The 57,671-nt window shown below is 69.5% G+C and carries 42 protein-coding genes and 1 riboswitch (1 of these 43 cut by a window edge); of the genes, 27 read left to right on the plus strand and 15 right to left on the minus strand.

Features of this window, described 5'->3' with window-relative positions:
• The 6 genes in view from Pmi06nite_RS17405 to Pmi06nite_RS17430 are tightly spaced (at most 40 nt apart) and all read right to left on the minus strand, a layout consistent with a single transcriptional unit that may run on beyond the window.
• Positions 1-905: the 5' portion of a glycosylasparaginase gene (locus tag Pmi06nite_RS17405; protein ID WP_203954060.1), read on the minus strand. The gene continues 43 nt to the left of window position 1, outside the view; only the first 905 of its 948 coding nucleotides appear in the window; its start codon is at positions 903-905; its stop codon lies beyond the left edge, outside the window.
• On the minus strand, positions 902-1,969 hold the full coding sequence (locus tag Pmi06nite_RS17410; RefSeq protein ID WP_203954061.1) for an ATP-binding cassette domain-containing protein: 1,068 nt from the start codon (positions 1,967-1,969) through the stop codon (positions 902-904). Before Pmi06nite_RS17410 ends, Pmi06nite_RS17405 begins: the two co-directional genes overlap by 4 nt.
• Positions 1,969-3,000, minus strand: coding sequence for an ABC transporter ATP-binding protein (locus Pmi06nite_RS17415; RefSeq protein ID WP_203954062.1), 1,032 nt, complete (start codon positions 2,998-3,000; stop codon positions 1,969-1,971). The genes Pmi06nite_RS17410 and Pmi06nite_RS17415 overlap by 1 nt, the downstream gene beginning before the upstream one ends.
• A complete protein-coding gene (locus Pmi06nite_RS17420; RefSeq protein WP_203954063.1) occupies positions 2,997-3,863 on the minus strand; it encodes an ABC transporter permease in 867 nt (288 codons plus the stop codon). The genes Pmi06nite_RS17415 and Pmi06nite_RS17420 overlap by 4 nt, the downstream gene beginning before the upstream one ends.
• The gene (locus Pmi06nite_RS17425) at positions 3,860-4,801 is read right to left on the minus strand and encodes an ABC transporter permease (RefSeq protein ID WP_203954064.1); all 942 of its coding nucleotides are present in this window, start codon (positions 4,799-4,801) and stop codon (positions 3,860-3,862) included. Before Pmi06nite_RS17425 ends, Pmi06nite_RS17420 begins: the two co-directional genes overlap by 4 nt.
• 40 nt (positions 4,802-4,841) lie before the next feature.
• The gene (locus Pmi06nite_RS17430) at positions 4,842-6,473 is read right to left on the minus strand and encodes an ABC transporter substrate-binding protein (protein ID WP_203954065.1); all 1,632 of its coding nucleotides are present in this window, start codon (positions 6,471-6,473) and stop codon (positions 4,842-4,844) included.
• A gap of 280 nt (positions 6,474-6,753) precedes the next feature.
• Between Pmi06nite_RS17430 and Pmi06nite_RS17435 the strand changes: the two genes are divergently transcribed.
• Both Pmi06nite_RS17435 and Pmi06nite_RS17440 read left to right on the plus strand, forming a co-directional pair.
• Entirely contained in the window at positions 6,754-8,898 is a 2,145-nt protein-coding gene (locus Pmi06nite_RS17435; protein WP_203954066.1) for an amidase family protein, read from the plus strand.
• Between the two features lie 49 nt (positions 8,899-8,947).
• Complete coding sequence (locus tag Pmi06nite_RS17440; RefSeq protein ID WP_203954067.1) at positions 8,948-9,991, plus strand: zinc-binding dehydrogenase; 1,044 nt, start codon at positions 8,948-8,950, stop codon at positions 9,989-9,991.
• A 30-nt stretch (positions 9,992-10,021) separates the two neighbouring features.
• Here the strand turns inward: Pmi06nite_RS17440 and Pmi06nite_RS17445 are convergent, their stop codons facing one another.
• Complete coding sequence (locus Pmi06nite_RS17445) at positions 10,022-12,040, minus strand: WD40 repeat domain-containing serine/threonine protein kinase (protein ID WP_239113977.1); 2,019 nt, start codon at positions 12,038-12,040, stop codon at positions 10,022-10,024.
• 191 nt (positions 12,041-12,231) lie between these two features.
• Here Pmi06nite_RS17445 and mdcA point away from each other — a divergent pair, with 191 nt between their 5' ends.
• The 14 genes from mdcA (at position 12,232) to Pmi06nite_RS17515 (ending at position 30,636) form a co-directional block, all read left to right on the plus strand.
• Positions 12,232-13,884, plus strand: a complete 1,653-nt coding sequence (gene mdcA, locus Pmi06nite_RS17450; RefSeq protein ID WP_203954068.1) for a malonate decarboxylase subunit alpha — start codon at positions 12,232-12,234, stop codon at positions 13,882-13,884.
• Positions 13,853-14,773, plus strand: coding sequence for a triphosphoribosyl-dephospho-CoA synthase (locus Pmi06nite_RS17455; protein WP_203954069.1), 921 nt, complete (start codon positions 13,853-13,855; stop codon positions 14,771-14,773). Before mdcA ends, Pmi06nite_RS17455 begins: the two co-directional genes overlap by 32 nt.
• Positions 14,761-15,054, plus strand: a complete 294-nt coding sequence (locus Pmi06nite_RS17460) for a malonate decarboxylase subunit delta (RefSeq protein WP_203954070.1) — start codon at positions 14,761-14,763, stop codon at positions 15,052-15,054. The genes Pmi06nite_RS17455 and Pmi06nite_RS17460 overlap by 13 nt, the downstream gene beginning before the upstream one ends.
• Positions 15,051-15,950, plus strand: a complete 900-nt coding sequence (locus Pmi06nite_RS17465; RefSeq protein ID WP_203954071.1) for a biotin-independent malonate decarboxylase subunit beta — start codon at positions 15,051-15,053, stop codon at positions 15,948-15,950. The genes Pmi06nite_RS17460 and Pmi06nite_RS17465 overlap by 4 nt, the downstream gene beginning before the upstream one ends.
• Positions 15,947-16,753, plus strand: a complete 807-nt coding sequence (gene mdcE, locus Pmi06nite_RS17470; RefSeq protein ID WP_203954072.1) for a biotin-independent malonate decarboxylase subunit gamma — start codon at positions 15,947-15,949, stop codon at positions 16,751-16,753. Before Pmi06nite_RS17465 ends, mdcE begins: the two co-directional genes overlap by 4 nt.
• Entirely contained in the window at positions 16,744-17,358 is a 615-nt protein-coding gene (locus Pmi06nite_RS17475; protein WP_203954073.1) for a malonate decarboxylase holo-ACP synthase, read from the plus strand. The genes mdcE and Pmi06nite_RS17475 overlap by 10 nt, the downstream gene beginning before the upstream one ends.
• On the plus strand, positions 17,355-18,323 hold the full coding sequence (locus Pmi06nite_RS17480; RefSeq protein WP_203954074.1) for an acyltransferase domain-containing protein: 969 nt from the start codon (positions 17,355-17,357) through the stop codon (positions 18,321-18,323). The genes Pmi06nite_RS17475 and Pmi06nite_RS17480 overlap by 4 nt, the downstream gene beginning before the upstream one ends.
• On the plus strand, positions 18,317-19,027 hold the full coding sequence (locus tag Pmi06nite_RS17485; RefSeq protein WP_203954075.1) for an MOSC domain-containing protein: 711 nt from the start codon (positions 18,317-18,319) through the stop codon (positions 19,025-19,027). The genes Pmi06nite_RS17480 and Pmi06nite_RS17485 overlap by 7 nt, the downstream gene beginning before the upstream one ends.
• Before the next feature lie 565 nt (positions 19,028-19,592).
• Entirely contained in the window at positions 19,593-22,106 is a 2,514-nt protein-coding gene (locus Pmi06nite_RS17490) for a beta-N-acetylhexosaminidase (protein ID WP_203954076.1), read from the plus strand.
• Between the two features lie 566 nt (positions 22,107-22,672).
• The gene (locus tag Pmi06nite_RS17495) at positions 22,673-24,373 is read left to right on the plus strand and encodes a flavin-containing monooxygenase (RefSeq protein WP_203954077.1); all 1,701 of its coding nucleotides are present in this window, start codon (positions 22,673-22,675) and stop codon (positions 24,371-24,373) included.
• Between the two features lie 62 nt (positions 24,374-24,435).
• Positions 24,436-25,386 (plus strand): alpha/beta hydrolase, encoded by a 951-nt coding sequence (locus Pmi06nite_RS17500; protein ID WP_203954078.1) that lies wholly within the window; start codon positions 24,436-24,438, stop codon positions 25,384-25,386.
• A gap of 19 nt (positions 25,387-25,405) precedes the next feature.
• Complete coding sequence (locus tag Pmi06nite_RS17505; RefSeq protein ID WP_203954079.1) at positions 25,406-26,215, plus strand: GntR family transcriptional regulator; 810 nt, start codon at positions 25,406-25,408, stop codon at positions 26,213-26,215.
• A 59-nt stretch (positions 26,216-26,274) separates the two neighbouring features.
• Complete coding sequence (locus Pmi06nite_RS17510; protein ID WP_203954080.1) at positions 26,275-29,181, plus strand: hypothetical protein; 2,907 nt, start codon at positions 26,275-26,277, stop codon at positions 29,179-29,181.
• A 27-nt stretch (positions 29,182-29,208) separates the two neighbouring features.
• On the plus strand, positions 29,209-30,636 hold the full coding sequence (locus Pmi06nite_RS17515) for a patatin-like phospholipase family protein (RefSeq protein ID WP_203954081.1): 1,428 nt from the start codon (positions 29,209-29,211) through the stop codon (positions 30,634-30,636).
• Positions 30,637-30,639: 3 nt separating this feature from the next.
• Here Pmi06nite_RS17515 and Pmi06nite_RS17520 read toward each other — a convergent pair whose 3' ends face one another.
• Complete coding sequence (locus Pmi06nite_RS17520; protein WP_203954082.1) at positions 30,640-31,365, minus strand: glycoside hydrolase family 25 protein; 726 nt, start codon at positions 31,363-31,365, stop codon at positions 30,640-30,642.
• Positions 31,366-31,377: 12 nt separating this feature from the next.
• Positions 31,378-31,526: riboswitch (cyclic di-AMP (ydaO/yuaA leader) on the minus strand.
• A gap of 262 nt (positions 31,527-31,788) precedes the next feature.
• Here Pmi06nite_RS17520 and Pmi06nite_RS17525 point away from each other — a divergent pair.
• Together Pmi06nite_RS17525 and hemC are read left to right on the plus strand one after the other, a co-directional pair.
• Positions 31,789-33,801 carry a hypothetical protein gene (locus tag Pmi06nite_RS17525; RefSeq protein ID WP_239113978.1) on the plus strand — a complete coding sequence of 671 codons (2,013 nt, stop codon included), beginning with the start codon at positions 31,789-31,791 and terminating at the stop codon, positions 33,799-33,801.
• A gap of 208 nt (positions 33,802-34,009) precedes the next feature.
• Positions 34,010-34,999 carry a hydroxymethylbilane synthase gene (hemC, locus tag Pmi06nite_RS17530; protein ID WP_203954083.1) on the plus strand — a complete coding sequence of 330 codons (990 nt, stop codon included), beginning with the start codon at positions 34,010-34,012 and terminating at the stop codon, positions 34,997-34,999.
• Between the two features lie 41 nt (positions 35,000-35,040).
• Here the strand turns inward: hemC and Pmi06nite_RS17535 are convergent, their stop codons facing one another.
• Entirely contained in the window at positions 35,041-36,222 is a 1,182-nt protein-coding gene (locus Pmi06nite_RS17535) for an AI-2E family transporter (RefSeq protein WP_203954084.1), read from the minus strand.
• A gap of 281 nt (positions 36,223-36,503) precedes the next feature.
• On the opposite strand from Pmi06nite_RS17535, the gene Pmi06nite_RS17540 reads away from it, so the two are divergent.
• Positions 36,504-37,403, plus strand: a complete 900-nt coding sequence (locus Pmi06nite_RS17540; protein ID WP_203954085.1) for an alpha/beta hydrolase — start codon at positions 36,504-36,506, stop codon at positions 37,401-37,403.
• A 148-nt stretch (positions 37,404-37,551) separates the two neighbouring features.
• Entirely contained in the window at positions 37,552-38,562 is a 1,011-nt protein-coding gene (locus Pmi06nite_RS17545) for a PP2C family protein-serine/threonine phosphatase (protein ID WP_239113979.1), read from the plus strand.
• A gap of 54 nt (positions 38,563-38,616) precedes the next feature.
• Here Pmi06nite_RS17545 and Pmi06nite_RS17550 read toward each other — a convergent pair whose 3' ends face one another.
• Both Pmi06nite_RS17550 and Pmi06nite_RS17555 read right to left on the minus strand, forming a co-directional pair.
• The gene (locus Pmi06nite_RS17550; RefSeq protein WP_203954086.1) at positions 38,617-38,802 is read right to left on the minus strand and encodes an amidohydrolase family protein; all 186 of its coding nucleotides are present in this window, start codon (positions 38,800-38,802) and stop codon (positions 38,617-38,619) included.
• A gap of 170 nt (positions 38,803-38,972) precedes the next feature.
• On the minus strand, positions 38,973-40,052 hold the full coding sequence (locus Pmi06nite_RS17555; RefSeq protein ID WP_203954087.1) for a phosphotransferase: 1,080 nt from the start codon (positions 40,050-40,052) through the stop codon (positions 38,973-38,975).
• 81 nt (positions 40,053-40,133) lie between these two features.
• Between Pmi06nite_RS17555 and Pmi06nite_RS17560 the strand changes: the two genes are divergently transcribed.
• A complete protein-coding gene (locus Pmi06nite_RS17560; protein WP_203954088.1) occupies positions 40,134-42,791 on the plus strand; it encodes a helix-turn-helix transcriptional regulator in 2,658 nt (885 codons plus the stop codon).
• A 79-nt stretch (positions 42,792-42,870) separates the two neighbouring features.
• Here the strand turns inward: Pmi06nite_RS17560 and Pmi06nite_RS17565 are convergent, their stop codons facing one another.
• Positions 42,871-46,851, minus strand: a complete 3,981-nt coding sequence (locus Pmi06nite_RS17565) for an Ig-like domain-containing protein (protein ID WP_203954089.1) — start codon at positions 46,849-46,851, stop codon at positions 42,871-42,873.
• Between the two features lie 459 nt (positions 46,852-47,310).
• Here Pmi06nite_RS17565 and Pmi06nite_RS17570 point away from each other — a divergent pair, with 459 nt between their 5' ends.
• On the plus strand, positions 47,311-50,625 hold the full coding sequence (locus tag Pmi06nite_RS17570; protein WP_203954090.1) for a S8 family peptidase: 3,315 nt from the start codon (positions 47,311-47,313) through the stop codon (positions 50,623-50,625).
• A gap of 79 nt (positions 50,626-50,704) precedes the next feature.
• Here the strand turns inward: Pmi06nite_RS17570 and Pmi06nite_RS17575 are convergent, their stop codons facing one another.
• Together Pmi06nite_RS17575 and Pmi06nite_RS17580 are read right to left on the minus strand one after the other, a co-directional pair.
• On the minus strand, positions 50,705-51,721 hold the full coding sequence (locus Pmi06nite_RS17575; protein ID WP_203954091.1) for a zinc-dependent alcohol dehydrogenase family protein: 1,017 nt from the start codon (positions 51,719-51,721) through the stop codon (positions 50,705-50,707).
• Between the two features lie 154 nt (positions 51,722-51,875).
• The gene (locus Pmi06nite_RS17580; protein WP_239113980.1) at positions 51,876-52,226 is read right to left on the minus strand and encodes an ArsR/SmtB family transcription factor; all 351 of its coding nucleotides are present in this window, start codon (positions 52,224-52,226) and stop codon (positions 51,876-51,878) included.
• A gap of 264 nt (positions 52,227-52,490) precedes the next feature.
• Between Pmi06nite_RS17580 and Pmi06nite_RS17585 the strand changes: the two genes are divergently transcribed.
• The 4 genes from Pmi06nite_RS17585 (at position 52,491) to Pmi06nite_RS17600 (ending at position 55,686) form a co-directional block, all read left to right on the plus strand.
• The gene (locus tag Pmi06nite_RS17585; protein ID WP_203954093.1) at positions 52,491-53,723 is read left to right on the plus strand and encodes a hypothetical protein; all 1,233 of its coding nucleotides are present in this window, start codon (positions 52,491-52,493) and stop codon (positions 53,721-53,723) included.
• 3 nt (positions 53,724-53,726) lie between these two features.
• Positions 53,727-54,338: a hypothetical protein gene (locus Pmi06nite_RS17590; RefSeq protein ID WP_203954094.1), complete on the plus strand. Its 612-nt coding sequence runs from the start codon at positions 53,727-53,729 to the stop codon at positions 54,336-54,338.
• 240 nt (positions 54,339-54,578) lie between these two features.
• Positions 54,579-55,013 (plus strand): ester cyclase, encoded by a 435-nt coding sequence (locus tag Pmi06nite_RS17595; RefSeq protein WP_203954095.1) that lies wholly within the window; start codon positions 54,579-54,581, stop codon positions 55,011-55,013.
• Positions 55,014-55,221: 208 nt separating this feature from the next.
• Positions 55,222-55,686, plus strand: a complete 465-nt coding sequence (locus tag Pmi06nite_RS17600; protein WP_203954096.1) for a hypothetical protein — start codon at positions 55,222-55,224, stop codon at positions 55,684-55,686.
• Positions 55,687-55,791: 105 nt separating this feature from the next.
• Here Pmi06nite_RS17600 and Pmi06nite_RS17605 read toward each other — a convergent pair whose 3' ends face one another.
• The gene (locus Pmi06nite_RS17605) at positions 55,792-56,598 is read right to left on the minus strand and encodes a hypothetical protein (protein ID WP_203954097.1); all 807 of its coding nucleotides are present in this window, start codon (positions 56,596-56,598) and stop codon (positions 55,792-55,794) included.
• 110 nt (positions 56,599-56,708) lie between these two features.
• Between Pmi06nite_RS17605 and Pmi06nite_RS17610 the strand changes: the two genes are divergently transcribed.
• On the plus strand, positions 56,709-57,656 hold the full coding sequence (locus Pmi06nite_RS17610; protein ID WP_203954098.1) for a tetratricopeptide repeat protein: 948 nt from the start codon (positions 56,709-56,711) through the stop codon (positions 57,654-57,656).
• Positions 57,657-57,671 lie beyond the last annotated feature (15 nt).

Here is a 57,671-nt window from a genome sequence, read left to right on the forward strand (position 1 = left end):
GCGGTCATCACCGCGTACACCGAACCGGTCTGACCCGCCGCCGCGCCGTGCCGCCCGTCCGGGGTGAGCGCGAGACAGCGCAACTCGGCACGGAATTCGTCCGGCAGGGTCGCCGCGTCGGCCAGCATCGCCAGACAGGCCGCGGAGGGATCGAGCCCGCGCGCCAGGTCCGCGACGATGCCGCGCGCTCCGAGGGCGCGCATGCTCAGCTCCCCGCGGCCGGTGCAGGCGGCGCCTCCATAGCGCAGGTCGGCGTAGTTGCCCGCGCCCGGGATGGCCGAGTCCCCCACTCTTCCCGGGTACTTCCAGGGATAGCCGCTGGTGGACACGCCGACGACGAGTTCACCCGAGGAGTCCAGGGCCAGGATGTTGATGGTGCCCCAGGGCCCGTCGTGCGGGGCGAAGTGGTTGACCAGGTCCAGTGCGGTCTTCCTGTACAGCTCGTCACCGGCCTGCGCCGCGGTGCGCTCCCCTTCGACCGACTCTGCCGACGGCTCAAGAGCCGCCAGGAACAGTTTCCTGGACTCCTCCGTCAGCAGTTCCGCCCGCTCGAAACCGTTCTCCTCGGCGAACAACTCGGCGCCCGGGCCGACGAGCAGACTGTGCTGCGGCAGCCGTTCCAGGACGGCCCGCGCGATCGAGATGGGATTGGGGAATCCCTTCACCGCGCCCACCGCGCCGAAGGCCCTGCTCGAACCGACCATCAGCGACGCGTCGAGTTCCACCACGCCCTGGGCGTTCGGCAGCCCGCCGGTCCCGACGTAGTGGTCGTCCAGGTTGTCCTCGCACCGCCGTAACCCGGCCTCGACGGCGTCCAGCGCGGAACCCCCGCGGGCGAGGATCTCCATCGCCGCGGGGAGTCCCGCCTCGCTACGCTCACTGCCGATGACGATGGGGCCACTCACGCGACTACTCCTTCAGCTCGTTCTGGTACGTGCACGCAGGCGGCCGACCGGCTGCCGTCACGTGGATCGATGATCAGGGAAGGCTCGTCGGCGCACGCGGCGACGACGGCGGGACAACGGTCGGCGTATCGGCACGGACTGGTTCCTTCGCGTGCCGCCGACCGGACGACCTCGTCGAGGAGGGGGCTCTGCCCGGTCTCCGCGACGGCGGACTCATCGGCGGCCGCGATCACGTCCGGTTCGACCGGATCGATCGGATCGCCTGCACCAGCGAGCCTCGGAACCGAGCCGATGAGCAGTTTGGTGTACGGATGAACGGGGTCGTCGAACAGAGTCGTCGTCTCACCGGTCTCGACGATGCGACCCCGGTACATCACCGCGGTCCGATCGCTGATCTGCCGTACGACCGCCATGTTGTGCGAGACGAAGATGACCGACAGGTCGAGCGTCTCCTTGAGATCGGTGAGCAGGTTGATGATGTTGGCCTGCACCGAGACGTCGAGTGCCGACACCGGTTCGTCGGCGATCAGCACCGTCGGCTCCAGCGCCAGCGCTCGGGCGATGCCCACGCGCTGCCGCTGCCCGCCGGAGAACTGGCGCGGCCGTTGCGTCAGGGCCCGCTCGGGCAGGCCGACCAGGTGCATCAGTTCCCGGTTGCGCTCCCCCACCTTGTTGCGCGGGACCAGTTTGTGGAACCGGAGCAACTCCGACAGCGTCTGCTCGACGGTCATCCGGGGGTTCAGCGAGCTGAACGGGTCCTGGAACACCATCTGTATGGCGCGCTGCTGGGCACGGGTCCGCTTCGCCTGCACGAGTTCGCCGTCATAGCGGATCTCACCCGCGGTGGGCCGGTAGAGGCCGACGATGGAGCGCGCGAGAGTGGACTTTCCGCAGCCGGACTCGCCGACCAGGCCGAGCGTCTCCCCCTTGTGCAGGACCAGGTCCACGCCGTCGACGGCGCGGTTCACCACCGGCTTCTTTCCGAAGATCCGGTCGGTGACCGCCACAGGAGGGGTGAAGTGCCTGGCCAGGCCTTCGACTGAGAGGATCTCGTTTCCCGCCATTACTGCTGACTCACCGTTTCTTCAGAGACCATCTCGGTCCAGCGCTCCGCGGTGTCGACGCGCAGGCAGGCGCTCTCACGGATCACGGCGCCCGCTGCCGATCCGACCGGTGCCAGCACCGGTTCCCGCTGGTGGCAGGCTTCTTCGGCGAACGGGCACCGGGGGGCGAAGGAACATCCGCCGATGGCCTCGCTGAGGTCGGGCGGTTGCCCGTGGATCGTCAGCAGCCGGGCGACGCGGTGATCCGGATCGGGCACAGAACGCAGCAGCGAGAACGTGTACGGATGCTTGGGCGCGGTGACCAGGTCGAGCAGGGTGCCCGACTCCACGACCTTGCCGGCGTACATCACATAGAGCCGCGAACAGGTCTGGCTGACCACGGCGAGATCATGGCTGACCAGCAGGAGCCCGACGTTCTCCTCCTGCTTGAGCCGGCGCAGCACGCCGAGGACCTGCGCCTGGATCGTCACGTCGAGCGCGGTGGTCGGCTCGTCGGCCAGGATCAGCCGCGGCTTGGTGGACAGCGCGATCGCGATGCAGATGCGCTGGCGCATCCCGCCGGACAGTTCGTGGGGGTACAGGCGGTAGCGGCGCTCGGGGTCGGGGATGCCGACCTCCGTCATGAGGTCGATCGCGATCGCCTTCGCCTCGCTGCGCGACTTGCCCAGCTTGCGCAGCGGCGCCTCGGCGATCTGGTCGCCGACGCGCATGACGGGATTCAACGCGGTCAGGGCGTCCTGGAAGACCATGCCCATCGTGTCGGTCAGCCGGCGGTGCAACTGCTTGGCCGGCAGTCCGGTGACGTCCTCGCCGTCGATGAGCACGGTCCCGGAGACGATCCTGGCCGGACGAGGCAGCAGGCCGAGCAGCGCGCGGAGGGTCAGGCTCTTGCCCGAGCCCGACTCGCCGACCAGCCCGACCGACTCGGCCACGCCGACCGAGAGCGACACCCCGCGGACCGCGTGCAGCCGTCCGTGCGACAGCGGGATGTCCACGTGCAGGTCGCGGACCTCTAGCAATGGCGCGGTCATTTGTTCGCCTTCTCCACGATGCCGTCCGCGATCAGCGCCAGCGCCAGGCCGGTGAGGACGACCGCCAGGCCGGGGATCGTGGACATGTACCACTTGGTCAAGATGAACTGCTGACCTTCCTGGATCATCGTTCCCCAGTCGGGGGTGGGCGGCGGCACTCCGAGACCGAGGAAGCCCAGGGTCACGATCGCCAGCAGCGTGAGCACGATGTCGCTCATCGAGAAGACGAACGCCTGCAGGATGACGTTGGGCAGCAAGTGCCGCAGCAGGATCCGCCACGTCGGCAGGCCGCTCGCCCTGGCCGCCATCGCGTATTCCTGCTCCTTGGCGACGAGCACCTGGCCGCGCACGATGCGGCAGTACGCCACCCAGCCGACAAGCGTGATCGCCGTGTAGATGCTGGTCGTGCCGGGGCCCATCGCGAACACCAGCGCGATGACCAGCACCAGGAAGGGGAACGCGATCACCATGTCGACGATGCGGCCGATGACGGCGTCGACCCAGCCGCCGAACCAGCCCGAGATCAGGCCGATCAGGCTGCCGATCACGAACGGCGAGATGACCGCCAGCACGCCGACCCGGAGGTCGACGCGCGCGCCGTAGAGCAGCCTGGAGAGCACATCGCGTCCGAGGGCGTCGGTGCCCAGCAGGTGATGCGGCGAACCGGGTGGCAGGAACGCGTCTTTGAGGCTCTGCTGGATCGGGTCGTAGCTCGTCAGCAGCGGTGCGCAGAGCGCGCACAGGACGATGAGCGCGAACAGGACCAGTCCGGCCACAAGGGGGGCGTTCCATCGCCCGCGTCTGCGACCGCGGGTACCGGAGACCGCCGGCAGGACGGGACCGACGCTGGTTGCCGCGCTCATGCGAGCTTGACCCGGGGATCGAGGGCGGCGTGCGTCACGTCGGTCAACAGGTTCACGACCACGACCATGATCGCGAAGATCAGGGTGATTCCCTGCACGGTGGGGAAATCCCTTCCGAGAATGGAATTGATCATCTGCTGGCCGATGCCGGGCAGCGAGAAGACACGTTCGACGACGAGCGTCGATCCGGTGAGGTAGGCGATGTTCACGCCGAGCACGGTGACCGACGAGACGGCGGCGTTGCGCAGGGCGTGGCCGAGGACCACCCGTGAGGTGCTGATCCCCTTGGCGTGGGCCGTCACGATGTAGTCGCTGCTCAGCACGTCGATCATGCTGGCCCGCAGGCTGCGGATCAGGATCGGCGAGAGGGTCAGGGCGATCGTGAAGCCCGGCAGGACCATGCCGCGCAGGTGCTCCGGCAGCGTGTCACCGTACCCCGCGACCGGGAACCACCCCAGTTTCAGCCCGAAGACCAGGATCAACATGATGCCGAGCCAGAACGCCGGCAGTCCCAGCCCCACGACCGGCACCGCCCGGATGATGTTGTCGGCGATCCCGTTGCGCCGTGCCGCCGCCAGTACGGCGAGCGGCACGGCGATCAGGAGCGTGAAGACGGTTCCGGAGATCAGCAGCCAGATCGTCACCGGCAGGCTCGTCTGGATCAGGCCGCCGACCGGACTGTCGTACACGTAGGAGTAGCCGAGGTTGCCCTGCAGCAGGTGGCCGAGGAACGTCAGATACTGGCTCCACAACGGCTTGGTGAGCCCCAGCTGGGTGCGGAGTTCCCGGACCGCGTCCGGGGTGGCGTGCGAACCGAGCAACGTGGTCGCCGGATCCCCTGGTATCAGGCGGATCAGGAAGAACACGATGAACGAGATCCCCAGGAGGACGGGGATCAGGGACACCAGCCGTTTGAGGATAAAGACCAGGTACTTCATCGACTCTGTTGCTCCGTGTTTTCGGTCGGCGTTCCCCGGATCAGAGCGAGACGTCTTCCAGGTGGTAGGAGCCGGTGGGCAGGACCTTGAAGTTCTTCACGTCCGCGCCCTGGGAGTACGGGAACGGCGTGTAGAACAGGAAGGCGAGGAAGGCCGAGTCGGCGGCCTGCTTCTGGATGTCGGTGTACAGCGCCTGGCGCTTGGTCTTGTCGAACTCCTTCTGGGCCTGGTGGACCAGGTCGATCAACGCCTTGTTGTCGTATCCGGTGTTGAAGGAGTGACCGCCTGACGTCGGGTCGAGCGCATACTGCACCAGTTCGTCGGGGTCGGCGAGGTCCATCGTCCAGTAGGAGTGCGCGATCTCGTACTGCAGCTTGGTCGTCATGTCGTGCTGCGCGCTCGCGTCGACGTTCTGGATGTCCATCGTGATGCCGAGTTCCTTCAGGGACGCCTGGAGGACCTGCGCGATGGCCGCGTCGACCGAGTCGCCGGACATCGCGAGGAAGGTCGTCTTGAAGCCGCCGGCGACGCTGGACTGCTGCATCTCCTGCCTGGCCTTGTCCATGTCGTACTGGAGGCCGGGAGTGTCCTTGTCGTAGTACGGCGTCGAGGGCATCATGAACGAGTTCGCGACCGTGCCGTTGCCGAACAGGATGTTCTTGACCAGCGCGTCCCGGTCGATCGCGTAGGAGATGGCCCGGCGCACGTGGACGTCCGCGTACGGCGTCTTGGTCTGGTTCATCAGGATGTAGTCGGTCCGGGTCGACGGGAACAGGTCGACCTTGACGTTGGGCGTGTTCTTGAGCTGGGCGAGGCTGGAGAACGGCGGGTTCTCGTTGATCTGCGCCTGACCGCCCTGCAACTGGATCGAGCGGGCGTTGTCGTCCGGCACGACCTTCCAGGTGACCGTGTCGAGCGCGGGCTTGCCGGCCTGCCAGTAGGACGGGTTCTTCTTCAGCCGGATGAAGTCGCCCTTCTTCCAGGTGTCCCACATGAACGCGCCGGTGCCGATCGGCGCCGCGTAGAACTCCTTGGCCGTCTTGCCGCCGTAGTCCTTGGGGATGATGCCGTTGTTCGGGCAGCTCAGGTCGGCGAGCAGCGGGGCCCACGGGTACTTGGTGGTGACCACGACGGTGAGGTCGTCGGGCGTCGTGACCTCCTTGATCGCCGAGTTGATGAACTCCCAGCCGCCCTTGGTCTTGCTCGACTCGTCGATGGAGAACTTGACGTCCGCCGAGGTCATGGGCTGGCCGTTGTGGAACTTCACGCCGGGCCGGAGCTTCAGGGTGCAGGACAGGTTGTCCGGCGACATCTCGTAGCTCTCGGCGAGCCACGGCTTGACGCCCTGACCGTCGTCGGTCATCGCGACCAGCGTCTCGTACATCTGCTGGTAGACCCAGATCGAGGCGTTGCTGAACACCGTCGTCTTGTCCATGTCGACCGAGTCGTTGGCACGGACGATGACCAGATCGCCGCCCTTCTTGGACCCGCCCGAGGACGGCTGCGCGGAGGAGGTCGACCCGCAGGCCGCCAGCAGGGGCGCCGCGGAGAACGCCCCGATGCCGAGGGCGCCGAGCCGAAGCATCCGCCGCCGGCTGATCATGGGGACCCTCAGACCCGCCGGTATCTCCGAGTGCGAGGTGTTCAACGCATCAGTGCTCTGGTCAGACATGCCTATCCTTCATGGGTTTCGCGGTCGTGCTCAGGAGTCGCGACACATAGGTGAAAGCAGTTCAGAGGCCCGGGGGGGATCCGATCGGAGGCTGATCGGGCGCGGCCATGAGGTATTCGAGCACTTCTACGTTTCGCAAAGATTACGAGCGAATCAGCTGTCATACGTAAGGTCGCCGTCCCGAGTTCACCAGCAGATGCAGACTAGAGCATTCAAATCGGTTCAGGTAGTGTCCGACGGCAAAGCCACCCAAGAGCTACCAAACTAGGGCGGATCCCTCATGCAGTTGACCATCATCGGCGCCGGTGCGATCGGCGGAACGATCGGCGCCCACATGATCCGCGCCGGCCACGACGTGCTGTTCTGCGACGCCGACCCGGCGCATGTGGAGGTGATCAACCGGGACGGCCTGTCCATCGAAGGACCGGTCGAGAACTTCACAGTGGCGGCGCGGGCCGTCACCCCCGAGGACCTGCCGGACCGCCTGGACCACGTCGCGATCGCCGTCAAGAGCCATCACACCGCCCAGGCCGCGGAACTCGTCCGCGATCGGCTGGCCCCCGACGGCTACCTGGTCAGCTTCCAGAACGGCCTGACCGCCGACGCGCTCTCCGCCGTGGTCGGCGCCCACCGACTCCTGGTGAGCTTCGTGAACTTCGGCGCGGACGTGCTCGCTCCCGGCCGGATCATGCAGGGCAACATCGGCACGTTCCGCGTCGGCGAGTCGACCGGCGGCGAGATCACCCCGCGAGTCCGCGAACTCGTCGCGGCGCTCCCCTACGCCGAGGCCACCGGCAACATCATGGGATTCCTGTGGGGCAAGGAGGCGTACGGCGCGATGCTCTACGCCGGCGCGGTCTCCGACCTGTCCATCGCCGACTCCCTGGAGGCGCCGCGGTGGCGTCCGCTCATGCTCGCCATCGCCGGGGAGGTGCTCGCGCAGGCCCCGGTGCGGCCCGAGGGGTTCGACGGTTTCGAACCCGACGACCTCGAGGGCTCACTCGCCCGGCTGGTCACCTTCAACCGCAACAGCGCGAAGTCCCACAGCGGCATCTACCGCGACCTGATGGTCCGCAAGCGCAAGACCGAGGTCGACGACCTGCTGCACGACCTCGCCGGGCCGCTGACGACCTACACCGGAGAGCTCATCAAGGCGATCGAGCGGGGCGAGCGCACCTGCGAGGTGGCCAACCTGGAACTGCTCGCCGCCTACGAACGGTCGCAACGACTCGGCCGGCCGTTGAACGCCGTGGTCACGTTGTTCCACGCGCCCTCACGCGCGCCGGAAGGGCCGCTGCACGGCGTGCAGATCGCGGTCAAGGACATGATCGACATCGCGGGTCACCCGCGGGGCAACGGCAACGCCGCGGCGATGCGCTCAGAACCGGCCACGGCCGACGCCCCGGTCATCACGACGCTGCGCTCCGCCGGGGCGGACGTCTTCGCGGCCACGTCGCTGCTCGAGTACGCGGCCGGCGCGGTCCACCCGGACGTGCCCGAGGCGATGAACCCCTACAACCCCAAACGGACCGCCGGCGGGTCCAGCGGAGGCTCGGCCGCTCTGGTCGGAGTGGGCGCCTGCGCGGTCGCGCTGGGCACGGACACCGGCGGCTCGATCCGGATCCCGGCGCACTACTGCGCCACCGTCGGGTTCAAGCCGAGCCATGGTGCGCTGCCCGTCGACGGTGTCCAGGCCCTCGCGCCGACACTCGATCATGTGGGACTGCTCGCCCGCGACGTCGCGACCACGACCGAGGTCTTCTCGGCCCTGACGGGCACCGGGCCGCAAACCCTGAGCGGCACGGCGCTGCGCATCGGCGTCCTTCCCGGTCAGCTCGAACACCCCGAGGTCGAGCCGGACGTGGCGGCCGCGGTGCGCGACGCGATCGGCGTTCTGCGCGACGCCGGCTGCTCGATCGTCGAGGTCGACGGATCGGCCTTCGGCGCGTTGGAGGAGACGTTCTCCGACATCCTGCTGTTCGAGGCCTGGCAGGTGCACGGCGCGCGGGTGACGGACGATCCCGGCCACTACGGCCCGGAGACCCTGCGGCTCCTGCGTTCCGGCTCCGACGTGAGCGAGGCCGACTACCGCGAAGCTTTGGCGAGGCGGGAGCGGCTGCTGCCCGCCGCGGCCGAGGTCTATGCCGGAATCGACGTCCTGCTGTCTCCCGCCGCGCCCTTCGTCGCTCCGGTCACCACACCTCCGGTCGACACCCCGGAAGGCGCCGCCGAGGGGATGTTCACCGGCATCCACAACCTCACCGGAGCACCGGCGCTGGTGCTGCCCTGCGGCTGGAGCGCGGACGGCCTTCCGATCGGGCTTCAGCTGTCGTCCCCGCTCGGCACCGACCTGGGACTGCTCGCGGCCGCCGCTTACGTGGAGTCGGCGCTGGCCGTAGAGGCCCGCACCCCCGCCGTGCACTGACCCGCTCCCCCGACCTCCACGTCAACCCCCGAACGAAGGCGAACTCTCCGTGCGTGCCGCTCTCTACCTGTCCGCTGGGAACGTCGTCGTCGACGACGTTCCCGACGCGACGTTGTCCCAGCCCACCGACGCCGTGGTCAGGGTTCTCCGTTCCTGCGTCTGCGGTTCGGACCTCTGGTCCTACCGCGGCGTCATCAACCGCGCCGAGCGATCCCGGCTGGGCCACGAATTCATGGGCGTCGTCGAGGAGGTCGGCGACGAGGTCCGGACCCTCCACCCCGGCGACCTCGTCGTCGCGCCGTTCAAGTGGTCCGACAACACCTGCCCGGCCTGCGTGGACGGGATCCAGAGCTCGTGCGGCAACGGCGGTACCTTCGGCGCGCCGGGCACCGACGGCGGCCAGGGCGAGGCCGTGCGGGTTCCCCAGGCGGACGGAACCCTCGTGGCCGTGCCGGGCGGCCTGAGCGGAGTCGACGAGTCGCTGTACGCCGCGCTCCTGTCCACCTCCGACGTGATGGCCACGGGGCTGCACGGAGCAGTCATGGCCGGGGTCACCGAGGGTTCGGCGGTGGCCGTCATCGGCGACGGGGCGGTCGGACTGTGCGCGGTGCTCGGGGCGAAGGCGATCCTCGGGGCCGACCGGGTCTTCCTGATGAGCCGGCACGCCGACCGCGCCGCGATCGGCAAGGCGTTCGGCGCGACGGACGTCATCGCCGAGCGCGGCGACGAGGGGATCGCGGCCGTCCGCGAAAGGACCCACGGCCTGGGAGTCCGCCATGTGGTGGAAGCGGTCGGCACGCCCGAGTCCTGGGCGATGGCCGTCGGCATGGCCCGCGAGGGAGGCGCGATCGGCGCGGTCGGCATGCCGCACACGATGCCGGAGTTGCCGCTGTTCCAGCCCCTCATCCACCATCTGAGCCTGAATCTCGGGGTCGCTCCCGTCCGCCGGTACCTCCCCGATCTGATCTCGCGGATCGTGGAGGGCACCCTCGATCCCGGCCCGGTCTTCGACACCACGCTCCCGCTGGACGACGTGGCCCAGGGCTACGCCGCGATGGCCTCCCGGGAATCCATCAAGGTCATGCTCACGTGACCGATGACGTCGGAAACGGTCCGGCCGTGGTCACCCCTTCAGGTTCCACAGCCGGACGGTGAGGTCGCCGCTCCCGCTGGCCAGGATTCCTCCGTCAGGGCTGAACGCCACCGACAGGACGATGTCGGTGTGACCTGTCAGGACCTTGGTGGGCCGGCTGAACGTCATGTCCCACAGCCGGACGGCGCCGTCGAAGCCGCTGCTGGCGAGCGTTCTCCCGTCCGGGCTGAACGCCACGCCCGCGACGGTGTCCGTGTGGCCGGCGAGGGTGCCGATGAGGCGCCGGCTGTCCACATCCCATAACAGGACGTCGTCGCCGCACGCGCCGGCGAGGGTCCTGCCGTCCGGGCTGAAGACCACCGCGTCGACCGGGTCCGACTCCTCCGGGAACACGGCCGCGGAACGTCCCGACGAGGTGTCCCACAGCCGTACCGTTCCGCCGTCACTGGTCGCGAGGAGTTCGCCGTCAGGGCTGTAGGCGACTCCGAAGACGCTGTCGTCGGTGGTGAGGACGTCGACGGTGCGCCCGGTCGCGACGTCCCACAGGCGGACGGTGCCGTCCCAGCCCGCACTCGCCAGAGTCTTGCCGTCGGGGCTGAACGCCACCGTCCAGACGTAGTCGGTGTGATCGGTGAGGACGGCGGTGGTGCGCCCGGTCGCGACGTCCCACAGGCGGACGGTCAGGTCCATGCTGCCGCTCGCGAGCGTCTTGCCGTCCGGGCTGAAGGCCACGGATCTGACGGCGTCGTCGTGGCCCTCGAAGTCGGCGATGGAGCGCCTGGTGGCCACGTTCCACATGCGGATGTCTCCCGTGCCGTTCCCGCAGGCGAGGAGCGAGCCGTCCGGGCTGAAGTCCATCTGGGTGACGGAGGGGTCGCCGGGAGAGCCTTCGTAGGCGAGGATCTCGGCGGGAGGGCTCGCGGCGACCTCGGACTGGACGGCGAACTCGGGACGAGCGGTGACCTCGGGTTTCGCGGAGCCGCTGGGCGTCGGGCCGGCGGCGCCGGAGGGATCGTCGGAGTCCGTGAGGACGACGATCACGGGGACGGAGATCGCGGCCGCGGCGGCGAGCCCGCCGATGAGAACGGAGCGGCGCTTGATCAGCCGGGATGCGGGCGCGGGCGGCGGCGCCTCCGGATGTTCGATCGCCGTGTGACCGCCGGTTCCCTCGAGGGCGGCGCGAGACTGCGACTCCCTCGACATGATCATGTCGACGACGGTGGGGGGCATGTCCGCGGCGCCGGGTTCGCTCAGCCGGGCCAGGACGTCGCCCATGGACGGCCTGGCGGCCGGGTCCTTGGCCAGGCAGGCGTTGATCAGGTCGCGCAACCCGTGGCCGATGGGCACACCGTCGAGGTCGGGAGGCTCACTGATGACGCGGTGCACGACGGCGGCGATGGATCCCGCGTCGAAGGGGCTGTGGCCCGTGGCGGCGAAGGCGAGGACGCACCCCAGGGAGAAGGCGTCGCCGGCCGGCCCCACCGGCTCCGCCCGGACCTGCTCGGGGGACATGTAGGCGAAGGTGCCGACGACGGCGCCGGTGACGGTCACACCGCCCGCGCCGTCCAGGGCACGGGCGATGCCGAAGTCGATCACGCGTGGCCCGTCGGCGGCCAGGATCACGTTGGCGGGTTTCAGATCCCGGTGCACGAGCCCGGATCTGTGGATGGCGTCGAGACCTTCGGCCAGGCCCGCTCCCAGGGACCGGATCGCCTCCGGAGGCAGGGGGCCGTATTCGACGACGGCCTCGCGCAGGGACGGCCCCGGGATGTAGGCCGTCACCATCCAGGGCGGGTCGGCCGTCGGATCGGCGTCGACGACCGGCGCGGTGTGGAAACCGCCCACGCTCCTGGCGGCCGCGACCTCCCTGGCGAACCTGGCGCGGAACTGCTCGCTGCCGGCGTGCTCGGGACGGATGAGTTTGACCGCGACGGGGCGTCCCCCGGGGGACCGTCCGAAGAACACCTGCCCCATGCCACCCGCGCCGAGACGCCCCAGAAGCCGATACGTGCCGACCTGCACCGGATCGCCCGGCTGGAGAGGATCCATCCGCGCTCGCCCATCTTCGACAAGAAATCCTCGGCGACATCACCGATGACCGCCCACGTTGGATCTTGTCAGGAAACACGCGGCCCGGGAAGCGCTTCCGGCCCGATCGGGCCGCTGACGTTTTAACTACCTTTGAGTTAATTGCGCCGCCGTTCGAGGCATCACGGACGGATGACGGCATTGGGCAGGCCGTGACATCCGCGAGGGCGGCCCCCCGGGACTGGACCCAGCGGCGGACGGCGAAGCGGGAGCGGTTGGAGGCGGTGCGGTCCTTCACCTCGGGCCGGGTGCTGGACGCCGGGCGGATGCGCGATGCCCTGCAGGCGCTGCTGCGTCCGGGCGACCGGGTCGCGCTGGAGGGCGACAACCAGAAACAGGCGGACTTCCTCGCCGAGGCGCTGGCCGATTGCGATCCGGGTGTGGTCCACGACCTGCATCTGCTGATCTCCTCGATCAGCCTGCGCGAGCATCTGGACGTCTTCGAGCGCGGCGTGGCCCGCCGTCTCGACTTCGCGTACGCCGGCCCGCAGAGCGTGCGCATGGCGCAGTTGCTCGCCGACGGCAAGGTCGAGGTCGGGGCGATTCACACTTACGTCGAGTTGTACGCGCGGATGTTCGTCGACCTCACTCCGGATGTCGCGCTGCTCTGCGCCGAGCAGGCGGACCACGAGGGAAACCTGTACACCGGCCCCGGCACGGAAGACACCCCGACCATCGCCGAGGCGGCGGCATTCCGCAGCGGGGTGGTGCTGGTCCAGGTCAACGAACTGGTGGAGCGGGTTCCCCGAGTCGACATCCCCGGCGACTGGGTCGACCTGATCGTGGAGAGCCCCCGGCCGTACGTGCTGGAACCGCTGTTCACCCGGGATCCCCGGGAAATCGGCCAGGTGAGCATCCTGATGGCCATGCTGGCTCTGCGCGGCGTCTACGAACGGCACGGCGTGACGACGCTGAATCACGGCATCGGCTTCGACACCGCCGCGATCGAACTCATCCTTCCCACCTACGGCGAGGAACTGGGCCTGCGGGGGAAGATCTGCAAGCACTGGACGCTCAACCCGCATCCGACGCTCATCCCCGCCATCGAGAGCGGCTGGGTCGAGTCGGTGCACTGTTTCGGCGGGGAACCCGGCACGGAGCGCTACGTCGCCGCCCGCCCCGACGTGTTCTTCACCGGCGGCGACGGATCGCTCCGCTCGAACCGGGTGTTGTGCCAGCTCGCCGGCCAGTACGCCGTGGACATGTTCATCGGGTCGTCGCTGCAGATCGACGCCGACGCGAACTCCTCCACCGTGACCGAGGGACGTCTCACCGGTTTCGGCGGAGCCCCCAACATGGGACACGATCCGCACGGCCGCAGGCACACCTCCCCCGCGTGGCTGAGCCTGCTCACCGGTGAGGCCCCCGCACTGCGGGGGCGCAAACTCGTCGTGCAGATCACCCAGACCTTCCGCTCCGGCGGCACTCCGGCGTTCGTCGAGTCGCTGGACGCGGTCCAGGTGGCCAAGGACTCCGGCATGCCGATCCCCCCGATCATGATCTACGGCGACGACGTCAGCCACGTGGTGACGGAAGAGGGTGTCGCCTATCTCTACAAGGCCGCCGGCCTGGCCGACCGGCGGGAAGCGCTGGCCGCGATCGCGGGCGCCACCCTGGTCGGCCGGCGCCTGGACGAGCGGCGCGTCGAAGCACTGCGCCGCGACGGTCTGGTCGCACTGCCCGAGGACCTCAAGGTCGACGTCTGCCGGGCGAAGCGCTCCTTGCTGGCGGCCCGCAGCGTCGAAGATCTCGTCGCCTGGTCTGGAGGCCTGTATGACCCACCCGCCCAGTTCCGGACCTGGTGATCCGCCGGTGATCGCCGGCGGTGACGCGCAGGCGCCGTCCGCGCTCCTGCTCGCCGATCTCGCCGTCAGGGCGCTCCGTGAGGAGGCCCGGCTGGGTCCCAAGCCCGGCCTGGTCGACCACCGTGGCGGCGGCGCACACGACGACATGGATCTGCCGCTCCTGCTCGCCTCGGCCGAGGCGCTGCGCCCCGTCTTCAGGTCCGCCGCGGACGCCGCGAAGCGAACGGACCTCGGGGTCGGACTCCGCGAAGAACTGGGCCGGCTCGGCCGTGCGGGCGACCAGGTCATGCTGCGGGTCACCCGGGGGGTGAACACGCACCGCGGGGCGCTGTGGGCGCTCGGACTGCTGGTCGCGGCCGCCGCCGACGCCCGCGACGAGCGGGAGGCCGCCTGCCGCGCGGGCCGGCTGGCCGCCCTCCCCGACCGGCACATCCCGGCGTGGGCCGTCTCCCATGGCGAGCGGGTGCGGCGGCGATACGGGGTGTGCGGTGCCCGGGGCGAGGCCGAGGCCGCCTTCCCCCACGTCATCGGCGTCGCCTTGCCGCGGCTGCGCCGGGCCAGAGCGGCCGGGCTCGCCGAGGACCTGGCCCGCTTGGACGCGCTGCTGGAGGTGATGAGCCTCCTGGACGACACCTGCGTCCTGCACCGTGGCGGCCTCGAGGGGCTCCGCGTCGTCCAGCACGGCGCCGTGCGTGTCCTGCGAGAGGGAGGCGCGGGTACGGAATCCGGCCGTGCCGCTCTCATGGAGTTGGACGAGCGGCTCCGGGCACATCGCCTGTCGCCGGGTGGGAGCGGCGACCTGCTGGCCGCCGCGCTCTTCCTCGACATGGTGCCGTGGCCGCCACTTCGCACCGAAGCCGAACGGGGGGCGGCCGCGTGCAGACGCTGAACTTCGAGTTCCCCGCCGACCGGCCGCCTCTTCGGCGGGCGCACGTCGGGGTGGTCGGCTCAGGCGACCTGGAGATCCTGATGACGCCGGAGCAGGCCGGCACCGCCCGAGTACGTGTGCGCACCAGCGTCGACGGGTTCGACACGGTGTGGCGCACCGTGCTGGAGCGGTTCTTCGCCCGCCACCGTGTCGCCGCCGCCTTCGAGCTCAACGACTTCGGAGCCACTCCCGGCGTGGTCACCCTGCGCCTGCGTCAAGCCGTCGAGGAGGGCAGGCGATGACGTCTCCGCCGCCGCCGCGGAACGAGGATACGGACTGGACCGTGATGCTCACCCGGACCGGCTTCATCGAACTGGACGCCCGGGCGCGCGCCACTGCTCTGCTCGACGACGGCACCGCCCGCGAACTGTGCGGCCCCTTCGACCGCATCGAGTCGCCCTGGCTGGAACCCCAAGGCGTGGTCCCGCAGTCCGACGACGGCGTCATCGTGGTCAAGGGAAGGCTCGGCGGACGGCCCGCGGTCGTGATCGCCATCGAACAGGCGTTTCAGGGCGGCGGCGTCGGTGAGGTCTCCGGCGTGAAGATCGCCGCTGCGCTTTCTCTGGCCGCCCGCGACAGCCGCGACGGCACCCCGACCGCCGCGGTCCTGCTCCTGGAGACCGGAGGCGTACGCCTTCAGGAGGCCAATCTGGGCCTGGCCACGGTCGCGGAGGTGTGCTCCGCGTTGCTGGAACTGCGCGCCCTTCAGCCCGTCATCGGCGTCATCGCCGGGACGCTCGGCTGTTTCGGCGGCATGAGCATCGCCGCCGGACTGTGCACCACGTTGATCATCACAGCGGAGGGCCGTCTCGGGCTGGACGGTCCCCAAGTGATCGAGTCCGAGGCGGGCATCGCCGAGTTCGACGCCTCCGACCACACACTGATCTGGTCGATCGACGGCGGCGCGCAACGCACCCGGACCGGCCTGGCGGACGTGCTGGTCCTCGACGACGTCACCGCCATCCGGTCCGCCGTGATCGAGGCCATGGAACGCGGGGTCCCGGGCGAGCACCGATCCCAGCGGATCGGCGAGTTGCGGGCACGCCTCGAAGCCGTCGACCCGGCCGCCCCACCGGCGCCGGCGGACCTCGCGGCCGTGTGGGCGCACGCCGTACCGCAGGAGGGAGACCAGCCATGAGCCGCGGTCAGAGCTGGACCCGGGCACTCGCCGACGGCGACGTGACCCATGTGGTCCCCTCCGTGATCACAGCGGACGCCACGCTGGGCGCCGACACCGCCCGCCTGGTCACCGTCGTGCCGGACCCGCGGAGCCCCTACCACCGGGCCCGGAAGGGCGAGGTCGGCCTCCGCGAAGGGCTCGCCCTCGCCGAGACGGTGACCGGAGCGGTCACCGAGGACGCGCGTCTGCCCGAGGACCGCCGCCGCCCGATCGTCGCCGTCGTCGACCTCCCCAGCCAGGCCTACGGACGCGTCGAAGAGTTGCTCGGCATCCACCATGCGCTCGCCGCCGCCGTGGACGCCTATGCATCCGCCCGCACCGCCGGACACCCCGTGATCACACTCATCGTCGGGACGGCGCTGTCCGGCGGCCTGCTCGCCCACGGTTATCAGGCGAACCAGATCCTGGCGCTCGACGACCCCGGCGTCGTGATCCACGCCATGCACAAGGAGGCCGCGGCGAGGGTGACCCGCCGGACCTCCGACGAGCTCGACGAGCTGGCCCGCCGCATTCCCCCGCTGTCCTATGACGTCGCCGACTGGGCGAAGCTCGGCCTGTGCGACGAACTCCTGGACGTGGAGAACGCCGACGACCCGACCGAGACAGACGTGCGGACGGCGAAGGACGCGCTCACCGCCGCCGTCGAACGGGCCCGGCGCGGGCCTCGCGACCTGAGCAACCGCCTCACCTCACCCGGCGCCCGGGCGACGCGGGTGGCCTCCCACCGCATCCGCGAGGCGCTCGCCGCCCAATGGCACTGACCCCGAGACCCCACGACCTGCTGCGACTCACCGGGAGCGCGGCACTCGCCGCCGCGCTCCCCGGCTGGGCCTCCGCGTCGCTCGCCGCCTGTCCCTGGGGCGTCGTACGGCGGGCACCGCACCCGCCCGGCCTGATCCCCGTCGGCGTGCGCGGATCCCAGCGATGGCAACGCCATGCCGTCCTCGTCCCCGCCGACGCGGTGACCCGCCGGGTGCCGCCGGAAGAACTGAATCGGCTGCGCCCCCGTCTCCCCCGGCTGGCCGTCACCCTGTCCGCCGTCGCCCTGCGCCTGGCCGCCGAACTGGACGGTGACGCCGTCTGGGGACCGACCGGCGGCGTCGGCTTCGAACTGGCCACCGGCCAGACCGCCACTCACCCTGGAAGCGACCTGGACCTGCTGATACGGACACCGCGCAGGCTTGAGCCGACCGCGGCCGCCCGGCTGGTGGACGCCTTCGCCGCTCTCGCCGGCACGGTCGACTGTCAGTTGGAGACCCCGTGTGGCGGGGTCAGCCTCACCGAATGGGCCCGCACCGGCGGTCCGGTCATGGTCCGCACCGCCCACGGCCCCGAACTGGTGACCGACCCGTGGGTCCTCGCGTGAGAGTCGCCTTCCTCTATCCCGGCCAGGGCACCCAGCGACCCGGGATGCTCCGCGACCTGCCCGATCACGCCGCGGTCGCCGCGACCCTCGCCGAGGCCGAGGCGATCCTGCCCGGCTCGACCCGGCAGGACACGGCTCAGGCGCTGGAATCGACCGTCACCGCGCAAGTCGCGCTCTGCGTCGCGGGAGTCGCCGCGACCAGGGCCCTCGCCGACGAGGGCGTGACTCCCGACGCCGTGGCCGGGCACTCCATCGGAGTGTTCCCCGCCGCCGTGGCCGCCGGGGTCCTGACCTTCGCGGAAGCCCTCGTGGCCGTGCACCGCCGCGGCGAACTGATGCGTGACGCCTACCCGTCCGGGTACGGCATGGCCGCCGTCCTCGGGCTGAGCGTGTCCCATGTCCGGAGGATGGTCGAATCGATCAGCACCGCCGACGACCCGGCCTACGTGGCGGTCGTCGACACCGACCAGCAGGTCGTGGTCGCGGGCAGCACCCGGGCCCTGGAGCGCCTGACCACGGCGGCCGCCCACGCCGGCGCGCGGCGCGTGCAACGCCTGGACATCGGCGTCCCCTCGCACTGCCCGTTGCTCGGCGGCGTCGCCGACGCCATGGCGGACCACCTCGGCACGGTCCCCCGCCGTCGCCTGGCCGTCCCCTATGTCAGCGACTCCACCGGCCGCCTGCTCAACGACGCCGGCGCCGTCCTCGACGACCTCGCCCGCAGCATCGCCACGACGGTGAAATGGCGCGACGCCACCGCCATGCTCGGCGAACTCGGCACGACCCTGTTCATCCAGACTCCCCCGGGACACGTTCTGGCCCGGATGGCCGGTGCCGCCCACCCGCATGCCCGCGTCATCGCCCTGGCCGAAACCGGCATCGCCGACACCGCGGAGATCACCCGCCGAGTCCGGACACGCCCGCCGAGCCGGCGGCAGGAGGGGCTAGCCTCGGTCTGGTGGTGACCATCGTGGGCACGATCGAGCGACTGTGGCGGTATCCGATCAAGTCGACCGGCGGCGAACGGCTCACCAGCGTCGAGGTCGACCAGCGGGGTGTCACGGGTGACCGGCTCTACGCAGTTCGGGATGCGGAGGGCAAGTTCGGTTCCGGGAAGAGCACTCGGCGCTTCCGGCGTATGGACGGTCTTCTGCACTTGAGCTCCCGCTATCCGGGTGATTCCGACAGGCCGGAACTGATCGACCCGCACGGACATGCGGTGGCCGACGCCACGACCTTCATCCGCGCCTACCTTGGCCGCGACGACGTCGCGGTGGTCCGCGAAGGTGAGATCTCCCACTTCGACCAACTGCCGCTCAGCATCCTCACCACCGCCACCCTCGGCTGGATCCGCCAGGCGATACCCGGCGTGCCCATCGACGAACGCCGGTTCCGGCCGAACATCCTCGTGCGCACCCCACCCGGCACTCCGCCGTTCGTCGAGGACGATTGGTTCGGGTGCACGGCTCGCATCGGAGGCACCCTCCGCCTCGAACTCCTTCGCGCCAGCGAACGTTGCGTGATGATCAATCAGGCGCAACAGGACCTGCCCCACTCACCACTGATCTTGAAGACCGTCGCCGCGGCGCACGACAACCGGCTTGATGTGCTCGCCAGGGTGGCGGCCCCGGGGCAGGTCCGCGTAGGGGACGCGCTCGTACTCGAATAGCGACGCATCCTCGCCAGATCGACAGGACACGGTCGCGTCGCGGGTCCACAACGGCCACGCCGCGGCTGGTTCCGCCTCCCCTGATCCGCTCATGACGCTCCGAGCGAGCGATTCGCCGTCCCGGTATAGACCGGCTGCGGCAGCGGCCACCGTTGTTGCGAATCCGATACATGGCGGTATAGACCAAAACTTTGCCTTCTGTTTACCCTGACAGCCTTAGACCCCTACATAAGGGATCTATCCGCCGCCCAAGGCCGCCTACCGGTATAGACCAGTCACCCCCCAAGAGCAAGGCGGTAATCGAGATGAGCAAGAAGATCGCCGGGACGGTCGGTCTCCTGGCCGCGTGAACTCCCCCACCACCACATCAGGAAGCTGCACGGACGCTGCAGCGCCGAACGGGTCGCCGGACATGTCCAACCAATGCCCGATCACGGCCCGTGCTGGAGGTATGCGGTACCCCGATTTAAGGAGTGACGTGAAGATCTCGTTCCTATCGGCGAAGCGCGAGCAGACGAGGGGCCGTGGCGCAAGCCGACGGCCTCGAGCCCGCGCGATCTCTGCTTTGACAATCGGTGCGCTCCTCGCCACCACCCTCACCGGTGTCATGGCGAACGCCGCACAGGCCGGCACGGCGTCGACCGCGCCGGCATCACCCCAGATCGTTCCTCTCCCGGTTTCGATGAGCACCACGGCCGGGGACGACTTCACGCTCGGCTCCGGTGCCCGCATCGTGGTGGACGACCCCTCCTCTGTCGGGATCGCCGACCAACTGGCAGCCGTCCTGCGCCCCTCCACGGGCTACGCGCTGCCGGTCTCACAGGGCTCCGCCGCGACCGGGGACATCTCCCTGGCCTTGGGCGACCCGGGGGTCCCCGCAGCCGAGGGCTACAAGCTGGACGTCACGCACAGCGGCATCAAGATCACCGCCGCCAACGGGCACGGCCTGTTCAACGGTGTGCAGACGCTCCGGCAGTTGTTCCCCGTCTGGGTCGAGAGCAAGACGCCGCAGCCGGCCACGTGGGCCGTCCCCGGGGTTCAGATCTCCGACTATCCCCGCTACGACTACCGCGGAGCGATGCTCGACATCGGCCGGCACTTCGAGCCGGTCTCCGTGGTCAAGAGCTACATCGACGAGATCACGGCGTACAAGGTGAACACGCTGCACCTGCATCTCAGCGATGACCAGGGCTTCCGGATCGCCATCAACGGCCGCCCCGAGCTCACCGACATCGGCAGCCAGTACTCCGGCGGCACGAGCAGGGCGTCCGACGGCACCACCAACGCGGACCCGGGCGGCTTCTGGACCCAGGCGGACTACGTCGACGTCGTGAACTACGCCGCGTCGCGTTTCGTCACGGTCGTGCCGGAGATCGACAGCCCCGGGCACAACAACTCGATCATCATGTCGTACGCCTCCGCCGAGGCGCAGGCCTACAAGGGCGGCTCGATCTACGACCCGAGCATCAACTGCAGCAACAAGAAGCCGCCGGTGTGGAACCTCAGCAACGCGGTGAACTACAGCGCGCTGTGTCCGGACAGCCCGCTGACCTGGCAGATCACCACGGACATCATCGAGCAGTTGTCCGCGCTGACCCCGGGGCCGTACTTCCACATGGGCGGCGACGAGGTCTCGACGGCGCTCCTGCCCGCCACCGCCTACCAGTCCTTCATCACCCGCGAGTCCAAGATCGTGAAGGCCCAGGGCAAGATCGCGATGGGCTGGAACGAGATCGGCGAGGCGCCCTTCGGGACCGACCCGGAGATGCCGCAGGGCGTCGTGCAGTACTGGGGCACCTCTCCGAACGGATCGGGCGGCGACTCGGGGCGGACCGCGGTGCAGAAGGGCATGAAGATCGTCATGTCCCCCGCCAACAAGACCTACCTCGACATGAAGTACAACTCGAGCACGCCGATCGGGACCACCTGGGCCTGCACCTGCGACATCGACGTCTTCTACAACTGGGAGCCGAGCACGCTCATCCCGGCGCGCACGGTGTCCGGCAACACGCTGCCCGCGGTCACCGACGCCAACATCATCGGCGTCGAGGCGCCGCTGTGGACGGAGACCGTCAAGAACCTCGCCCAGATCGAGTTCATGGCCTTCCCCCGGCTCACCGCCATCGCGGAGATCGGGTGGTCGCCGAAGGCCGGGCCGGATCACCCCGATCGGACCCTGGCCTCCTTCAAGGCCCGTGACGCCGCGCAGGGCGGACGCTGGCAGGCGCGGAACCAGAACTTCTACGCCTCGCCCAACGTGCCCTGGGGTCTCGATCTGGTCGCCGGCGACCAGTCGCTGAGCGACCGGAACGCGATCACCGGGCCGCTGGCGACCCTGGCCGCTCCCGGCAAGACGCTCGGCGCCCTGTCCGCCACGATCGAATGGGGCGACGGCACCACCTCGGCGGGCACGCTGAGCGGCAGAGAGGCCACCAACCAGATCGTCAACGGCCTCTACACGATCAGCGGTGACCACACCTACGGCGGCTCCGGTCTGTACGAGGCGAAGGTGACCGTCTCCAGCGCCACCTCCACCGTGGTGACCGGCTTCACCGTCAGGGCGACCGGCGTCCCCGCGTGCACGACCACGGTCACCGGGACCCACTCCGGTCCGTTGACCGTCTCCTCGGGTGTCACGTGCCTTGACGGCGCGACCGTCAACGGGCCCGTGACCGTGCGGGCGGGTGCCGGGCTGTACGCGTCCGGTTCCCAGGTTCGCGGCCCGGTGTCAGCGTCCGGAGCGGTCGACGTCCTGCTGTGCGACACCACGGTGTCCGGGCCGGCCGCCCTGAGCGGCGGGGTGCGGGTCTGGCTCGGCAACGGGAACGGGGACTGCGCACCGGCCACGGTCAAGGGCCCGGTGACGGTCACCGGCACCACGGGTCAGGTGGTGATCGACGGCGCGACGGTGAGTGGTCCGCTCGTCCTGCAGAACAACAAGGTGCAGGCGGCGCCGATCGTCGCCGGCAACCACGTCGGCGGACCGCTGTCGTGCACCGGGAACTCCCCGGCGCCGACCAACGGCGGCACGCCCAACACCGTGTCCGGCCCCAAGGCGGGACAGTGCGCCACTCTCTAGACGGACGATGCGATCGGCGGGACGTGCGGCCCGGCAGGTGAGGGCGGCGGCAGTCCGATCGTGAGACGCGGCCGGGTCTCCCGCGCTCCGCAAGGAGCATCCGGGAGACCCGGCTCGTTTCGTCCCTGCCAGTCGGGTCTCACAACCGGGGATCCCAGACCGTTGACTCGCTGCGTGATGCATTTTACTTTTGTGTCACCTCCACATGGACGTGCGTGATGTCCCCCCCGATCACGCGAGGTGACGCGAATGGCGCTGCACAAGGCAGGGACCGAATTCCTGAGACGAACCGCAGCCAATAGCGGGAAGCCGCCGTACCCCCTGTAGCTCCGGCGCTCCACTGCTACGCGCCGAACCGGTCGGCGACACCGGCCCCGGTCCGTTCTGATCCCACGGGCAAGACCCGAACACACCCCGCTGTCCCGATGAGCGGGCGGCGGAGGAGATCACCTTCCGCCTGCCGCCCGGCGATGACGCACGCCCTCATGGCCGGGCGACGCCGTGAGAGCGGCGACGTCCGCGCCACGCCTGCCCGTACATCGTGTCCACCGCCTCCAGGAGGACCAATGTCCGCACCCAGCAACGACATCCAGTCCGACTCACGCACCCTGCCTTCCTCCGTTGACGCCGTCATCGTCGGAGCCGGCTTCTCGGGCATGTACCTGCTGCACAAACTCCGCGAGATGAACCTGTCCGCCGTCGTGTTCGAGGCCGGCACCGACGTCGGCGGCACCTGGTACTGGAACCGCTACCCCGGCGCCCGGGTGGACGTGGAGAGCCTCGCGTACTCCTACTCGTTCTCGGAGGAACTCGAACAGGAGTACGAGTGGGAGGAGCGCTACCCGACCCAGCCGGAGATCCTCCGGTACGCGCAGCACGTCGCCGACCGGTTCGACCTGCGCAGGGACATCTTCTTCAGGACGCGCGTGAAGGCCGCCGCGTACGACGACCGCGATGAGACCTGGCTCGTGCGCACCGACCACGACGATGCCGTCACCACCCGATTCCTCATCATGGCGACCGGCTGTCTGTCGCATTCGAAGCTGCCGGAGATTCCCGGCCTCGACCGCTTCACGGGCGCCACCTATCACACCGCGCACTGGCCGCACGAGGACGTGGACTTCACCGGCATGCGGGTCGGGATCATCGGCACCGGGTCCTCGGGCGTGCAGTCGATCCCCGTCATCGCCGAGCAGGCCGCCGGCCTCACCGTCTTCCAGCGCACCCCGGCCTACAGCCTCCCTGCTCGTAACCGAAGGTTGCGCGCGGACGAGATAGCCGACATGAAGGCGAACTACCGGGCCTTCCGCAAGGCCCAGAGGGAGTCCGGATTCGGCGTCCCCACGGTACCCGCGACGAAGTCCGCCCTCGAGGTCTCCGACGAGGAGCGCGATGCCGCCTTCGAGACGGCCTGGGAAAGCGGCAGCCTCGTCAACCTCCTGACCGCGTTCACCGATCTCGCCGTCGACCAGGAGGCCAACGACACGGCGAAGCGATTCATCCACGGCAAGATCCACCAGATCGTCGGGAACCCTCGGACCGCCGCGGACCTCTGCCCCGAGTACCCCGTCGGGACCAAGCGCCCCTGCCTGGACACCGACTACTACGAGACGTACAACCGGGAGAACGTGGAACTGGTCAACCTGCGGCGCACGCCCCTCGTCGAGATCACAGAAAGGGGCGTCCGCACCTCCGACAAGGAGTACGCGTTCGACGCGATCGTCTACGCGACCGGGTTCGACGCGATGACGGGGGCGCTGACGAGCGTCGACATCAGCGGCCGGGGAGGAGTCTCCCTCACGGAGACATGGAGCGCCGGCCCCCGCACCTACCTCGGGATCAGCTCCGCGGGATTCCCGAACATGTTCATGATCACCGGACCGGGCAGCCCGTCGGTGCTGTCGAACATGGTCGTCTCGATCGAGCAGCACGTCGACTGGGTGGTCGACGCCATCGGGTACCTCGACCGCCATGGCATCTCGACGATCGAACCGGCCCAGCAGGCCCAGGACGACTGGGTGGACCACGTCAATCTCATCAGCAGCTTCACCCTCTATCCGAAGGCGAACTCCTGGTACATGGGCGCCAACGTGCCGGGCAAGCCGCAGGTGTTCATGCCCTACGCCGGCGGTGTCGGGGAATACCGGAAAAAGTGCGACGAGGTCGCCGCCCAGGGATACGAGGGCTTCTCCTTCTCCCCGCGATCTCCGCAATCGCCGACATCACCGGCCGCTCCGGCGGGAACCCGTCGCCCGTCCGGCGGGTGACCCCACCGCATCGCGACCGCTCTACGCCGCATCCCACCGATTAGTTGCCTAATGGAGGGCTCATGTCCCGTCGTGATCTGATCGACCCCGAATGCCGCGTCCCCCTGGACGCGCTGCTCGAGGTGATGCCCGGTGGCTTCAACGCCATCCCCGACATCGTCCAGCGCCGCACCGCCGTCGAGGGCATGCTGGGCGCCATCGAGGTGCCCGAGAACCCCAACGTCGCCAAGGAGGATCGGACCGTCCCCGGCCCCGGTGGGGAGCCCGACATCACCGTACGGATCTACCGGCCGGTCGGCGCGTCCGGCACTCTGCCCGGCATCTACTACATCCACGGCGGCGGCATGATCCTCGGCAGCGTCGAGGGTGAGGACCCCAACGCGACGATGATCTGCGACCAGGTCGGCGCCGTCGTGGTCTCCGTCGAATACCGCCTCTCCCCCGAGCACCCCCATCCCGCCCCGATCGAGGACTGCTACGCCGGTCTGGTGTGGATGGCGAAGAACGCCGCCGAACTGGGCGTCGACCCCCATCGCCTGGCGATCTACGGCGCCAGCGCCGGCGGCGGGCTGACCATCGGCACGGCGCTCCTGGCTCGGGACCGCGGCGGCCCGGCGCTGTCGTTCATGATGCCGATCTATCCGATGATCGACGACCGCAACGAGACGGCGTCCAGCCACGAGATCACCGACATCGGGATCTGGGACCGAGCGGGCAACATCGAAGCCTGGGCCTGGTATCTCGGCGGCAAGCAGGCCGACCAGTACGCGGCGCCCGCGCGGGCCGAGGACCTGTCCGGCCTTCCCCCGGCCTTCATCGACGTCGGCACCGTCGACCTGTTCCGGGACGAGGACATCACGTTCGCGCAGCGGCTCATGCAGGCGGGCGTCCCGACCGACCTCGTCGTCAACCCGGGCAGCTACCACGCCGCGGAGACGTTCGCGCCCGAGGCGGCGTTGTCCAGGCGGATCTGGGCGGCGCGGATCGATCGTCTCAAGCGGGCTCTCGCCTGAGCGAGCACGCAGCGGCGCCGTGGGCGGGCAAGTCGTTCCCGCCCACGGCCTCGGCGTGGCCGCCACGGGCGGCGGGCGGAGCGGCCGCGCCGGACACCACCGGGAAGACGAGTGGGAGATCGTAGTATGGCCGCGTCAGCTCCCCCTGACCGAGAGCAACGCCATGTCCTTCGCGGTACCGCTGACGCGGAAAGAAGCCGTCCTTCGCCGACTGCGCGAGGAGATCATCACCGGCCTGCTGAAACCGGGCGCGCTGATCAAGGACGCGGAGATCGCGGCGCGGCTGGGCGTCAGCATCACCCCGGTGCGGGAGGCGATCACCCAGCTCGCCGCCGAAGGCCTGATCGACATCTCGCCCAACCGGACCCGGCAGGTCACCCAGGTGACCCAGAAGAGCGCGCTCGAGCTGATCGACGTGATGATGGTGCTGGCCTGCGCCGGTTTCGAGTGGGGCGTGGACAACATCACCGACAAGCACCTCGCCACCCTGCACGTCAAGCTCGACGAGTTCGCCGACAACCTGCGCCGGGGCAATCTGACGGCCGCCACGGCCGCGGGGGCGGACTTCAGCACGGTCGTCATCATGGCGAGCGGCAACAGGGAACTGCAGACCCACGTCGACCTCGTGGTCGCCCGCACCCTGCGGGTGCTCGCCCTCACCACCGAGAGCGACGTGTGGACCGTCTGGCTGGACGGTTACCGGCAGACCCTTGAACTGCTCGAACAGGGCGACCGTACCCGGGCCGTCGAGCGCTACCGGCAGATCTACCACGACTACCGGCGGCGGGTGGAGACGATGCTGTTCGACGAGCCGGGCGAGGATCGCTGACGCGGGCACCACTGACAACGAGCCTTGACGGGTATTGAGTCGGCCCCCATGCTCAGGGCATGCCGGGCACCCCGATGGAGTCGGTCTTCAAGTTCGTTTCGGTGCGCCCGCCACAGCCGGTGGCCGAGACCGCCCTCCCCGACGTCGTCATCCCGTATGACGGGCCCTTCTACGACGGATCGCTGATCGAGCGGGTGATCCAGCGCACCGATTGGGAGTCCGCGAAGGCACTGGCGGAACAGGCCATCCTCCAAGCGCCCGCGGTGCTCGATTTCCAGGATCTGGCGCACAGCTCAGGATTCGCCGCCTTCCGCGCCGCACTCGGCAGGGGCCTGCCTGCGAACATGACCACCGCCGACGTCGAGCGCCTGCTCGGCGGGTCACTCGGCGCCGCGGTCGGGCAGAAGCCGTACCCGTCGGCCAAGGCCAAGATCCTCGACGTCTACGCCGCCCACAGCCTGCTGCCCGGGAACCTGCCCGAGCAGCGCGAGAAGGCCCTCCTGTCGCTGCGCACCCTGCACCTTCTCCAGGCTCTCGATCACGACCCGGCCGTTCTCGGCGATCACCGCCGGCTCAGACGGGTGTCGCGGGCACGGGTGATCCTCCCGGGTGCGTTCTTACAGAAGAAGTCGATCGGACGCGGTGCGACGCCGCAGGCTCGGTCCGCCGGCGCGCCGGTCCCTCCCCCACCGCCGAGCGGCACGCCGGGGTTCCACTCGGCCGGGTTCGAACGGCTGCGTGACCTCTACGCCGTCCGGCGCGAGTTGCGGGCCGCGAGACGGCGGAACCGTCAGGAGCGCACGGTCCGCCGCAGCCCACGCCCCTCGACCGGATCGGCCGAGCAGTCGGCCGAGGACGGCGTGGCGTCGTCGTCGACTGCCCCGTCCCCTCGTGTCCTGCTTCCCGCGGTCGCCGAGACGATCTCGGCGCGGACGTTGGGCTTTCTCACGGGCGAGGGGGTTCCCACCGATCGCCTCAACGTCGACGACGGGCTGCGGGCCGTCGATGCCAGGATCCGCGCGTCGCGCACACGGTTCTTCGAGGGCGTTCCGACACCGGTGATGGTGACCGTCGATCGGCTCGCCGACCCGGGTGAGCTGGGAACCGACGTGCAGGAGCTCCCTTCGGGACTGTTCGGCACGACGGTCTCCACGGGCCCGGTGGGGACGACGCCGCAGGAGGGGGTCGGGCCCGTACGGCCGCTCGGGATCGGAGAGCTGCTCGTCGTGGAGCAGACCCTCCAGAGGTACGAGGCAGGAGAGATCTCCTACGTCGAGAACGTCCTGCAGACCGAGCACCTGAGCCGCAGCTTCCGCAGCCTGAACCGCACGGAGCAGACGGTCTTCACCGCGACCTCGACGACGGAACAGAGCGAGCACGATCTTCAGGCGACGGACCGCTTCGAGCTGTCCACTCAGGCGCAGAAGACCATCGCGCAGGACCAGAGCGTCCAGGCCGGGGTGACCGTGAGCGCCTCGTACGGCCCGGTGAAGGTCGGCGCGTACGGCGACTTCGCCACGAGCACCTCCACCACCGAGTCCACGAGCTCCGCCACGACCTTCGCCCAGGACGTGACCGAGCGGTCCGTCTCGACGATCACCACGCAGGTCCGCGAGGAGCAGACGACGAGGATCCTGCAGGAGTTCGAGGAGCGCAGCGAGCACGGCTTCGACAACACTCACGGCACGGCCAACGTCGCCGGCATCTACCAGTGGCTCGACAAGAAGTACCGGGCGCAGATCTACGACTACGGGCAGCGCCTCATGTTCGAGTTCCTCATCCCGGCGCCGGCCTCCTACCACCTCCACGCCCTGGCCAACCAGCCCATGGCGGGGGTGGGCCTGAGCGAGCCGGAACCACTGGGCGACCTCCGGCCCGCGGATCTGAACGCGACCAACTACCAGGACTACGTGGCCAGGTACGCAGTGGCCGGAGCGAGCCCGCCGCCGCCGGAGACGACCGTCCTGTCCACCGTCTTCGAGCAGACCGGGCTGAACGCGACCACGCTCGTCTCCAAGTCGAACGCCGCCCTTCAGGTCCCGGCCGGATATCGCGCCGTCTCCGGCCGCTTCGTCGACTACCACGCGTGGAAGGGCGGCGGCGGCCACTATCTCATCGTCCTGATCGGAACTCAGCAGCTGGACTCCGCGAGTGGCGAGAACGCCGACGTCGCGCTGGACGGCGAGGACACGGTCGTCCCCGTCGGGGTGTTCGCGCTCGTCTGGGGCTACCTCGTCACGATCGAGGTGGAGTGCGAGCTCACGGACACCGCGTTCGGACAGTGGCAGCAGGAGACCTACGACGCCGTCGCCGCCGCCTACCAGGCGCAGAAGTCGGCCTACGACGCGCAGGTGAGCGGCGCCGGGTTCACGGCCAACTCCGCGACGTACGGCGGCAGCGAGAACGAGAACCTCCGCATCCAACTCGAGGAGCTGAAGAAGGGCAGCCTCACCATGCTGGCGCGGCAGTACTTCGAGGACTTCGACGCCATGAGCCTGACGGGCACCGCGTCGGGGTTACCGGAGTTCGACGTCGACGAGGCGGCGAGCGAGGGCGCCTACGCCCAGTTCTTCGAGCAGGCCTTCGAGTGGGGCCAGATGACGTATCTCTACTATCCGTATTTCTGGATGAACAAGACCGGATGGCTGGAGCGCTCGGCCCTCGTGAGCGGGGACGCGCTCTTCGGGGAGTTCCTGCGCGCCGGTTACGCGAGAGTCGTGGTGCCGGTGACTCCGGCGTACGACGACGCGGTGCTCTTCTTCCTCAGCTCCGGCGGCCGGATCTGGAACGGCGGCGAGCCGCCGACCATCGACGACCCCCTCTACGTCTCGATCGCCGCGGAACTCGCCGACGCGACGGAGGGCCGGACGGCGTACGGGGAGCCGTGGGATGTGACCATCCCGACCACGCTGGTCTACCTGAAGTCCGACAGCACACTCCCGGACTGGACGACCGGTGCCCCCTGAGACGGCCGGCCGAGAATCGCGACGCCGATGAGGCGGCTGGTCAAGAGCCAGATCAACTACCTGTCGTTCGAAGGCGGGGGCGGGGCGGGCAACGCCTACCCCGGCGCGCTCACCGCCCTCGAGTCCCTCGATGTGCTCCGGTACGATCCGCGGCGGGCGAGCCTGTCCCCGCAGTCGAGCCTGACCGGGTACTTCACCGGAATCGACTGGCGGATCCAGGGACAGATCAAAGGCATCTCGGGCGCCTCGGCGGGCGCGATCAACGCGCTGTTCCTGTCTCTCGGCTACACCCCGGTCGAGGTGGAGTACATCCTCAAGGCCAACGACTTCGACGCGTTCTTCGACGACATCACGCCCGGACTGAACCCGCACGTCGGCGGATTCCGGGTCGACTACACGACGTACGACATGGCCGGCTTCATCGAGGAGGTCAGCGCGACGACGGCGGGGAAGGTCCTCAACGTGCTGACGGGGACCGCCCCCCTCAGGTATGCCCGGTTCGCAGAGTGGGCCACAAATGTCCAGGGCTCGTTCTTGGCGACCATGTGGATGTTCTACCTCAGCCTTCTGGTGGATTTCCCCAAAAGAGCGGAGGAGCAGGTGTTCGCGAATATTCCCACCGGCAAGCTCGCCGCGTCCGTGGTGGCCGACTACGGCGTCTTCCCCGGCCTTGAGATCCGCAGATTCTTCGGACGCTACATCTCGCTCGCCGTCGAACGAACAATGCGGACGGACCCCCGCTACCAGCTCAAGAACACGGCAGCGGGCCGGTACGGCCCGGGTGGCGCAGTGGCCGCCGGCACCGGGCAGTCGTTCTACGACGCGCCGACCGGAACCATGGTGCAGACGAGCGAGATCACCTTCCGGCAGCACCAGCAGATCTTCGGGACCCGGCTCGCCGTGACCGGCACGAACCTCGAGACCGAGAAGAGCCACATCTTCTCCGCGGACACGACGCCGAACTTCCGCGTCGTGGACGCCGTGCGGATCTCGATGAGCCTTCCCATGATCTTCAAACCCATGGTCATCAAGGACGACGCGGACCTCAAGACGGTGATCAACCCCGGCGAGACGACCCCCGAGCATCCCCTCAAGGGAGTGTGGGTGGACGGCGGGCTTCTCAACAACATCCCCGTCGGAGCCTTCGACGAGCTCGCCGGGGGCCAGGAACACACGCTGGGCCTCATGGTGGGCGCCGAAGGCCGGACGGAGATCAACAGCATCGTCGGCTATTTCTCCGCGTTTCCGATGGGCTTCTTCCTGGGCACCGGCGGAAGCCAGGTCTCCGCGACGACGTCGGACGTCGACCGGATCATCGTCATCGGCACCACGGACCCGGCCACCGGCGAGAGCATGGGACTGTTCGACTTCACGGTGGATCCCGCCGTCTACGCCGGCGTCAACGCCCAGTCCCGCAAGACGGTCGAAGACTTCTTCGCCACGCGCGTCGACTGACGATCAGCGGCGGCCGAGTGCGCGCAACTGCTGGGGGGTCAGGGAGGAGACGTTCTGGTCGATGGGGGTGTCGGTGTACTGGTGGATGGTCCAGGTCTTCCAGTCGGCCGGCGGTGTCACGTCGCCCTTGGCCCTGCCGTAGTAGGCCACCCACAGGGGGTAGCCGGCCAGGCCGTGGCCGTAGGTGTCGGCGAAGTCCCAGCCGCTGTAGAACATGGGGGTGACGCCGGTCTTGGCCTTCACGTACTCCAGCCACCTCTTCGCCCAGGTGTTGACGTCGGCGACCGACTCCCCGTCGGTGGTCTCCAGGTCCAGCACCAGCAGGTCGCCGGGCTTGGCGTGCTGCTCGTCCACCACGGAGAGGAAGTAGTCGGCCTCGGCGATGGGGTCGTTGCCGGGGTGGCCGTAGTGGTACGCGCCGCGCACGATGCCCTTCTTGTCCAGCTCCTGCCAGTGCCGGGCGAAGGCGGGGTCGAGGAAGCTCAGGCCCTCGGTGGCCTTGACGATGCCGAACTCCGCCGGGCTGGTGTTCCAGTCGTGGTCCGCCTCGTAGCCGGAGACGTCCTGCCCATAGGTGAACACGGTGGCGTGCGCCGGGCCGGCGAGGAGGAGGGGGGTCATGACGACCGCCGCGGCCGCGGTCGCACCGGCGACGACGGCGCGCAGGCGCCTGCCGGTGAGGTTCAGTCGGTGCTTGAGAGAGGTGGAGGAGATCCGGTGGGTGGGCATGAAGGGGTTGACTCCTTGCTTCCATGCCGCCTACCGGGTTAGCTGACGGGTTCGGGCGGGAAGTGCCCTACGGCGCGGCCGACTGGGGGTCAGCGCTCCGATTCACCCCGGAAAAAGTGGGTCCCCGGCTCCGTGAGGTACGGACTCGGCGGCCGCACGCTCCTGACGGGGGAGTCCCGCCGGGACGCACGGTCTGGCCAACGAACCGGCAACGGAAACGACGCTGGGGGTCATCGTTGCGCGTGCCGTGGAGGCTAAAGGTACACACAGCACCATAAGGGTGTAAATAGGACAAAGTTCCCCAGTTTGCAGCGATCATTGCATTTTGATCATTTCCCCTGAAAGATCTCAGCGCAGGTGTCACCTTCAACGGAGAAGTACGGACCGGGAGGGCATGTGCGCTTACATCGAGCGTTCTCCATCTTGACCCTGACAGCATCGGTGATCGCGGGCTCGGCGGCCCCCGCGCTGGCCACGCCCGCGTCGGCCCCGCTCACCGCCTCGGCCGGATCCACCCCGTCCGCGTCTCCGCCCGGCTCCGGATGCGATCCCATCGCCGGGACCGACTGCCTGCTCCCCTTCCCCAACGACTGGTTCACGACGAGCGCCCACACGCCGACCGGGCTCCGGCTCGACCTCACCAGCGCGATGACGCCCAAGAACGCCGCGGGCAAGGGCATCGACCCGGCGGCGTGGAACCTCTCCGACGGGTTCTCACCGGGCTCGATGCTGCTCGCCCACGTTCCCGGCCTCGATCTCGGCGCGACCGGCGCCGCCCCGGTGACGGACGTCGCGAGGTCCCTGAAGCGGGACGCCCCGATCGTCATCGTGGACACCCGGACGGGCGAGCGCTGGCCGTACTGGGCGGAACTCGACGCCAACGCGACCAACCCGGCGCGGCAGGCCCTGATCATCCGCCCTGCGAAGAACTTCCGTGAGGGCCATCGCTACGCCGTCGTCCTCAGGGACCTCAAGAACGCCTCCGGAGCCCGGATCGCCGCCCCCGGGACGTTCACCCGAATCGCCGGGAAAACGCTCCCCGCGAAGGACCCGCTGGCCCGGCGGCAGGCCGCGCTCCGGCGGACTCTCCACGACGTCGACCGCGCGGGGGTGAGCACCAAGAACCTCTACCTGGCCTGGGACTTCACCGTCGCCAGCGAGCAGGGGCTCGCCGGACCCGTGGTGGGGATGCGGGATCAGGCACTCGGCCAGTTGCGCGGCCGGTCGCCGAAGTTCACGGTCACGACCGTCACCGACTTCACCTCCCAGCAGGACGCGAACATCGCGCGCGAGGTCACGGGCGAGTTCCTCGTGCCCAACTTCCTCAACCAGGCGGGCGGCCCGCCCGGATCCGTGCTGAACCGCGACGCCTCCGGCAGGCCGAAGCCGCTCGGCGACGACCTGCGCGCCCAGTTCCAGTGCGAGATCCCGCGTGCCGCGTTCAGCAAGCCCGCGCGCCCCTCCCTGTACGGGCACGGCCTGCTCGGCAAGGCCACGGAGGTCCGGGCGTCGAATGTCAGGGCCATGGCGGGCGAACACGACTTCTTGTTCTGCGCCACCAAATGGATCGGCATGGCCGATGAGGACATCCCGAACGTCAGCGGGGTGTTCGCCGACTTCTCTCGCTTCGACACCGTGACGGATCGGCTCCAGCAGAGCCTGGTGAACTTCGTGTTCCTCGGCCGCATGATGATCACCAAGGACGGGCTCGCCGGCGACGAGGCGTTCCAGGACGACAGGGGACGCTCGCTGATCGACCGGCACGCGGACCTGGCCTACGACGGAAACAGCCAGGGATCCATCGCGGGCGGCGCGCTGGTCGCCGTGTCGCCGGACGTGAGCAGGGGCGTGCTCGGGGTCTCCGGGATGAACTACAGCACCCTGCTCAACCGGAGCGTCGACTTCCAGCCCTTCCAGCAGGTCATGAACGGCTACTACCCCGACAAGCTGGACCAGCAGCTCTGCTTCGCGCTGATCCAGATCCTGTGGGACCGGGCCGAGACCGACGGGTACGCCCAGCATCTTGGCGACGACCCGCTCCCCGGCTCACCGCGTCACCGCATCCTGATGCACGTGGCGTTCGGTGACCACCAGGTGTCGACGGTTACGGCCGAGGTCGAGGCGCGGACGATCGGCGCCCGCATCCACCGGCCCGCGATCGCGGCGGGCCGCAACCCCGACGCCGTCCCCTACTGGGGCATCCCGGCGCTGCCGGGCCGGCCGTACCAGGGATCGGCGATGGTCGTCTGGGACAGCGGCACGCCCGCTCCCCCGGTGACCAACACGCCTCCACTGGGCGCGCAGTACGGCACCGACTCCCATGAGGACCCGCGTGCGGACGCGACGGCCCGCCGGCAGAAGGCGGACTTCCTGAAGTACGGCGTGGTGGTCGACGTCTGCGGCGGCCGCCCCTGTACGGCACAGCACGCGGGCTGACCCGCCCCGGCACGATCCCCGCCTCGCACCTGGTCGGGGCGGGGATCGTCGTCACGGCCGTACGGGGAACGACCTGCGGCGACGCGGTTCGACTGGCCGGGCGGGCGCCCTGGCCGAGGAGGCGAGCCCACCCGCCGGGATGATGGTCACGCACTCGCGCCGCCTGATCGGCAACGCGATAAAGCGCACCACCAGGAGAAACATCCTCATGAACGTCAACGCCGCGCTCGCCGGGCGTTTCGCCGGTGCTCCGTTGCGGATCGGCACGCGCACATCCGTGCTCGCCATGACCCAGGCCGAGCGTGTCGCCGCGCTGATCGGCGGGTTCGGCGTCACAACCGAGATCGTGCCCATCCAGGTGACAAGCGACCTGTGGTCCGGCGACCTGTCCGCGATCGGCGGCAAGGCCGCGTTCAGCAAGCAGATCGACCGGGCTCTCACCGGCGGGGAGATCGACGTCGCCGTGCACTGCGTCAAGGACGTCCCCGGCGACGTACCGCTGCCCGAAGGCACCGCGTTCGGGGCGTACCTCGAACGCGAGGACGTGCACGACGTCATCGTGTCCCGCGACGGCACCCCACTGGCCGACATCCCGGCCGGGTCGCTCATCGGCACCAGCTCGGTGCGGCGGCGCGCGCAACTGTGCATCCACCGGCCCGACCTGCGCACGGAGCGGATCCGCGGCAACGTGGACAGCCGTCTGGCGAGGCTTCGCGAGCAGGACGGCCCGTTCGCGGCGCTCATCCTGGCCCGCGCCGGTCTCCAGCGCCTGGGCCTGGCCGGCCACGTCACCGAGGTCCTGCCCGTGGAGTTCCGCACCCCCGGCGAGGGCGTGGTCGGCATGGTCCCGCCGGTCGGGGCCGGTGTCCTCGGCATTCAGGCGCGCACGGCCGACACCCCGGTCATGCTGATGCTCGACCAGCTCAACCACCCGGCGACGGCGGGGCACATCCTGGCGGAGCGGACGATGCTGCACATGCTGCGCGGCCACTGCAACTCCCCGATCGCCGGGTACGCCACCACGACTCCGGACGGGCAGATGTCGCTGTTCGGGATGGTGTTCAACCTCGACGGCTCCCAGTTCGTCCGCTCACGCGCCTGGGGCGACCCGGCCGACCCGGCCACGCTGGGATCGCGGGTCGCGGCCGACCTGCTCCACCAGGGCGCCGGGCGGCTCATCACGGCCACACGTGAGTGACCACGGTGGACGGCTGGGCGACCAGCCTTCCGGCACCCGAGTCACGAAGCTGCGGGCGCGGGCTCCGGGCCCGGAGTCACAGGAGGCTGCGCGGGACCGGCGGGCGTTCCGGACGGGGCGGCGGGCGGCTGCGGTGGAGCACCCGGCGGTTGCGGTGGGGCCGCAGGTGGTTGCGGTGAGGCCGCGGCGGCATGTCTGGCGCGGATGAGCGCCACGATGACGGAGGCCACGGGCGCGGCCAGGAACGCGCCGATGATGCCGGCGACGACGCCGCCCACGGCGATGACGACGAGGATCACCGCTCCGGGCAGTTCGAGCGCCCTGCCGTAGATCTGGGGCGCGAGGACGTGCCCTTCGAGTTGCTGGACCAGAACGGTGACGGCGATCACGATCACCGCCACCAGCCAGCCCTTGGCCACGAACGCGACCACCGCCGCGAGCAGCCCGGCGAGGAACGCGCCGATGACGGGGAGGAAGGCGCCGACGAAGGTGAGCACGGCCAGCGGCAGCGCGATCGGCACACCCAGGATCCACAGGGCGCTGCCGATGAAGAACGCGTCGACGAAGCCCACGATCGCCACACCGCGGATGTAACGGCCGACGACGTCGAACACCACCCGGCCCGTGGCGAGAATGGGCTCGCGATGCCGCGGTGTCAGGTCGGTGACCCAGGTGGCCAGCCGGTCGGCGCCGTGGACCAGGTAGATGGCCAGGATGAACGCCAGCACCGCGCCGACGACGATCTCGCCGACCGTCCGTGCCCCGGCGAGGGCCCCGGACGCGATCTGCCCGCCCTGATGGCTGATGTACTCGCGGGCCTGCGTGACCAGGTCGGCGAGCTTGGCCTCGTCCAGGCCGAAGGAGGCGGCGAGGGACTGCAGATTGGCGGTCGCCTTGTCGACGCTGTCGCCGAGTTCGGACAGACCGCTCACCGTGGGCGGCACGAGCAGCGCGAACAGACCGGCGACGAACACGAGGCCGCCGAAACTCACGGCGGCGGTGGACAGCGCGCGGTTGAGGCCACGCGCCCTGAGCCAGCGAGCCGGAGGGAGCAGCAGCGCGGAGATGAAGATCGCGAAGACCACGGATATGGCCACCGTCTGGATCACGGAGATCACCCAGAGGATCACCGCGAGCAGCGCGATCACCACGAGCAGCCGGCCGGCCGTGACACTCACGCGACGCAGTGCTCCGCCGTCTTCGGCGTCCGGCACGAGAGGCATCCGTGCTCCTCCTGTTGGTGATCCCATGCTGCGATAATCGCAGAATCATCGGGATCACTGATAGGCCCGCTCCCCCACGCCTCCGCGCAGCGAGCCGCGCCGGCGCACCAGGAGACCCCGTCGCCGCGAGCCCCGGACTGCCGGAGCAGGCCGGACGCCGTGACACCGCGTGGACGCCACGCCGTGACACCACGTGGACGCCACGCCGTTCACCGCATGGACGTGCTCGTCTTTGGAGCGTGATTCCCCATTCGATGATTCGACGAATAAGGAACGCCGACATGACCCCTGAAGATCCTTCCGCACACGTGGACATGATGGTGGCCGAGATCCCGGGTCACCGGCCGCTGATGCTCGACCTCCGCCTTCCGGCGGGCGCGTCCGGCCCGGTTCCCCTGGTGATATGGATCCACGGAGGTGCGTGGCTGTCGGGCACGAACAAGCATCCGGCGCCTCCGCTGGCCGGCGCGCGCATACCCGATCGGCTGCTCGCCGCGGGCTACGCCGTCGCCGCCGTCACCTACCGGCTCAGTGCCGAGGCGAGGTTCCCCGCACAACTCCATGATGTGAAGGCCGCGGTGCGCCGGCTGCGCGCCGACGCACCTGAACTGGGCCTCGACCCGTCGAGATTCGCCGTATGGGGAGAGTCGGCCGGTGGTCTCCTCGCCGCGCTGATCGCTCTGACAGGCGACCGGGCCGATCTGGCCGGCGAGGTCGGCGTCACCGGCGTATCGGACGCCGTCAAGTCGGCTGTGGTCTGGTACGGCCCGTCGAACCTGCTCACGATGCAGGCGCAGGCCCACCCGGAAGCGCCGATGGACCACGACGCTCCCGACTCACCGGAAAGCCTGCTGATCGGCGGCGCCGTTCAGGAGAACCCCGATGAGGCGCGGGCCGCGAGCCCGGTCACCTATGCGACGGCCCAGGCTCCGGCGATCCGGCTGGTTCACGGCGCCGAGGACCGGATCGTCGCGGCCGGGCAGAGCGTGGAACTCCACGAACGGCTCACTGGGGCGGGGGCTCCGGCGGAACTGCGGCTCGTGGCGGGTGCCGACCACTGCTTCGTCGGCGTCCCGGTGGGACCGCTGGTGGACGACGCCCTGGACTTCTTCCGCCGGACGATCGGCGACGCGAGCCGGAAAGGTACGGATCACGACAAAATCGTCTCGAACGGTTTTTGATCAGATAGATGCAGGCCACCGGGGCCGAGTTCGTGCCCGAAGTGGCTCCTGCGTCACCGTCCGCTGTGCTTTAGTGGCCAAGAGTTCACAGCTGAGGCGGAAAGGGGATCTGGAGCCACTGCCGAACAAATCGCAAAAGCTGCTCGGGTTGCTGCCGTTCGCCGTCATGGCCGTGGTGGCGCTCATCGACCTACTCAACGGCCCCCGTCTCGGGTTCCTGTCGCTGCTCACGCTGGGCCCGACGTTCGCCTCGGTTTCCGGCAGCGTACGGCGCACCGCCGTGGTCGGAGGGATGGCACTCGCGCTCTCGCTTCCGCTGGCGGCCTACAACCACCTGCTCGGCAGGACGCAGAACTACGTCACCCTCGCCACGATCATCGCCATCACCGGGGCCAGCATGCTGGCGAGCCACCTGCGGATCGGGCGTGAACGCGAGCTCGCCAACGTCCGCCTCGTCGCCGAAGCCGCCCAACGCGTGCTGCTGCGCCCCGTTCCTCGGCAGGCCGGGAACATGCGCGTCGCCCTCTCCTATACCTCCGCCGCCGCGGAGGCGCAGATCGGCGGGGATCTGTACGAGGTGGCCACCACGCCTCAAGGCGTGCGCCTGCTGATCGGCGATGTCCAGGGCAAGGGCCTCGACGCGGTGGAGACCGCGGCGTGGGTGCTCGGCGCGTTCCGCGAGGCCGCTTACGACAAGGACGAGTTATCCGGCGTCGCCGAGCAGATGGAGACCAGCATCGTCCGCCACTTGACCGACGAGAAGTTCGTCACCGCCGTGCTCGCCGAGGTCCGCCACGACGACACGATCTCCCTCCTCAACTGGGGTCACCCCTCCCCTCTCATCCTTCGCGGCGACGGCACGGTCGACTTGGCCGACCCCCCTGAGGAGGCCGTTCCCCTCGGGCTGACCTCGTTCGGGCACACCCGGCCTAAGCCGTACCAGGTCCCCTTCGCCGACGGCGACCAGATCCTCTTCTACACCGACGGTGTGATCGAGGCCCGCGACGGCGGCGGCGCCTTCTACCCACTCGGCGAGCGGATGAGCCTCCTCGAATCCGAGGATCCGCAGGCCGCCCTGGAGGTCCTCCGGGCCGATCTGCTGCACCATGTCGGCGGACCCCTGGACGACGACGCGGCCATGTTGCTCCTGCGCAGGTAGCGGCCTCGCGCCGACGAGAAGCCCCCCACCGCATGAAGCGTCACGGCGGCGTCGTCAACGGACGCGGTGGCCCTCCCGGAAGACGGCCCGCACGTCGAGCAGCGCCGCGGGGTCGGTCAGGGGGTCGCCTGCCACCGCGAGGATGTCGGCGTCCATGCCGGGCGCGAGGCGGCCCTTGCGATGCTCCAGGCGGCACAACCGGGCCGGCAGCGACGTCGCCGAGATCGACCAGGTCCGCACCGGACGGGACGGCGCCGCCGTGCCGTACGGACACGATGCGACCCTCGTCGACGACCACCGTGGGATCGCCGTCGGGAAACGCCCGGTCGCCGTCGAACAGTCGAGCCGCTCGGATGGCCTTCATCGGATCGTCCTCTTCAAGTGGGCGGCCGGTCTGACTTCGTGTCCGGTCACAGCGCGAGACCGAGGTCCGCGAGGAATCGGGCCAGGCCGACACGCTTGCGGAAGAGATCGTGCGACCGCGGCGTGACCGGGCCGCCCAGTCGTTCGACGGGGATGGCGGTGAACGCGCTGCGGAGCACCATGGTGGTGACGTAGCCGGCCGCCAGGTGGTCGTCCGCCATGTCCCCGTCGGCGAGGCCGCGCGCGTAGGAGGCCTGGATCGCCCGATGGATGACGGGCAGTTCGCCGGGCTCGATCGCGCCTTGATGAGCGAGGCCGACGAGCAACTGGCCGAGGTCGAACCCGATGGGAACGGGGGTCTGCCAGCCCCAGTCGATGGCGACGAACTGGTCGGGGGCGTCGGCGGGCACGAGCAGGTTCTGCGGGCTGGCGTCGCCGTGCGCCATGGTGTGCGGCAGACGATCGACCGCGTCGAGCATCGCGGGGATCCGGCGACCCAGGATGTCGAGATCCATCCGCAGCAGGCCGTCGGCGTACGGTGCGACGAGTGGATGCCGCCAGAGCGAGGGCTCGCGCAACGCGGGCAGCGCCCCTTTCACGACCCTGTTGTGCACGTACATCCGCAGCCCCGGCGCGGTGCCGGGACCATCCGCCGGCCGCAGGGCGGCCAGCCTTCCCAGCGCCCTGGCTGCCGCCGCATACCTGGTCAGGTCCCATTCGACGGGCGCTGTCTGGACGTCCTCCAGCCACAGGTCGAGGCGGTCGTCGCCCAGGTCGTCCACGAAGTACAGACGCGCCATCCGCAGCCCCTCGGGAAGCGGCCGGCGGGAGTCGTAGACGTCGGCCTCCACCCTCCAGGGGAACTGGGCGTCGAACGTGGCCCGGTCGGCCTCGGGGACCACGCCGATGTTCGGCCAGTGCCGGACCGCGTGGATGGACTTCACGAAGAAGGACCAGTGGCGGCCGCAGGTCGTGGTCCCGGATATCCGGCGCAGACCTCCCGTGGAGGGCGTGCCGAGGACGTGGTCGATGGTCTGCACCCGGACGGAGTCGACCTCAGCATCTCCCTTATCCAGATATATCCGGACGAGGCGGGTTAGGTCGACGTTCGGCGAGAGCGTGGTCATGTCATGACTGTCTCCGCGGAGGCCGTGCTCCGCATGAGTACAGGCCTACTCAACATTCCGGCCCCGGCTTACCATGCCGCTGTGCGAACCCTCTGGCCTTTCGAGGGCCGGGAGGCCCAGCTCGCCGCGATCCGGTCGGCGTTGCACACAGGGGGCGTCGTCCTGGCCGGACCGGCCGGCGTGGGCAAGAGCCGCCTCGCGGCCGAGGCCGTCGGCGAAGCGGGTGAGCTCGTCCGGGTCCTCGCCACCGCCGCGGCCTCGGACCTCCCCCTGGGAGCGATGGCGCACCTGCTGCCGCCCCGCCCGCCGGACGGCAACGTGATCCGGTGGGCGGCCGACGCCCTGCGCGGTGAGAACCTCCTGCTGGTGGTCGACGACGCCCATCTTCTCGACTCGGTCTCCGCCGCGCTGGTGCTCCACCTCGTGGTCAGCGGGCGGGCCCGGGTGCTGGCGACCCTCCGGAGCGGTGAGCGGGCCCCCGACGCGGTGACGACATTGTGGAAGGACGACCTGCTCGCCCGGGTGGAGCTCGGCCCGCTGGGGCTCGAGGAGACCGGGCGGGTGCTGGCCGGTGCGCTCGGCGGCCAGATCGAGGGGCCCACGGTCCGGCGGCTGTGGCGGGTCAGCGACGGCAACGTGCTGTTCCTCCGCGAACTCGTGCTCGCCGGTGAAGCGGGCGGAGCGCTGGCCGAACGCCATGGTGTGTGGCGCTGGCAGGGCGAGATCCCGGTGACGACGCGCCTGCGCGAACTGGTCGAGGGCCGCGTCGGCGAAATCACCGCGGCCGAACGCCGGGCTCTGGAGTTCGTCGCCTACGGCGAGCCCCTCGCCACCGGGCTGCTGTCCGGGCTCGCTCCGATGGAGACGGTTCGCAGGCTGGAGGACCGCCAACTGGTCACCGTCTCCCCCGAGGACTTCTCCGTACGGCTCGCGCACCCGCTTTACGGCGAGGTGATCCGCGCCGGATGCGGGGCGCTGCGCACGCGCGAGGTGCTGACCGCACTGGCGGACGCCGTCGAGGCGGCCGGATCGGAGAGCGGCGAGGACGTGCTCCGGATCGCGGTCTGGCGGCTGGACGGCGCGACCGCGGACGACCCGGCGCTCCTGATGCGGGCCTGCCACAAGGCGAGGTACCTCCGCGACCTGGAACTGGCCATCCGGCTCGGCCGGGCCGCGCTCGCCGCCGGAGGCGGGGTCCCTGCGGGCATCCTGCTGGCGAGCGTGCTCACCTACTCCGACCGGTACGACGAGACCGAGGCGGTGCTGCTCGACCTCGCCGCCGAGCCGATGGACGACCGGACCCGCGCCGAGTTCGCGAGGGTGCACGCCCTCAACCTCCTGTGGGGGTTCGGCCGCGGGACGGAGGCATGCGAGGTGCTGGAAGCGGCGGCCGCGGCGATGACCGAGCCGGAGCCGCGCCAGAGTGCCCTGATCATCAGAACCTCCATCGAACACATCCTGGGCAGGTTCCCCCAGACCAGGCAGACGATCGAGCGCGTCCGCCGGATGGGGCCGCCCAGCCCGGCGGTGGCCGTCGGACTGGCGGCGATGGAGGCCAACGTCCTTCCCCACGAGGGCCGCGGCGAGCAGGCTCTGGCTCTCGTCGACAGGACGCTCGCGGCGATCGGCGAGCTGCCGGAGGGGTTGCCCTCGATCACGATGGCCCTCGTCCAGCCCGGTGCCGTCGCGGCGGTGATGACGGGGGATCTCGCGGCTGCCTGGCGGTACGCCGACATCGGATACCGGATCGGCGAGGACTACGGCGGGTGGAGCCGCGCCTTGGCGAGCTCGGGCGCTCTGCGGGCCCAGGTCTGCAGACTCCGGGGGGAGCTCGCCGGGGCGATCCGCTGGTGCAGGCAGGGGCTGGGAGGGCTGCGGGGGCGGACCCTGCACGGCGGGCAGTGCCTGGCGGAGCTGGCCCATGCGTACGCCCTGATGGGTGACGTTGCCGCCGTCCACGCGACCATGGAGCTCGCCGACGAGCTCGCCCTCAAGGTGGGTCATTACGCGGAGTTCGCCTTCCGGCTCGCCGAGCCCTGGACGCGGGCCGCCCGCGGCGACGTCTCCGGCGCGATCGCCGCGGCACTCGGCACGGCCGAGGCGGCGCACGAACTGCGCGCCTACGAGTTGTTCGCCCTGCATGATCTGGTCAGGCTGGGCGCCGCCGAGCTTGCGGCCGATCGGCTGGACTGGTTGTCCGGCGAGATCGGGGGCGCTCTGGCGCCGGTCTTCGCCCGCCACGCCCGGGCCCTGGAGGATCAGAGGAAGCCGGATGTCCGGGAGCTGGACGAGGTCTCGGAGTCGTTCGAGAGCCTGGGCCTGCTGCTGCACGCGGCGGAGGCGTCGGCCCAGGCCGCGCAGGGGTATCGGCTCATGGGCCTGTCCAGGGCGGAGCGTGCCGCCGAGACCCGGGCCTGGACACTCGCCGGTCGTTGCGACGGGGCTCGCACCCCCGCGCTGGCAGATCTCGCCGTCCCCGAACTGACCGCCAGGCAGCGGGAGATCGCCCATCTGGCCGCGTCAGGCCTGAGCAACCGAGAGATCGCCGACGTGCTGACCCTCTCCATCCGCACCGTCGCCAACACACTGGTCCACATCTACGAGCGGATCGGCACCAACAAGCGGGAGGAACTGGGCGCGGTCCTGCGTGTCCTGGACCAGAGGAGCGGTCAGAGCCCGCCGGTTCGCGGTGCTGGCCCCGCTCCCGGCGGGAGCGTGGCCCCGCGAGCGCCGGCATAGGAAACGTCCGCCGACCGCGGCGGTGAAGCAGCCACGGTCGGCGGACGTCACTGTGTCACTGTGTCATTGCGTCACTGTGTCACTGCACGGTGATCGCCACGGTGGCCGCCGCCGCGGGCGTGGAGGTCACGTCCTGGGCCGTCGCGGTGAGCGTGTGCTGTCCCGCGCCGAGGGTGGCGGACGAGGAGCAGGTCCACGTGCCGTCATCCGACGCGGTGGCCGTGCAGACCGGCGCGCCCTCCGCCGTCACGGTCACCTTCGCGTCCGGCTCGCTCGTTCCCGAGACGGTCGGGGTGCCGGCGACGGTGGCGCCCGCCTCCGGCGAGGTGATCGTCACCGGCGGAGCGAAGTGGGTCACGTTGGGCACGCCGTCACCGCTGACCTTCACGACGACGCTGTGCACCGTCACCTGACCGCCGCCGTTGCGGAGCCGGAAGTCGGCGCCGGAGTGCTGCTGGCCGCCGAAGTAGGCGTCGGAGGCGCTCACCGTCGCGGTCTTCCAGGTGTTGGTCCCGGTCAGCTGGATGCCGGCCGTCGACTTGTAGGGGTCGGAGCTGCCGTTGTCGTAGTGCACGGAGAACGACCCGGAGCCCTGGTCGTAGTAGGAGATGGTGAACGTCGCCGAGTAGAACCCGGCGTGGGCGATGGAGTCGTCGATGTCGAAGTAGATGTTGCTCTGCGTGCTGGTGCGCGCGGTCAGGCCGTCGATCACCGAAGCGGTCGTCGGTCCGTCGAAGCCGCCTGACGGCTTCTCGTCCTCGCTCATGCCGTACGCGTAGTTGGTCGGTCCGACGACCGAGCCGACGACGGCCGTGCCGGGCGGCAGGTCGGAGGCGTTGAAGCTGACCGCCGCCGAGGCGTCACCGGTGAGTCCGCTCGGGTCGGTCACCGTGGCGTTGATGGTCTGCTGTCCCCGGGCCAGTCCCCCGTCGGGGGCACAGCTCCAGGCGCCGGCGTCGTCCGCCGTCCCGCTGCACACGACCGCCTGTCCCTTGCGGACGGTCACGACACCGTTCGGGATCGTCGTGCCCGAGATGGAGGAGGCGAGCTTGACCGTCGCACCGGTGCGCGGCGTGACAATCGCCGGTGCCGGCGGGAACGCGCGCCGGTTCGGCACCCAGGGGCCTGTGACGGTCACGCCGACGCTGTGCACGGTGATGCCGTGGTCGGCGTGCAGACGCAGGTCTGCCCCGGCGTTCTGCAGTCCGCCGAAGTAGGCGCCGCTGAGGGGCACTTCGGCGCTCTTCCAGGTCTGGCTGTCGGTCAGCGCGATGGTGCCGGCGACGTGGTACCGGTCCGCGGATCCTGCGTCGTACTGCACCGAAACGGCACCCGTGCCGGTGTCGAAGTAGGACACGGACACCTTCGCGTCGTACGACCCGGTCGCGGCCACGTCGTTGTCGACGTCGAAGTACATGTCGCCGCCGTCGGTCCCGCTACCGGTCGTACGCGCCGTCAGGCCGTTCACGTCGCCGGGTGTGGTGGTGGCGCCGGCCGAGCCGCTGTAGTCGACCTGGGTCAGGCCGTGGCTCCGGTTGGTGCCGCCGAGGACGGTCCCGACCGTGGCGGTGCCGGACTGGGTGGTCTTGTCCAGGCCGAGTTGCACCTTGCCCAGGTGCCGGGCCGCGGTCGGCGCGCTCCCGGTCACCTTCGCGAAGGGAAGTGCGGTGGTGGGAGCGGAGACCTGCTGCACGAGGTAGGTCTTGCCCTTCTTCACCGGGACGTTGAGGATGTCCTGGCCGCCGGCGGCCACCTTGTGCCCGTTCTTGCCGTCGACGACCTCCACCTGCTGCCCCGGCCACGGGTTCTTGACCCGCAGCGTGCCGGTGGCACCGGCTTCGATCGCGGCGGTGACGAGACGGCCGTCCTGCACCTGGACGTCGACCTTGCCGTTGTCCCGGATGTAGACGCTGCCGCTGACGTTCCAGTCGCTCGGCCATGCCGGCGCGAAGCGGATGATGCCGTCGTAGTCCTGAGCGAGCGCCTCGTTGACCGCGGTCGCGACGCCGGACGCCTGCTCGATGTAGGGCTGGTAGCCGACGGAGTTGCCGAGGTCGGCGAACCCGTTCGGGTAGACCTGGTGTCCCTCGGTGATCGAGATCAGGTTGCTGCGCACCTCGGCGGGGTTCTGGAGCCGCGCCGCGTGGATCGCGTCCATCGTCCAGTCGTTGCCGCCCTTGTTGGGCCGGTGGGCGTAGCTGCGCTGCTCAAGCTGGAAGAGGTTCGCGTCCTGGTCGCTGATGGTGTTCCACGGCCACAGCGGCTCAAGCTCGATGTTCTCGCCGTTCCTGCGCGCCGCCGCGGGCTCGTAGGAGATCGCGATCATGTCGGTGCCGGTCGCGTCCGCGGCGGCCGTCTCGGCTGCGGTGTAGTGCGGGTTGAGCAGCTGCGTGCGGGTGGCCTGGTCGGTCCGCGGGTACGGCGGGATCTGGGTGAGGGCCTTGCCGACCTGCTGCACGAGGGCGGCGTCGGCCTTCTTGTCGGTGCCGAGCTCCTTCGCGGCCTGCTGGATGATCGGGAAGAGCGTCAGGTCGGCCGCGATGTCGGTGGTCGGGTCGTTGACCGACCACTGGGTCTCGTGCGCGTTGGCGTTCGCGTGCAGCAGGCCGTCCGCGCCCACCTTCTGGTAAGCGAGCAGGAACACCGCCGTGGACTTGATGAACGGCCAGTACTTCTTCAGCATCTTGCGGTCGCCGGTGGCCTGGTACTGCTGCCACATGTACATCGCCACTTCGGGCCCGCTGGTGATGTTCAGCGCGTTCCAGTTCGGTGCGCTCGCCTGGCTGCAGCTGCCGTTGCCGTTGATCTCGATGCCGTTGCCGTTGAAGCGCATGGTCTCCGACACGCAGGAGCCGGGAAGCCCGCCCATCGCCAGCTTGGTCCACGCCTCGATGTCGGCGAGATCGTCGGAGTACATGTCGAAGATCGGCGTGTTCAGCTGGTAGTTGCCCGAGCTCATGTTCGCGGCGATCTGGGTGCGCAGGTTCCACAGCCAGTACGCCGACGGCGTCCAGGTCTGGTTGTCCTTGCTCCAGGCGAACATGTCCGCCTCACCGGCCTGGCTGCCGGGGTAGATGCCCTCCTTCATGGACGCCGCCTCCTCATAGAGGTAGAGCGTGCGCAGGTTCTCGATGTAGGCGGCGCTTCCGTCGGCCGAGTCCATCGTGACCAGGCCCGAGTGCGTCCAGTAGCGGTCCCACCAGCGGTCCTGGGCGGACATCAGCTTCGACTCGTGGACGGTCGCGTCCTTGCCGATCAGCTTGCGCGCGGTCTCGGCGGCGTCGCCGCCCGTCCACGCGGGCGATGCCACGACGACGCGGAACGTCCCGTCCGCGTGCGGCTTGAAGCTGACCTTCACCTGCGTCGGGCCGGCGACCGTGGCCGCCACCTGCCGGCCGCCCGCGGTGATGGCCGCCAGCGAGCCGAACGTCTTCCCGCTGCCGATCGAGGGAGCACCGTCCACCCAGGTCTCGGCGAGGGTGCCGATGGCACCGGACACCGCGGCGGCCGGCTTGCGGCCGGACCACAGGTTGATGGTGGCCGTCTGGGCGATGTCGGGGTCCGCACCGGAGACCTCGACGATCAGCTCGTCCTTCTCCGCCGCCACCCACGCCTTCATCGACATGCCGCCGCCGGACTCGCGCAGCACGCCGTCCGTCAGGTCGAGCACCCCGCTGAAGTCGGCGGCGTGTGTGATCACGGACAGGCCCGGGATGTTCAGCTGGCCGGGAGACTTGCGGTCCGGCATGGTGTCCGAGCGGTTGAGCTGCGCGGTGAAGCCGCCCGCCGCCCACGCGGCCGCGCCCAGCGAGCCGTTGCCCAGCGGCATGGACGCGATGGGGTCGGTGTTCGGCGATCCGAGCACGATGTCGGAACGGCTGACGACCCCGGCCGGGTCGAGCTGGAACTCCCCATGCTGCCAAGCCGTGGTCGCCCCGGTCGCCGCCTCGGCCGTACCGGAGTTCACGGTGACGAGCCCCGCGAGCGCGGCGAGCATCGCCGACCAGAGCGAGAGGATGCGCCGGAGCGGGATGCGCCGGCGGCGGGGGGTGATCTGCACGATGCCCTCCAGGGCTGTACGAGCTTTTGAGCAGTGATCCGATGACTGAGCCGCATCTCTGCCGCAGCCGACCGCAAACTGGCCGGTTCCGGCTTGAGTCGCTCACCTAACATCGGACGAATGTCGTTCTAATCCATCCGCAGAGCCGATGTAAAGACCTACGACACACAAACGTTTCACTCAGGGAACCCAGGCTTCACACGGGCGACGCGCATGCCCAGGTCAGCGCCCTGCGCGACCGGTTCCGGAGATGGACGGACGGCGAGCCGGGGGGCGTGATCGCCGACGCACGCTGCGTGAGCGGAGCGGCCGGACACATGCTCACCCTCTCGGCGATATCGGGCGATTCAGATCAACACCGTTTCCTAGCTGAAACCCGCCCGTGACAGGAGTAAAGGATCTTTACAAATATCTTGCTCCCCGCCGCGTGTGCGGCTGACTGATGATGTAAGGAGCAAGATGCTCAAGCGAACGCGGTGGGTGCTGCTGGCGCTCACCGTCACAGCCACGGTGCTGAACGCCGTACCGGGCCATCCGGCGATGGCCGAGGCTGACACCCCCGACAGCGGGAAGACGTACACCGTCACCCTCTTGACGGGCGACGTGGTGACCGTCGTGACCACCGCTTCCGGCTGCCCCCGCGTCACCGTGCAACCGGCCGACCCGAGTGGGGTGCTGCGGCAGACCTGCGGACCCGACGGACATGTGCGGGTCGTCCCCGCGCGCGTCGCGGCGCAGGTCGGCCCGGTCTTCGACCCGGCGCTCTTCGACGTCACCGCGCTGATCCATGACGGCTACGACGACGCCAGGACTCCGGACCTGCCGGTGATCGTGAAGCCGTCGGCGAACGCGCGGGTCGCGGCTCTCGGCGACGTACGGCAACTGCCGAGCATCGGCGCGGTGGCCGGGCACATCCCCAAGAAGAGCACGGCCGCCGCGAAGACGGCCACGAACCCTCTCCTCGCCGGGGCCGCGAAGGTCTGGCTCGACCGCAGGGTCGAGGCCACGACGCTCACCACCACCGCCCTCGACCACAACCTGAGCCAGGTCGCCGCCCCGCAGGCATGGAACGCCGGATACACCGGCAAGGGCACGCGGGTCGCCGTACTCGACACCGGCGCCGACTTCACCCACCCGGACCTCGCCGGCCGAGTCGCCGACCGGGCCGACTTCACCGTCGAGGGAGGCGACGCCGTCGACCACAAGGGCCACGGCACCCACGTGGCGGCGACCATCGCCGGCACCGGGGCCGTCTCACACGGCGAGCGTCGCGGAGTCGCACCGGACGCCCGCCTGCTCATCGGCAAGGTCCTCGACGACTCCGGCTTCGGCATGGACTCGCAGATCATCGCCGGCATGGAGTGGGCCGCGCCCCGGGCCGACGTGGTCAACATGAGCCTCGGCGGCACGGATCCGAGCGACGGAACCGACCCGCTCTCGCTCGCCGTCGACGCGCTGACCGAGCAGACCGGCGCGCTCTTCGTCATCGCGGCGGGCAACACCGGCGGCGCGGTCGGGTCACCCGGCGCAGCCGCCGGCGCGTTGACGGTCGGCGCCGTCGACGGCGACGACCGGCTCGCGGACTTCTCCAGCCGTGGCCCGCTGGTCGGCACCCGCGTGGCCAAGCCGGAACTGGTCGCGCCGGGCGTCGACATCATCGCCGCCCGGGCCGCGGGCACCACGCTGGGCCCGCCCGTCGACGCCTCCTACGTCTCCTCCTCCGGCACCTCGATGGCGACCCCGCACGTCGCGGGCGCCGCGGCGCTCCTCGCCCAGCGGCACCCCGACTGGAAGGCGGACCGGCTCAAGGCCGCGCTCGTCGGCGCCGCCGACCCGCTGCCCGGCGCCGACCCGTACGCCGTCGGAGCGGGCCGGCTCGACGCGGCCCGGGCGCTGTCCGGCCCGGTCAGCGACCAGCCGGTGGTCTCCCTCGGCACGCTCCGCTATCCCCAGTCGGGAACCAGCCAGGCGAAACTCAGCTGGACCGGCGAGCCGACCCCGTCGACCGTCGAACTCGACCTCGACGTCACGGTCACCGACCACGTCGGCAGGCCCGCACCGCGCGGCATCGCGTCTTTGTCGCAGACCCGGGTGCGGCTCAGGCGCGGCGTCCCCGCCGGCGCGACCCTGCGGATCGACAACGCGGCGCTCGCCGGGAAGCCCGGCCTGTACACCGCCGTCGTCACCGCCCGCACCCCCGGCAGGAAGCTCATCGCGAGCACGCCGGTGACCTTCTACGTCGAGCCGCCGAGTTACGACCTGACCGTCGACACCGTCGAGATGCCCGAGATGTCGCCCACCGCGTCGGACTGGGTCAACGTGCTGGTGACCAACCTCGACGACCCGGTGGTGTACGGCGGCGGCGCGTTCCTCGCCCCCGGCGAGACCGCCACGCTGCGGGTCCCCATCGGCCGGTACGCGGTGACCGGCGCGTACTCCGCCTACGACCCCGAGACCAGCGAGCAGTGGGGGACCTTCGTCGGCGACACCGATGTCAGCGTCACCGGCGACCGGACCATGAAGCTGGACCCCGCGCAGGCGAAGCCGGTGACCGCCTCTGTCGACGGAGTGGCCACCACGACCACCACCGCCGACTTCACCTACCTGCAGACCTCACGGGGCGGTCTGACCTGGTACGACTTCGTCTCCGGCTGGGGTCCGTCGGCGAGCCTCTCCGTGGGGCCGTTGAAGCGCCCCGGGATCGGCAGCCTCCGGGCGTACACGGCGTTCGGACTGGAATCGCCCGGTGACGCGGCCGAGCCGTACCACTACGACCTGATCCACGCGTTCGGCGACGGCGTTCCCGCCGACCCGGCGTACCGGGTGACGAAGGCCGAGCAGTCCAGGCTCGCCCGGATCGACCAGCGGTTCGGCCAGATGGACTCGCCCGGGATGGTCACCTCGCTCCGGCGTTATGGTTACACCCCCGACGGGTGGTACCTGACGCAGAACCGCACGTACGACCTGCCGGTGAGCCGTACCGACTACGTCTCCCCCGGTTTCCTCTGGCAGGACGAGGGGATCTACGGCGGCCTCCTCGCCCAGGAGGGCGCCCGGAGCTATCCGCCCGGCAGCCGTCAGGCCAAGACCTGGGCGCGGCAACCGCTGCACTCCGACTGGTACGACGACCCGGTCGGCGCGGCGTACGGCTGCGCCTCAGCACCGGCCAGGACCCGTGGCAACCTGCACGTGGACCTGGTCACTCTCACCGACCAGCACCAGCGGGCCGACTGCCTCGCGGGCGGGAGCATCGGCGTCAACCGCACGCTGTCGCTCTACCGAGACGGGAGACTCGTCGGCGAACGGGCGGCCTCGCTCGCCGAGTTCACGGTGCCGGAGAAGGCGGCGGACTACCGGCTGACCTTCGACGTCGAGACCGGCTTGATTCTGCCGATCTCGACCCGGGTCACCACGTCGTGGACGTTCCGGTCGGCCGGCCCGAGCGGCACGGGGAGCGTCCCGCTGCCGCTCCTGTCCGTCGACTACGCGCTGCCGCTGGACGCCGCCAACCACCCGGCCGGCGGGACGGCGGGGTTCAGCGTCAGGCAGGCGGCGGGCGTCCCGGCGCAGCGGATCACCTCGTTCCAGGTGTGGACCTCGGCCGACGACGGCGCCACCTGGCGCTCGGCCCGGGTCCACGCCGACGGTGACGGCTACCGGGCCGATCTACCGGCGGCCGCGGCCGGACAGGCCGTCTCGCTGCGGGTGAAGGCCGGCGCCGCGGGCGGTAGCGGTGTCGAACAGACGATCATCCGGGCCTACCGCGCCGGCTGACGTCCTGCGATGGCGCGGCCCGGCCCCGGACCGCGCCATCCCACCATCCCGCCATCGCGCCAACGGCACGGCGAACGCGTCAGGCCGGTTCCCGAGTCACGTCGTCGTGAGCGACGGTGACGACGATCTTGCCGACCTGGCCGTTGGCCTCCAAGTAGCGGTGGGCCTCGGCGATGTCCGCGAGGTCGAAGGTGCGGTCGATGACCGGGGTGAGGGATCCCGAGGCGAGGCCGGCGTTGACGAAGGCGACAGCGCGGCGCAGGCGTTCGGGGTTCGTGGTGATCGCGTGCATGTTGTAGGTGCTGCTGGTCAGTTCCGGGTAGGAGTGCGCGTTGGGCAGCGGGGTGAGGCGAGGGTCGAGAGCGCCGTAGACGACCAGGCTGCCGCCGGGGGCGATGCCCTGCGCGATGGTCTCGACGCCGGGGCCGGCGATCGGGTCGAAGGCCAGGCGGACGCCTTCGCCACCGGTGATCTCCTTGACGCGGACAGGCAGGTCCTCCTCGCCGGTGGCGATGACGTGGGCCGCGCCGACGTCCAGGAGGCGCTGCTTCTTGCCGGCCTCGCGCGTGGTGGCGATGGGGATCGCGCCGATGTGGCGGGCGATCTGGATGGCGGCCAGTCCGACACTGCTGGAGGCCGCGGTGATCAGGACATGGTCGCCGGGACGAACCTGGCCGGACTCGACGAGGGGGCCGTAAGCGGTGATGTAGGCCATCCACACGGCCGCGGCCTGCACGGGGTCGACGTCTGCCGGGCGGGGGACGACGGCGGCGGCGGGGACGATGACGTGGTCACCGTAGGTGCCGTACTCGCTCTGCAGGAAAGACGGCACGACAGCGACCAGGTCGCCCTCGGCGAGGCTGTCCACTCCCTCGCCGACCGCCTCCACCACACCTGCAGCCTCATAACCGAGCGTGGAAGGGAATGCCGGCTTGTCGAAGTAGACGCCCTCGCGGTACATGACCTCGGCCCGGTTCAGGCCGATCGCATCGACGCGGATCCGTACCTCTCCCGCTCCCGGAGCGCCCACCTCCACGTCGCGGAGGGTCAGGACCTCGGGGCCGCCGAGCCGGTCGAACTGCACAAGTCTCGCCATGTCGCATCCGTCCTTGGAGCGGGGAAAAGCACCGATTCAGCTCGGTGCTCACACCCACAGTGTCCCAAGGTTCGATGGCCGTCAAATATTGATGGTCATCGAAATATGCGTCACATCGGCACACACCACCGGCAGCCGCGCCGACCGAGCGACCTCAGGCCACCCCCTCCTCGGACTCCGCGGCGGAGGCGTGCACCACGGCCGACAGCAAGCCCGGGAACTGCTCTTCCATCTCACCCGCGCGCAGCGTGTTCAGCTTCGCCGTACCCCTGTAGTACTGCCGGATCACGCCGGCCTCGCGCAGTACGTTGAGGTGGTGAGTGAGCGTCGAGAGTGACACCGGCGCGTCGAAGGTGCCGCAACTCTTGTCCTCGCCCGCCCGGGCCAACTGGGACACCACCATGCGCCGGACCGGATCCACCAACGCCTCCAGGACCTGCTGCAGCGAAACCTCCGACAGGTCGGGGTGCTCCACAGTCCGAGCGGCGGTGCGGGGGCGGGCCACGGTGACTCCTTGAGACATCGATGCGATCAGGCCATAGTACGACCGCCATCGAAACCGGACCCGCTCCAAGATCGGTCTCACCATTGTCGGCTGCACCGAGATGCGCCCGGCTGTGAATGTGGTCCGGACGAGACGTCGCATCCGGCAGCCGTGTCTGCCGTGCGCCTGCACTTCACGGGCAGGCACGGTGCCTGCCGCCCCCTTGACCGTCATGACGGCAGGGAGGTTTGATCACCCTCGCAACTCTTCAGACAGGGGTGGGTCGTGCGGCGCCGTATCAAGGCACTGTTGTGGGCAATGATCGTCATCCTTCCAACCACGGTCGCCGTTCCAGCGGCGCAGGCGGCCGGCACCGCTTCCCAGGTTCCAGGGACCTTCGCCGTGACCGTCAAGGGCCAGCTTCCCGGGAGTACGCCGCAGGAACGCCGGCAATTCGCGCGCCTGGCCGTCTACAGCTTTCGCGAACCCTCGACCGATCCCTCTTTCATGAACTTCCGGATGGATGCATGGAGCTGGGACACCACCGCGACCAACTCCGACACGATCGGCAACTGCCAGACCGGCTCACTGATCGGACATAACCTCGACGGCACCGAGCCGAGTGCCGCAGACGCCAACAAGTCGGTGCAATGCGCGGCGAAGGGACTGCAGGAGCCGGCCCTAACGCGAATGGGAACCTACTGCGGACCGAACGCCTCAGACCGCGACGCCATCAACCCCGGCGACACGTTCACCATCTACTGGCACGACAACGCGGGGAACACGACACCGGGATGCAGCGGTTCCCAGTGGGAGCGGTGGCGATACTCTTCCCGGACTCTCGACGGCGGCAAGCTGGCGATGATCGAGATGCTCGGCGCGTCCAACGTGGACACCTCGTCCTCCTTCTACGCCGCGTCCAGCCCCTACAACCCCAACGCGCTCAATGTCGGCTGGGGCTTCGGCGGCCGCGGCGTAGGCCCGAAGGGCGGAGCGACGATCAATGAGATCGCCGACGGCATTCTGAACGACGACGTCGTTTATCACGGTTATTGGAAGCCGTGGAACAACTGGTGTTCCGATGCCGGCACCCGCAACGAGTCGGTACGCGGCGTCAGCATCAACCCCGGCCAATGGAAGAAGACCAACGGCACCTACGCCGGCTCGTCCTCCCCCAAGCTGCGGATTCACGACACCACCCGGACGGCGACGCAGCTGTATGACGTGTTCAGCTACCTGAGCGTCCCGGACAAGCAGCAATCCTCCTTCACCGACCGGAGGATCAACATGGACGTCGGAAACGACTTCAACGACAACGGCCACATCGCCGACGACTTCGGGCACACCCAGAGCGGTCTCCAGGTGATCGACAGCAGTGGTTCCATGGTCGGCTTCGTCTCCGTCGAGGTCGGACACAACGGCGGCACGACCAACGGCGGCTACGACACCCTGAGTTCGCTGTACTACCTGCGCAGCGACATCACACCGACCGACCCCGTCGGCACGGTGAGGTGCTGAGGCGTGACGAGCGTGACTAGACGATCGGCGCTCTGGGCGATCTTCGCACTGGTTGCCGCGATTGCCGGAGCCTTCGTGCTGGTCCCGCGATTGTCGGGACCGGATTATGCGGGCACCGCCGAAGAAGAGGTCATCTCGGTCGACTCTTCGACGCGTACGGCACTCATGGAGGCGGCTGACCGCTTTCTTGAGGCAGACCCCCGCCTCAACGAGGGCGACCTTCTGGCCGCTGATGAGCCGGGCTTGAATCCCCGGGTGTTCTGCCATGAGGACCTCATAGAGGTTCGCCGGAAAGGTCCTCGGCTGTTGGTCGGAGTCATGACCTGGTGCGAGGAACTCGCCCGTCGCGGGAACAGGCTCGTCAGCGGTACCGGCTACGGCGCGCCGCAACTCTTGACGATGGAATCGGTGAACGGACGCTTCACCGTGCAGCACGTCGACGAACCGACGGACGGTGAAGCGAACATATCCACGACCCGCGCGATGTTCTCCCCGGAAGGCGCGCCCCGGGCAATAGAGATGGCCGGCGCCGGGTGGGACCCGGAGAACGGAATCTACGAGGAGGCGCGCAGAACTTTCGGTTTGCCGCCGGACGCCAAAGTCGTGAACCCCTGATCTAACCTCGCCCCGGACGGACACCTTGGGCTCGCGAACTCCGCCTTCAGGGGCGTTGCGGCTCCCTTGATCACATCCGTTCTCACCAATCGACGAGACAGCCTCTTCGAATGTGAGGTCGGCGCCGACATCACAATCCGGGCGGCTATCTGGTCGGTATCTACGGAGACGCCGGTTTCACGCCAGGCGTCCCCTGGTGGGCATCGATGACCGCACCATCTCGATCGAAGGAGACGCGACATGTCAACAGCTCAGGAAGCGCGCAACAAGGAGACGTACCACCGCTTCCACGACGCCGTCAACAGCGGCGATCTGGAGGTCATCTCAAAGGCGATCGACGAGTTCATTCACCCGGACGCGCGGTTCCACACGGCGGAGCCGACTGACGTGACCGCGGTGCAGGCGCAAAAGCACGTATGGGCGATCCTCCTGCGCGCGTTCCCCGACATTCACGTAACGGTCGAGGACCTGCTCGCCGAGGGAGACAAGATCGTCGCTCGGCAGACGGTCACCGGGACCAACTCCGGTGAATACCGGGGCATGCCCCCGACCGGCAAATCGGTCACCTACCAAGAGATCTTCATCGCCCGCTTCGCCGACGGCCAGGTCACCGACATCTGGGGAGTCGTCGACGTCTACTCACAGCTGCAGCAACTCGGCCTCATCCAGGCGTAGCAGCTCGCCGCCCCAGCGATTACGCATTCCCCGACCAGGTCGGGTGCGCGCGGCGTGGCCGGGCCGGCTGCAGTCGATAGTGCCGCGTGAGATCGCGGCTCACAGCCGAGAGCACCGACACAGGACTCCCTATGTCGCCAGGCCAACCATGTGCGATGGGTGCGCGTCCTATGGGTGCGAGCTCTCCCCCAAGTCCGTGGAGCACCTCATGGCCGATGAGCCAGCCACCTTCCAGGTGGGTCAACCATCTGAGCCGACCGTGCCGTCGAGGAAGCGGCCGCCGTGGTTGGGGATCGCGGTGAGCGTCGCGGTGGGCCTGGTGGTGCTGGTCGCGGCCGGCGCCTTCGCTGCCGCGAACCGGGAGGACATGCAGTCCCCGTGCGACAGGGCGATGGTCCTGGTCGGTCAGGTGGACGACATCATCGAGCACCCGGGCACGACGGTCGGATACGTCTCCCCGGACGAGACCACGCCGCTGTGGTCCACCCTGACGCAGACGGCGGATGGGCTCGCTGAGGGCTCGTATACGGACGTGGACGGCGCCCCGTCTAAGGAGCTTCAGGCCGCGTTGTTCGAGTTCGCTCAGACGTTGCCGACATCGCCGGGTGGGCTGTCGGACACGGGCGGCGATGTTCAGCAGTCGCTCCGCCACATCCGGGCCGCATGCGCGTAATGCACAGCAGGACCTTTCATCAGCAGAGCCGAGCCGGCGGGCCATGACCGTGCGCTGGATCTGGGTTGACGCCTTCGTAGATCTGGGTGGTCTCAGGCCACGCCGTCATTCGTCGTCGTCGTAGTCGGCGCGCGGTTGAACGAGGTCGGGCCCGCCGCTGTGCGCTGACGACACGTAGCCCTCTGGAGGGGTGGGCAGGGCGGCGACGCAGTCCGGCGAGCAGGCGTTCACCAGGAGGGGCAACGTGTCGGTGCCGGCCTGCAAGGAGATCCACGCCTGGTGGAGCCCGGCTTCGGTGATGGGCCGGTCGCAGATGCTGCACGACCGGATCACGTCGGCGCCCCATACCCCGGGGTCATCAAGGACGAGGTTCCGAACTGTCGCCCGGCCTGGCTGAAGCCGCGGGAACGGCGGCCGGATCTTGAAGTTGCCGTACAGCGAGCGCGTGCTGACCGATGTGAACCCCAGCCGCCGGCACCTGGTCAGCTCGTAGGGGAACCAGTGCAGGCGAGACGACGTGTAGGGAGTGAATTGCCGCAGGTTCGTCATGGCGCCGATCTCCGGCGGGATCCGTACGAGGTTGCTGCCGTAGAGCACCAGGTGCTTGACCTCGGTGAGCTTGGTGATGGTCGGAGGAAGGGTGATGACCTGGCGCCGTTCGGCCGGGCTGAGCTCGGCGAGAGGCCGAAACACCTCCCGGCCGTCACTCGCCGCCTCCTCCACGAGTTCGAGCAGATGCCGCCAGCCTGATGACGCGGTGTCCTGACGCTCGGCATGGAAGCGCACCACATGCGGTGGACGTACCTCGTACTGGTCGAAACACCGGCAGATGTCCCTGGCGGCCGTGGTCTCGTCCTCGCCGACGGCGGCACACCGGTCGGCTGCCGGAGGCCGGGCGGCATCGTCCTGCATGAACGGCACGGCCTTTCTCTGGTCGATCGGTCCGGAGATCGTGCGAGCCGTCCGCCAAGCCGCGGATATGCCCGTTGCATTAATGAAGGCGAAGATTATCTTGTAGGAGCATGAGAAGCAGAGTTCCTGACGAGTGGGTTCGACAGGCGGAGGGAAACGCCGAAGGTGCGACGCGCGCCTTCGAGCAAGGCCGATTCGAACAAGCTCTGCGGATGGCCGACGAGGCGGTGCGGCTCTCTCAGAAGATCTGCAAGCGCCAGCCCGGCGTCGGCCTGTGGATCGACCAGCTCACCTCGCGCCTGCGTACACGGGCCGAGATACGGCAGGCGATCGGCCACCACCGCGCCGCCATGGCGGACGCCCATGAAGCGATCACGGCGCATGAAGCGGGCGGCAACCCGAAGTACTCCCTGTTGGTGCCCGACCTGCACATCCTGCTCGCCGAACTGCACGCGGCCCTCGGCGAGCGGGAGCCGGCGCTTCGCCACAGCGAGGCGATCGAGCAGTTTCGCCAGGCACTCCAATCCGGCGACGAGAACACCCACCTGATCACGGCCCGCACCCTGAGCCGATACGCCGCCATCATGCTCCTTCTCGGCGACCACGAGCGCGCCGAGAGCGCGGCGCGGGAGTGCGTCACGATACTGCGACCGCGCATCGCCCAGATCAGCCGGATCACCGACATCGTCATCTTCGGCCGCATGGTGTATCACCTCGCGCAGAACACCGATCCGCTGGACGCCGAGGCCGCGGCGAAGCTGATACCGCTGATGCAAGACGGGATCGACCAGATGGCCAGGACCGTCTCCCCGTCTCCGCTGGCCTACACCGACCCGGATCAGCGAGACCGCGCGTTGGGCGTGCTCAACCTGCTCGAACACCAGGGAAAGCTGCTCACCGTATTAGGCGCACCACGAGCCGCGGCCGTGTTCGAACATCACTCCTACCACCTGATCGACGAGCCGGTGCGGACGTGGCCGGAGATACTGGCCGCGCTCCGGGAGGTCACGGACGAGGCGGTGCGCCTTCGCGCCGATCCACCCGTGCTCGGTTCCTGACGGCACCGGCTTCGC

It is taken from the genome of Planotetraspora mira, assembly GCF_016863275.1.
Taxonomy (GTDB): domain Bacteria; phylum Actinomycetota; class Actinomycetes; order Streptosporangiales; family Streptosporangiaceae; genus Planotetraspora; species Planotetraspora mira.

Excerpts from the sequence above, each read along its gene's own strand:
- Pmi06nite_RS17410 (WP_203954061.1), bottom strand. The coding sequence starts at position 1,969 with ATGGCGGGAAACGAGATCCTCTCAGTCGAAGGCCTGGCCAGGCACTTC.
- Pmi06nite_RS17415 (WP_203954062.1), bottom strand. The coding sequence starts at position 3,000 with ATGACCGCGCCATTGCTAGAGGTCCGCGACCTGCACGTGGACATCCCG.
- Pmi06nite_RS17420 (WP_203954063.1), bottom strand. The coding sequence starts at position 3,863 with ATGAGCGCGGCAACCAGCGTCGGTCCCGTCCTGCCGGCGGTCTCCGGT.
- Pmi06nite_RS17425 (WP_203954064.1), bottom strand. The coding sequence starts at position 4,801 with ATGAAGTACCTGGTCTTTATCCTCAAACGGCTGGTGTCCCTGATCCCC.
- Pmi06nite_RS17430 (WP_203954065.1), bottom strand. The coding sequence starts at position 6,473 with ATGTCTGACCAGAGCACTGATGCGTTGAACACCTCGCACTCGGAGATA.
- Pmi06nite_RS17435 (WP_203954066.1), top strand. The coding sequence starts at position 6,754 with ATGCAGTTGACCATCATCGGCGCCGGTGCGATCGGCGGAACGATCGGC.
- Pmi06nite_RS17445 (WP_239113977.1), bottom strand. The coding sequence starts at position 12,040 with ATGGATCCTCTCCAGCCGGGCGATCCGGTGCAGGTCGGCACGTATCGG.
- Pmi06nite_RS17455 (WP_203954069.1), top strand. The coding sequence starts at position 13,853 with ATGACCCACCCGCCCAGTTCCGGACCTGGTGATCCGCCGGTGATCGCC.
- Pmi06nite_RS17465 (WP_203954071.1), top strand. The coding sequence starts at position 15,051 with ATGACGTCTCCGCCGCCGCCGCGGAACGAGGATACGGACTGGACCGTG.
- mdcE (WP_203954072.1), top strand. The coding sequence starts at position 15,947 with ATGAGCCGCGGTCAGAGCTGGACCCGGGCACTCGCCGACGGCGACGTG.
- Pmi06nite_RS17475 (WP_203954073.1), top strand. The coding sequence starts at position 16,744 with ATGGCACTGACCCCGAGACCCCACGACCTGCTGCGACTCACCGGGAGC.
- Pmi06nite_RS17495 (WP_203954077.1), top strand. The coding sequence starts at position 22,673 with ATGTCCGCACCCAGCAACGACATCCAGTCCGACTCACGCACCCTGCCT.
- Pmi06nite_RS17500 (WP_203954078.1), top strand. The coding sequence starts at position 24,436 with ATGTCCCGTCGTGATCTGATCGACCCCGAATGCCGCGTCCCCCTGGAC.
- Pmi06nite_RS17510 (WP_203954080.1), top strand. The coding sequence starts at position 26,275 with ATGCCGGGCACCCCGATGGAGTCGGTCTTCAAGTTCGTTTCGGTGCGC.
- Pmi06nite_RS17515 (WP_203954081.1), top strand. The coding sequence starts at position 29,209 with ATGAGGCGGCTGGTCAAGAGCCAGATCAACTACCTGTCGTTCGAAGGC.
- Pmi06nite_RS17520 (WP_203954082.1), bottom strand. The coding sequence starts at position 31,365 with ATGCCCACCCACCGGATCTCCTCCACCTCTCTCAAGCACCGACTGAAC.
- hemC (WP_203954083.1), top strand. The coding sequence starts at position 34,010 with ATGAACGTCAACGCCGCGCTCGCCGGGCGTTTCGCCGGTGCTCCGTTG.
- Pmi06nite_RS17535 (WP_203954084.1), bottom strand. The coding sequence starts at position 36,222 with ATGCCTCTCGTGCCGGACGCCGAAGACGGCGGAGCACTGCGTCGCGTG.
- Pmi06nite_RS17540 (WP_203954085.1), top strand. The coding sequence starts at position 36,504 with ATGACCCCTGAAGATCCTTCCGCACACGTGGACATGATGGTGGCCGAG.
- Pmi06nite_RS17555 (WP_203954087.1), bottom strand. The coding sequence starts at position 40,052 with ATGACCACGCTCTCGCCGAACGTCGACCTAACCCGCCTCGTCCGGATA.
- Pmi06nite_RS17570 (WP_203954090.1), top strand. The coding sequence starts at position 47,311 with ATGCTCAAGCGAACGCGGTGGGTGCTGCTGGCGCTCACCGTCACAGCC.
- Pmi06nite_RS17575 (WP_203954091.1), bottom strand. The coding sequence starts at position 51,721 with ATGGCGAGACTTGTGCAGTTCGACCGGCTCGGCGGCCCCGAGGTCCTG.
- Pmi06nite_RS17595 (WP_203954095.1), top strand. The coding sequence starts at position 54,579 with ATGTCAACAGCTCAGGAAGCGCGCAACAAGGAGACGTACCACCGCTTC.
- Pmi06nite_RS17600 (WP_203954096.1), top strand. The coding sequence starts at position 55,222 with ATGGCCGATGAGCCAGCCACCTTCCAGGTGGGTCAACCATCTGAGCCG.
- Pmi06nite_RS17605 (WP_203954097.1), bottom strand. The coding sequence starts at position 56,598 with ATGCAGGACGATGCCGCCCGGCCTCCGGCAGCCGACCGGTGTGCCGCC.
- Pmi06nite_RS17610 (WP_203954098.1), top strand. The coding sequence starts at position 56,709 with ATGAGAAGCAGAGTTCCTGACGAGTGGGTTCGACAGGCGGAGGGAAAC.